Annotated in this window: 49 protein-coding genes (2 of these 49 running past the window's edge); 28 read left to right on the forward strand and 21 right to left on the reverse strand. The window is 63.3% G+C overall.

Annotation, left to right across the window (positions count from 1 at the left end; genetic code table 11):
• The 10 genes from NCT05_RS26620 to NCT05_RS26665 all read left to right on the forward strand — a co-directional run.
• Nucleotides 1–709: the 3' end of a non-ribosomal peptide synthetase gene (locus NCT05_RS26620; protein ID WP_250503569.1), read on the forward strand. 8,834 nt of this gene lie to the left of the window's left edge; 709 of the gene's 9,543 nt are visible here — the last part of the coding sequence; the start codon falls outside the window, past its left edge; the stop codon is at nt 707–709.
• Nucleotides 710–734: 25 nt separating this feature from the next.
• A complete protein-coding gene (locus NCT05_RS26625) occupies nt 735–5,696 on the forward strand; it encodes a non-ribosomal peptide synthetase (protein WP_250503570.1) in 4,962 nt (1,653 codons plus the stop codon).
• Between the two features lie 13 nt (nt 5,697–5,709).
• Nucleotides 5,710–7,056: a lysine N(6)-hydroxylase/L-ornithine N(5)-oxygenase family protein gene (locus NCT05_RS26630; RefSeq protein WP_250503571.1), complete on the forward strand. Its 1,347-nt coding sequence runs from the start codon at nt 5,710–5,712 to the stop codon at nt 7,054–7,056.
• Nucleotides 7,057–7,094: 38 nt separating this feature from the next.
• Entirely contained in the window at nt 7,095–7,955 is an 861-nt protein-coding gene (locus NCT05_RS26635) for a formyl transferase (protein WP_008347648.1), read from the forward strand.
• Between the two features lie 774 nt (nt 7,956–8,729).
• A complete protein-coding gene (locus NCT05_RS26640) occupies nt 8,730–9,677 on the forward strand; it encodes a GNAT family N-acetyltransferase (protein ID WP_250503572.1) in 948 nt (315 codons plus the stop codon).
• A 91-nt stretch (nt 9,678–9,768) separates the two neighbouring features.
• Complete coding sequence (gene gbd / locus NCT05_RS26645; protein WP_250503573.1) at nt 9,769–10,908, forward strand: 4-hydroxybutyrate dehydrogenase; 1,140 nt, start codon at nt 9,769–9,771, stop codon at nt 10,906–10,908.
• A 112-nt stretch (nt 10,909–11,020) separates the two neighbouring features.
• Nucleotides 11,021–11,227 carry a hypothetical protein gene (locus NCT05_RS26650; RefSeq protein WP_008347655.1) on the forward strand — a complete coding sequence of 69 codons (207 nt, stop codon included), beginning with the start codon at nt 11,021–11,023 and terminating at the stop codon, nt 11,225–11,227.
• Between the two features lie 132 nt (nt 11,228–11,359).
• Complete coding sequence (locus tag NCT05_RS26655) at nt 11,360–12,271, forward strand: urea transporter (protein ID WP_250440861.1); 912 nt, start codon at nt 11,360–11,362, stop codon at nt 12,269–12,271.
• On the forward strand, nt 12,249–13,025 hold the full coding sequence (locus NCT05_RS26660) for a class II aldolase/adducin family protein (protein ID WP_250503574.1): 777 nt from the start codon (nt 12,249–12,251) through the stop codon (nt 13,023–13,025). The genes NCT05_RS26655 and NCT05_RS26660 overlap by 23 nt, the downstream gene beginning before the upstream one ends.
• Before the next feature lie 27 nt (nt 13,026–13,052).
• Nucleotides 13,053–13,238: a 4-oxalocrotonate tautomerase gene (locus tag NCT05_RS26665; RefSeq protein WP_008347661.1), complete on the forward strand. Its 186-nt coding sequence runs from the start codon at nt 13,053–13,055 to the stop codon at nt 13,236–13,238.
• Nucleotides 13,239–13,280: 42 nt separating this feature from the next.
• Here the strand turns inward: NCT05_RS26665 and NCT05_RS26670 are convergent, their stop codons facing one another.
• The 5 genes from NCT05_RS26670 to NCT05_RS26690 all read right to left on the reverse strand — a co-directional run bounded on the left by NCT05_RS26670 (nt 13,281) and on the right by NCT05_RS26690 (nt 21,400).
• Nucleotides 13,281–15,458, reverse strand: a complete 2,178-nt coding sequence (locus NCT05_RS26670; protein WP_250503575.1) for a malate synthase G — start codon at nt 15,456–15,458, stop codon at nt 13,281–13,283.
• Nucleotides 15,459–15,707: 249 nt separating this feature from the next.
• Nucleotides 15,708–17,939 (reverse strand): xanthine dehydrogenase family protein molybdopterin-binding subunit, encoded by a 2,232-nt coding sequence (locus NCT05_RS26675; protein WP_250503576.1) that lies wholly within the window; start codon nt 17,937–17,939, stop codon nt 15,708–15,710.
• A 10-nt stretch (nt 17,940–17,949) separates the two neighbouring features.
• The gene (locus tag NCT05_RS26680; protein WP_008347665.1) at nt 17,950–18,957 is read right to left on the reverse strand and encodes an FAD binding domain-containing protein; all 1,008 of its coding nucleotides are present in this window, start codon (nt 18,955–18,957) and stop codon (nt 17,950–17,952) included.
• 10 nt (nt 18,958–18,967) lie between these two features.
• On the reverse strand, nt 18,968–19,426 hold the full coding sequence (locus NCT05_RS26685) for a (2Fe-2S)-binding protein (protein WP_008347667.1): 459 nt from the start codon (nt 19,424–19,426) through the stop codon (nt 18,968–18,970).
• 657 nt (nt 19,427–20,083) lie between these two features.
• Complete coding sequence (locus tag NCT05_RS26690) at nt 20,084–21,400, reverse strand: MFS transporter (RefSeq protein WP_008347670.1); 1,317 nt, start codon at nt 21,398–21,400, stop codon at nt 20,084–20,086.
• Nucleotides 21,401–21,580: 180 nt separating this feature from the next.
• Between NCT05_RS26690 and NCT05_RS26695 the strand changes: the two genes are divergently transcribed.
• From NCT05_RS26695 to NCT05_RS26705, 3 genes are all read left to right on the forward strand, one after another.
• Nucleotides 21,581–22,477: a LysR substrate-binding domain-containing protein gene (locus NCT05_RS26695; protein WP_008347672.1), complete on the forward strand. Its 897-nt coding sequence runs from the start codon at nt 21,581–21,583 to the stop codon at nt 22,475–22,477.
• A 95-nt stretch (nt 22,478–22,572) separates the two neighbouring features.
• Complete coding sequence (locus NCT05_RS26700) at nt 22,573–23,766, forward strand: M20 aminoacylase family protein (protein ID WP_008347674.1); 1,194 nt, start codon at nt 22,573–22,575, stop codon at nt 23,764–23,766.
• A gap of 9 nt (nt 23,767–23,775) precedes the next feature.
• Nucleotides 23,776–24,843, forward strand: coding sequence for a M14 family metallopeptidase (locus NCT05_RS26705; protein WP_250503577.1), 1,068 nt, complete (start codon nt 23,776–23,778; stop codon nt 24,841–24,843).
• On the opposite strand, the gene NCT05_RS26710 is transcribed toward NCT05_RS26705, so the two are convergent.
• The gene (locus NCT05_RS26710; protein WP_250503578.1) at nt 24,840–25,712 is read right to left on the reverse strand and encodes an endonuclease/exonuclease/phosphatase family protein; all 873 of its coding nucleotides are present in this window, start codon (nt 25,710–25,712) and stop codon (nt 24,840–24,842) included. The genes NCT05_RS26705 and NCT05_RS26710 overlap by 4 nt on opposite strands.
• 173 nt (nt 25,713–25,885) lie before the next feature.
• On the opposite strand from NCT05_RS26710, the gene NCT05_RS26715 reads away from it, so the two are divergent.
• The gene (locus NCT05_RS26715; RefSeq protein ID WP_175980585.1) at nt 25,886–26,371 is read left to right on the forward strand and encodes a DUF4019 domain-containing protein; all 486 of its coding nucleotides are present in this window, start codon (nt 25,886–25,888) and stop codon (nt 26,369–26,371) included.
• A gap of 7 nt (nt 26,372–26,378) precedes the next feature.
• On the opposite strand, the gene NCT05_RS26720 is transcribed toward NCT05_RS26715, so the two are convergent.
• The gene (locus NCT05_RS26720; RefSeq protein ID WP_034471001.1) at nt 26,379–26,684 is read right to left on the reverse strand and encodes a high-potential iron-sulfur protein; all 306 of its coding nucleotides are present in this window, start codon (nt 26,682–26,684) and stop codon (nt 26,379–26,381) included.
• 384 nt (nt 26,685–27,068) lie between these two features.
• On the opposite strand from NCT05_RS26720, the gene NCT05_RS26725 reads away from it, so the two are divergent.
• Entirely contained in the window at nt 27,069–27,212 is a 144-nt protein-coding gene (locus NCT05_RS26725) for a type II toxin-antitoxin system ParD family antitoxin (protein WP_250437175.1), read from the forward strand.
• Nucleotides 27,209–27,508 carry a type II toxin-antitoxin system RelE/ParE family toxin gene (locus NCT05_RS26730; RefSeq protein ID WP_250437176.1) on the forward strand — a complete coding sequence of 100 codons (300 nt, stop codon included), beginning with the start codon at nt 27,209–27,211 and terminating at the stop codon, nt 27,506–27,508. The genes NCT05_RS26725 and NCT05_RS26730 overlap by 4 nt, the downstream gene beginning before the upstream one ends.
• An 82-nt stretch (nt 27,509–27,590) precedes the next feature.
• On the opposite strand, the gene NCT05_RS26735 is transcribed toward NCT05_RS26730, so the two are convergent.
• Together NCT05_RS26735 and NCT05_RS26740 are read right to left on the reverse strand one after the other, a co-directional pair.
• Complete coding sequence (locus tag NCT05_RS26735; protein ID WP_250503579.1) at nt 27,591–27,728, reverse strand: MFS transporter small subunit; 138 nt, start codon at nt 27,726–27,728, stop codon at nt 27,591–27,593.
• Between the two features lie 21 nt (nt 27,729–27,749).
• A complete protein-coding gene (locus tag NCT05_RS26740; protein ID WP_008347689.1) occupies nt 27,750–29,147 on the reverse strand; it encodes an L-lactate MFS transporter in 1,398 nt (465 codons plus the stop codon).
• A 552-nt stretch (nt 29,148–29,699) separates the two neighbouring features.
• Between NCT05_RS26740 and adh the strand changes: the two genes are divergently transcribed.
• Together adh and NCT05_RS26750 are read left to right on the forward strand one after the other, a co-directional pair.
• The gene (adh, locus tag NCT05_RS26745; RefSeq protein WP_250457182.1) at nt 29,700–31,220 is read left to right on the forward strand and encodes an aldehyde dehydrogenase; all 1,521 of its coding nucleotides are present in this window, start codon (nt 29,700–29,702) and stop codon (nt 31,218–31,220) included.
• A gap of 56 nt (nt 31,221–31,276) precedes the next feature.
• Nucleotides 31,277–31,666 carry a DUF779 domain-containing protein gene (locus NCT05_RS26750; protein ID WP_033536247.1) on the forward strand — a complete coding sequence of 130 codons (390 nt, stop codon included), beginning with the start codon at nt 31,277–31,279 and terminating at the stop codon, nt 31,664–31,666.
• 3 nt (nt 31,667–31,669) lie between these two features.
• On the opposite strand, the gene NCT05_RS26755 is transcribed toward NCT05_RS26750, so the two are convergent.
• The 5 genes from NCT05_RS26755 to NCT05_RS26775 all read right to left on the reverse strand — a co-directional run bounded on the left by NCT05_RS26755 (nt 31,670) and on the right by NCT05_RS26775 (nt 36,341).
• The gene (locus NCT05_RS26755; protein WP_175980589.1) at nt 31,670–32,449 is read right to left on the reverse strand and encodes an enoyl-CoA hydratase; all 780 of its coding nucleotides are present in this window, start codon (nt 32,447–32,449) and stop codon (nt 31,670–31,672) included.
• Between the two features lie 14 nt (nt 32,450–32,463).
• On the reverse strand, nt 32,464–34,107 hold the full coding sequence (locus NCT05_RS26760; protein ID WP_250503580.1) for an acyl-CoA synthetase: 1,644 nt from the start codon (nt 34,105–34,107) through the stop codon (nt 32,464–32,466).
• Between the two features lie 120 nt (nt 34,108–34,227).
• Nucleotides 34,228–34,863 carry a glutathione S-transferase family protein gene (locus tag NCT05_RS26765; protein WP_175980593.1) on the reverse strand — a complete coding sequence of 212 codons (636 nt, stop codon included), beginning with the start codon at nt 34,861–34,863 and terminating at the stop codon, nt 34,228–34,230.
• A gap of 15 nt (nt 34,864–34,878) precedes the next feature.
• Complete coding sequence (locus NCT05_RS26770) at nt 34,879–35,505, reverse strand: glutathione S-transferase family protein (RefSeq protein WP_008347701.1); 627 nt, start codon at nt 35,503–35,505, stop codon at nt 34,879–34,881.
• A 59-nt stretch (nt 35,506–35,564) separates the two neighbouring features.
• The gene (locus tag NCT05_RS26775) at nt 35,565–36,341 is read right to left on the reverse strand and encodes an NAD(P)H-dependent oxidoreductase (protein WP_250457183.1); all 777 of its coding nucleotides are present in this window, start codon (nt 36,339–36,341) and stop codon (nt 35,565–35,567) included.
• A 92-nt stretch (nt 36,342–36,433) separates the two neighbouring features.
• Between NCT05_RS26775 and NCT05_RS26780 the strand changes: the two genes are divergently transcribed.
• The 6 genes from NCT05_RS26780 to NCT05_RS26805 all read left to right on the forward strand — a co-directional run bounded on the left by NCT05_RS26780 (nt 36,434) and on the right by NCT05_RS26805 (nt 43,538).
• The gene (locus NCT05_RS26780) at nt 36,434–37,330 is read left to right on the forward strand and encodes a LysR family transcriptional regulator (protein ID WP_008347704.1); all 897 of its coding nucleotides are present in this window, start codon (nt 36,434–36,436) and stop codon (nt 37,328–37,330) included.
• A 196-nt stretch (nt 37,331–37,526) separates the two neighbouring features.
• Nucleotides 37,527–38,765, forward strand: coding sequence for an ABC transporter substrate-binding protein (locus NCT05_RS26785; protein WP_372492505.1), 1,239 nt, complete (start codon nt 37,527–37,529; stop codon nt 38,763–38,765).
• 113 nt (nt 38,766–38,878) lie between these two features.
• A complete protein-coding gene (locus NCT05_RS26790; RefSeq protein ID WP_008347709.1) occupies nt 38,879–39,754 on the forward strand; it encodes a branched-chain amino acid ABC transporter permease in 876 nt (291 codons plus the stop codon).
• Nucleotides 39,755–39,756: 2 nt separating this feature from the next.
• On the forward strand, nt 39,757–40,683 hold the full coding sequence (locus NCT05_RS26795) for a branched-chain amino acid ABC transporter permease (RefSeq protein WP_250437188.1): 927 nt from the start codon (nt 39,757–39,759) through the stop codon (nt 40,681–40,683).
• Nucleotides 40,680–42,194 (forward strand): ATP-binding cassette domain-containing protein, encoded by a 1,515-nt coding sequence (locus NCT05_RS26800; protein ID WP_175980604.1) that lies wholly within the window; start codon nt 40,680–40,682, stop codon nt 42,192–42,194. The genes NCT05_RS26795 and NCT05_RS26800 overlap by 4 nt, the downstream gene beginning before the upstream one ends.
• A 207-nt stretch (nt 42,195–42,401) precedes the next feature.
• Nucleotides 42,402–43,538, forward strand: coding sequence for a porin (locus NCT05_RS26805; protein ID WP_008347714.1), 1,137 nt, complete (start codon nt 42,402–42,404; stop codon nt 43,536–43,538).
• Nucleotides 43,539–43,545: 7 nt separating this feature from the next.
• On the opposite strand, the gene NCT05_RS26810 is transcribed toward NCT05_RS26805, so the two are convergent.
• Both NCT05_RS26810 and NCT05_RS26815 read right to left on the reverse strand, forming a co-directional pair.
• Nucleotides 43,546–44,574, reverse strand: a complete 1,029-nt coding sequence (locus tag NCT05_RS26810; protein ID WP_250503581.1) for an aldose epimerase family protein — start codon at nt 44,572–44,574, stop codon at nt 43,546–43,548.
• Nucleotides 44,575–44,587: 13 nt separating this feature from the next.
• Nucleotides 44,588–45,262 carry an HAD family hydrolase gene (locus tag NCT05_RS26815; RefSeq protein ID WP_008347718.1) on the reverse strand — a complete coding sequence of 225 codons (675 nt, stop codon included), beginning with the start codon at nt 45,260–45,262 and terminating at the stop codon, nt 44,588–44,590.
• 176 nt (nt 45,263–45,438) lie between these two features.
• On the opposite strand from NCT05_RS26815, the gene NCT05_RS26820 reads away from it, so the two are divergent.
• On the forward strand, nt 45,439–46,557 hold the full coding sequence (locus tag NCT05_RS26820; protein WP_008347720.1) for a 3-deoxy-7-phosphoheptulonate synthase: 1,119 nt from the start codon (nt 45,439–45,441) through the stop codon (nt 46,555–46,557).
• 105 nt (nt 46,558–46,662) lie between these two features.
• Here the strand turns inward: NCT05_RS26820 and NCT05_RS26825 are convergent, their stop codons facing one another.
• Nucleotides 46,663–50,568, reverse strand: coding sequence for a response regulator (locus NCT05_RS26825; protein WP_502801799.1), 3,906 nt, complete (start codon nt 50,566–50,568; stop codon nt 46,663–46,665).
• Nucleotides 50,569–51,010: 442 nt separating this feature from the next.
• Here NCT05_RS26825 and NCT05_RS37270 point away from each other — a divergent pair, with 442 nt between their 5' ends.
• The 3 genes from NCT05_RS37270 (at nt 51,011) to NCT05_RS26835 (ending at nt 53,781) form a co-directional block, all read left to right on the forward strand.
• On the forward strand, nt 51,011–51,781 hold the full coding sequence (locus tag NCT05_RS37270; RefSeq protein ID WP_502801800.1) for a hypothetical protein: 771 nt from the start codon (nt 51,011–51,013) through the stop codon (nt 51,779–51,781).
• 45 nt (nt 51,782–51,826) lie between these two features.
• A complete protein-coding gene (locus NCT05_RS26830; RefSeq protein ID WP_008347724.1) occupies nt 51,827–52,081 on the forward strand; it encodes a DUF6723 family protein in 255 nt (84 codons plus the stop codon).
• 278 nt (nt 52,082–52,359) lie between these two features.
• The gene (locus tag NCT05_RS26835) at nt 52,360–53,781 is read left to right on the forward strand and encodes an MFS transporter (RefSeq protein WP_250503582.1); all 1,422 of its coding nucleotides are present in this window, start codon (nt 52,360–52,362) and stop codon (nt 53,779–53,781) included.
• A 111-nt stretch (nt 53,782–53,892) separates the two neighbouring features.
• On the opposite strand, the gene NCT05_RS26840 is transcribed toward NCT05_RS26835, so the two are convergent.
• From NCT05_RS26840 to NCT05_RS26855, 4 genes are all read right to left on the reverse strand, one after another.
• Nucleotides 53,893–54,846 carry an ABC transporter permease gene (locus tag NCT05_RS26840; RefSeq protein ID WP_250503583.1) on the reverse strand — a complete coding sequence of 318 codons (954 nt, stop codon included), beginning with the start codon at nt 54,844–54,846 and terminating at the stop codon, nt 53,893–53,895.
• Nucleotides 54,847–54,854: 8 nt separating this feature from the next.
• Entirely contained in the window at nt 54,855–55,835 is a 981-nt protein-coding gene (locus NCT05_RS26845) for an ABC transporter permease (protein ID WP_008347730.1), read from the reverse strand.
• Entirely contained in the window at nt 55,825–57,387 is a 1,563-nt protein-coding gene (locus tag NCT05_RS26850) for a sugar ABC transporter ATP-binding protein (RefSeq protein ID WP_250503584.1), read from the reverse strand. Before NCT05_RS26850 ends, NCT05_RS26845 begins: the two co-directional genes overlap by 11 nt.
• A gap of 71 nt (nt 57,388–57,458) precedes the next feature.
• Nucleotides 57,459–57,671: the final stretch of an ABC transporter substrate-binding protein gene (locus NCT05_RS26855; RefSeq protein ID WP_008347733.1), read on the reverse strand. The gene runs 804 nt beyond the window's last position; only the last 213 of its 1,017 coding nucleotides appear in the window; the start codon falls outside the window, past its right edge; it ends in the stop codon at nt 57,459–57,461.

The raw sequence follows: 57,671 nt of genomic DNA on the forward strand, positions 1-57,671 counted from the left end.
GCCCGACCCGTTCGTCGCGGGCGCGCGACTGTATCGCACGGGCGATCTTGCGCGCCGCCGCGACGATGGCGCGCTCGACTATCTCGGCCGCATCGACACGCAAGTGAAGCTGCGCGGACAACGAATCGAGCCGGGCGAGATCGAAGCGCTGCTGCGCGCCGAGCCGGATGTGCGCGATGCGGTCGTGATCGTGCGCGACGAGCAGTTGATCGGCTACGTCTCATGCGCGGCATCGGAGACCTTCGATGAAAGCGCCGTGCTGAATTCGTTGCGTTCGCAACTACCTGCGTACATGGTGCCCGCGCGTGTGATGGCACTCGACGCGTTGCCGGTCACGCCGAATGGCAAATGCGACCGCAACGCGCTGCCGGCCCCGGCGCGAACGCAACGCATCGTGACGGCGGCGCGAACGCAGACGGAACGCGAACTCGCCGCAATCTGGCAGCGCGTGCTGCGAGTGGAGGCCATCGGCCGCGACGACGATTTCTTCACGCTCGGCGGCCACTCGCTGCTCGCGACGCAAGCGAACGCTCAGGCCAATCTGCACTGGTCGCTCACGTTGCCGCTGCGCACGCTGTTCGATGAACGCACGCTTGCGCGCTGCGCCGCCGCGATCGACGCCGCGCTGGCTTCACGCGATGAAAAGGGCGGCGCGCATGAAGCCGCGAGCGTCATCGATGCCTTGCTCGATGAACTGGAGACGCAATGAAAACCGCAAGTCAAAGAGGACACGCATGACGCAGGCCAAACCCGATCTGCTTTCGCTCGCGACGCGCTTCGCGCAGTTGCCCGATGCGCAGCGCAAGGTGTTCGTCGCGCGACTCGCTGATGCAGGCATCGACTTTCGCACGCTGCCGATTCCGCCGCGCACGCGAGGCGATGCGTGCGAAGCGAGCGTGCCGGCATCGTTCGCGCAGACGCGTCTGTGGCTGCATGCGCGCATGATCGACGAGCCCGCGGCGTATCACATCACCGAGCGCCTTCAGCTCGATGGCGCACTCGATGCGAATGCGCTGCGCCTTTCATGCGATGCGTTGATCGCGCGTCACGAAGCGCTGCGTACTACGTTCAGCGAGGGCGCGGACGGCGTGCTGCAAACCGTGCACGCGCCCATGCGCTGTCCGTGGCATTCGGTGAACCTCGAGCATCTTCCGGTCGCCGAGCGTGAGGCACGCGCCACGGCGCTCGCGCTCACCGATGAATCGCGTCCCTTCGATCTCGCTCACGCCCCGCTCGTGCGCGCGCATCTGATCAGACTCGATGCGAACACGCACTGGCTTTCTCTGACGACGCATCACATCGTGTCGGACGGGTGGTCCGCCGATATCGCGCTTGCCGAGCTTGCTTCGTTCTATCGCGCGTATGCGTGCGGCGAAGCGGTGTCAGTTGCGCCGTTGCCCATTCAATACGCGGATTTCGCGCTTTGGCAGCGTCGCTGGCTCGATGCGGGCGAGCGCGAACGTCAACTGGACTTCTGGCGCGCACGGCTCGATCCATCGCGCGACGTATTGATGCTGCCCGGCGCGGCAGCGCGTCCCGGCGAGCGCAGCGCGCGCGGTGCGCGCCATCTTTTCACGCTCGATGCAGCGCTTGCGGCGCGATTGCGCGTCATCGCAAGCGAATATCGCGCGACGCCTTTCGCCGTTTTGCTCGCCGCGTTGAGCGCGCTCTTCGCGCGCGCATCGGGCGAGGCGCATATACAAATCGGCGTGCCCGCGGCGAACCGCGAGCGTGCTGAAACGGCAGGACTGGTCGGCTTCTTCGTCAACACGCTGACGCTCGCTTCGCGCGTCGATGCAACGCAGTCGTTCTCGATGCTCGTCGATACAACGCAAGCCGCGCTCGTCGATGCGCAGTCGCATCAGGATGTGCCGTTCGAGCAGGTCGTGGAAGCGCTCGGCGTCGTGCGCAGTGCGAGTCATCATCCGTTGTTTCAGGTCATGGCGGCATATGGCGCGCGCCGCATGTTGCCTTCGTTCGCCGATGTGCGCGTGACCGAATTGCCTTCCGGCGCGCCGTTCGCGAAGTTCGATCTGACCGCGAACTTCGAGGAACGCGCGGACGGATCGCTTGCGGCCGCTTTCGTCTATGCGCTCGATCTCTTCGAAGCGGATGCCATTGAACGCCTCGCGCGCCGCTTCGTCGAGTTGTTGAGCAATGCACTCGACGCACCGCCAACGCTCGTCGGCGATCTGCAATGGTTGCCGCAAGACGAACGCATGCAGCTCGACGCATGGAATCGCCATGCGCCTGAACATGCGCCCGAATTCGTCTCGGTGCATGAACGTATCGCACGCCATGCGCGTGCGCGACCGGATGCGCGCGGCGTCGCGGATATGGAGCGCGCCTTCACGCGTAGCGAAGTCGACGCACGCGCGACGCGCATCGCGCAGCGTCTCATCGATGCGGGCGTGCGCGCTGAAATGCGCGTGGGCGTCGCGTTGAGCCGTTCGGTCGATCTGCTCGTCGGCCTGATCGCGGCGCTCAAGTCGGGCGGCGCATTCGTGCCGCTCGATCCGAGTCATCCGCGCGAACGTCTCGCGCAGATTCTCGACGATGCGCGCATCGAGCACATCATCACCGAGCGCGCGAGCATCGATGCGTTGCCCCTTCCAGCGAGCGCACGCGTCCTGCTTCTCGACGATGAAACCCTCTACGCCGACGATGCAACATCGCGCATCGCATTGCCCGATGTCGTCGCGGAGCAAGCGGCGTATGCGATCTACACATCGGGTTCGACGGGCAAGCCCAAGGGCGTGATCGTCGATCACGGATCGTTCGCGCGCCATTGCGTCGCCATCGCGCAACGTTATGGCGCGACCGAGCGCGACACGTTCATGCTGTTCCAGTCGGTTAATTTCGACGGCGCGCACGAAGGCTGGTTCTCGCAGTACATCAGCGGCGCGGGGGTCGCGATCACCACCGATACGCTATGGCCACCCGCGCTGACCTGCAAGCTCATGCGCAGAGAGGGCGTGACGATGACCTACGTGCCGCCCGGTTGCGCGACGCAGCTTGCGGAATGGGCGCTCGTGCACGGCGCGCCGCCGACGTTGAAGTCGATCACGGTGGGCGGCGAAGCGACATCGCGTGAAGCCTTCGCGTTGATGCGCCGCGCGTTTCCTAATGCGCGCATCGTCAACGGATATGGTCCGACGGAGACCGTCATCACGCCGATGCTGTGGATGTTCAATCCCGGCGACGATCCCGCGAAGCTCGCGGATTGCGCCTATCTTCCGATCGGCACGCTTGTCGGCGCGCGCACCGCGCATGTGCTTGATGAGCGCTTGAATCCGCTGCCCGTCGGCGTGATCGGCGAACTGTATCTCGGCGGCGAAGGCGTGGGCGTCGCGCGCGGCTATCTCGATCGTCCTGCATTGACTGCCGAGCGCTTCGTGCCCGATCCGTATGGCGAGCCGGGCGCGCGTCTGTATCGCACCGGCGATCTCGTGCGGCGTCGCGCCGATGGCGTGTTCGATTTCATCGGCCGCGTCGATCATCAGGTGAAGCTGCGCGGCTTGCGTATCGAACTCGGCGAGATCGAAGCGCAACTCGCCGCACACGACGATGTGCGCGAAGCGTGCGCGGTCGTGCGTGGCAAGGGCGCGCACACCGCGCTCGTTGCCTATGTCGAATTGAAAGCCGATGCACGCGAACGCGCCGCGCTGGGCCGCGCCGCCGATGCCGCCGAACTCGATGCGCATCTGCGCCGCACGCTGCCCGATTACATGGTGCCGGCGCATATTGTCGTGCTCGATGCGTTGCCGCGCAACGCAAACAGCAAGGTCGATCGTGCGGTGCTTCCCGAACCGCCGAAGGAGGAGCGCATCCACGAAGCGCCCGCTGCGGGCACGGAAGCCGCGCTCGCGAAGATCTGGCGCGACGTGCTCGATGTCGAACGCGTGGGCCGCGGCGATCACTTCTTCGAACTGGGCGGGCATTCGCTCGCGGCCGTGCGTGTGGTGACGCGCATCGCCGAAATGCTCGGGCGCGATGTGCCCGTGCGCGCATTGTTCGAAACGCCGGTGTTGTCGCAGTACGCAAAACGCGTGTTGCAGGCGGGGCTGTGCGAGGGCGCATCCGATGCAGGCCAGAGCGTATTCGAGGCCGACGAACACGGCGTGTGGCCGCTTTCCGCGGCGCAACTCGGCCTCTGGTTCTTATGGCGCGCGCAGCCGAAAAGCGCCGCATACAACATTCCGGTCGCGTTGCGGCTGCACGGATCGCTCGATTCCGATGCGTTGCGCGAAGCGCTTGCGCAAGCCGCCGCGCGTCATCCGGCGTTGCGCACACGACTGGTCGAACGCGATGGCGCGTTGCCGGGTCAGCGCATCGTGCCGATGTGGCGCTTCGAGTTGCCTGTGATCGATGTTGCCGGCAGCATCGACAAAGCGAAGCGCATCACCGATGAAGACGCGCTCACGCCGTTCGATCTCGCCAGTGCGAAGCAACTCTGGCGCGCGCGTCTCGTGCGTCTCGCCGATGACGATCATGTGCTCTCGCTCGTCGTGCATCACATCGTCTCCGATGGCACTTCGATCGATATCTGGCTCGACGATATCCGCGCAACGTATGTCGCTTTGCGCAAGGGCGCATCGGTTGCAAAGCGCGCATCGAATGCGCTGGTGTTGCCTTCATCGGCGACGGGCGCGCGGCTCGCGTACTGGCGCGATGCGCTGAAGGATCTGACGGCGATTGCATTGCCCGCGCCGTCAGCGGGCCGTATCGAGAATCCGCAATGGCTCGCGAGCCGCATCGGATTCGATCTCGATGATGCGCTCATCGAACGCGCCCGCGCGCTCGCCGTGGAATGCCATGCCACGCTGCCGATGCTGCTGCACGCCGCACTCAACGCGGCGTTGCATCGCGTGACCGGCGTGCGCGATCAGCCGGTCGGCGTGCTCGCATCGACACGCGAATCGACGGGCGACAGCGCGCGCGATGCACTCGGACTCTTCATCAACGCAGTCGTCGTGCGCACCCGCATGACGCATGACGATACGCCCGCGACCTTGCTCGCGACCGTGCGCGATGCGGCGCTCGCCGCCTACGCACACGCCGACGTGCCGTTCGCCGATGTCGTGTCCGCGTTGAACGCGCAGCGTTCCGGCGCGGGCAATCCGCTATTCCAGGTGATGTTCAACTATCTGCGCCCCGCTGCGATGGCGACGCGCGACTGGGCCGGCCTCGCGATCGAAGGTTTCGACGATGTGCGTCATCGCGTCGTGTTCGACCTCGAACTGGACGTGACGGAGTATCCGGATGGCCGCGTGAGTTGCGCGTTCTCTTATGCGAACGAGCGCGTGGATGGGGCGTTCGTCGAAACGCTCGGTACTCGTTTTCTCGCGACTGTAGAGCTGTTTGCGCACGCGCCGCATGATGTATTCGACTCATGCGACGCCGCGTTCGAAAAGGCTGAAGGACTCGCGGCATCGATGGCATCGGATGAAGAGACCGATGAAGCGCGAGCGCTCGCGAGCCTATGGAGCGAACTCTTCGACGGCCAGACGCCCGCGCTGCACGACGATCTCTTCGCGGCGGGCGCGACGTCGTTCGCGGTCGTGCGCTTCGTCGATGCGGCGCGCAAAGCGGGCTTCGACATCGTTATTCATGACGTTTTCGCCACGCCGCATTTCGCAGGCCTCGGCGCGACGCTCGCACGCCGCGTCTCGCTTGCATCGATCAATGACATCTGAGAGACACAGGGAAATGAAAAAAGAAACCGTATTCGATCTGATCGGCGTGGGCTTTGGGCCGTCGAATCTGTCGCTTGCCGTGCGTCTTGCCGAAGAGCGCGGCGCGTCGAACATGACGCATTGCTATATCGAACGGCAAGCGGAATTCGGCTGGCATCGCGACATGCTGCTCGACGATTGCCGTATGCAGATTTCCTTCCTGAAGGATCTCGTCACGCAGCGCGATCCGACGAGCCGCTTCACGTTCATCAACTATTTGTTCGAGCGCGGGCGTCTGAACGAATTCGTGAACCTGAAGAACTTCTATCCGACGCGCGTCGAGTTTCACGACTATCTGAGCTGGGTCGCGCAAGCCTTCGATGATCGCGTGCATTACGGGCAGAGCGTGACGGCGATCGAACCCGTGCTCGAAGCGAATGGCGATGTGAGCGCGCTGCGCGTCGTATCGCAGGAAGCGGATGGGCGCGAGTGGCGTCGCGTGACGAAGGCATTGTCGGTCGGCGTCGGCGGCGCGGCGCGTGTGCCTGAGCCGTTCGCATCGCTCGGGCCGCATAACGTGATTCATTCGTCGGCGTATCTGAGTTCGATCGAGCGCGTCGCGGGCGATGGTCGCAACGGCAAGAAGCGCATCGCGATCATCGGTGCGGGGCAGAGCGCGGCCGAAGTTTTCGCCGATGTCACGCGGCGTTTTCCGCATGTCGATGCGACGCTCGTGATTCGCGCGAGCGCGCTCAAACCGGCCGACGATACGCCCTTCGTCAACGAGATCTTCAGTCCGGAGTTCACCGATATCGTCTTTGCGCAATCGGAAGATGGGCGGCGCTCGCTGATCGAGCGTTTCCGCGATACGAATTACGCGGTCGTCGATCGTCCGTTGATCGAGCAGATCTACGAAATGCTCTATTTGCAGAAGGTTTCCGATGAAGCGCGACATCGTTTGCTGGCGAATACGCTCATCGAAAATGCGGCGCGTCGCGCGAATGGCGAGATCGAGTTGACGATGCGCGACGTGCTGACAGGTCACGCGCGCGCCGAGCGCTTCGATGCGCTCGTGCTCGCGACGGGTTATCGGCGCGACACGCATCTCGCGCTGCTCGACGGCCTTGCGCCGCATCTGGGCGACGCGCTCGCGCAGCGCAATGTGGGCCGCGATTATCGGCTTGTCACGCCTTCGAACTTCAGGCCGCGCATCTATTTGCAAGGCTGCTGCGAAGACAGCCACGGTCTTTCCGATACCTTGCTTTCGGTGTTGGCTGTGCGCTCGGATGAGATCGCGGCATCGCTTGCCGATGCCGGACAGGAACACGCCGTGAAGCAAGCGGCGGAGACGAGCGGCAGCCGCATGGCCGTGGCGCTTTGAAAACTATTACTGGCGATGTTTGAAACGAGCGGCAATCAATGACGAAGCTAAAACTGGTCTACATCATGTCCTTGCGCAACGCGGCGGCGGATCGCGCGGGACAGCATATCGAATACAAGGGCGGCACGCGGTATATGAAGTCGCCGCTGGAGTATCTCGTCGAGCAACTCAATGGATCGCCGTTGGGCGATCTCTATTCGCTCGAAGGCGTGATCTACGACGATGACGAAGGCTCGCCGCGGGATCGCGAAAAACTGGCTGGATATGGTTTTCGTTATGCGCCGGGAGGGCAGTGGATTCATCCGCCGGAGCTCGCGGTGCGGGGCGTGCCGGTGACGAGTCTTCTTCATGCGATTCCTTCTTCTTATCGGCGGTTGGCTTTGGATGCGGTGAGCGAGCGGGCGGCGCAGAAGAGCGCGTTCGAGAAGCGTTTGCTGGAGAAGCTGCGTGCGCTCGATGCGGACTTCGTCGTGCTCGACGGGCTGCTCGTGATTCTCGATGAACTCGTTCGGCCCGGTGCGGAATTTTGCCGGCGTATTGCGAATATTCATCCTGGGATTACGCGGCTTGGTTCGCCGTTTGAACGGCGAGGGGCTTATGCGACGCTCGATGCCTTGCATGGGGCGCGTGGCGAGCGCGTAGTCGATTGGAACGCGATGCGCGTTGAACCGGCGCCGGTGATCGACCGGACAGGCGCTTCGTTTCATTACGTCGATAACGGGATCGATTCTGGTGAAGTCATCTTTGATGTGCTTGGCACTAGCATCGATCCTTTAGATTCCATTCTCGAACTGCGCTGGAATAATTTTCAGCGGAGTCTGTTTCCTGCTTTGGACGGCGGGCTGCTTGCTATGGCCGGGGTGTTGGCGCCGGATCCCGATTACGTGTCGGTTTGTTAGCGTTGCCCCTTTGCGGGGCGGCACCTACTTTCTTTGCTGTAGTCGCCGGATCCCGTATTCGCGTCGGTCTATTAGCGTTGCCCCTGTGCGGGGCGGCACCTACTTTCTTTGCTGCTGCAAAGAAAGTAGGCAAAGAAAGCAGCTTTTCAAGCCCGCGGTCACACGCAATTTGGGTAGTCCTCTCGTCCTAGGCGGCACTCGCCTAAAGAGTGCCCTCAAACACCTAATCGGGCTTGGCTCGCGCACGGTCTGCCGCCCAATAACTTCGAGGGCGCTGGTTCAGCACGAAAGAGCTTCGGCACAGCGCTACGCGCTGCCGCCGGGTATGCAAGGGACAACAAAGGGCGGCGATTGCAGTGAGATTGAGACGTTAGTAGCGAAGCACACGCAGACCCGATTGACCGGTCGGCCGCGAAGCGGGCTGGAGCTATTTGGTGCTGAACCAGTTTGGTGTGTGGTGCGATGAGACGGACCGTGCGCGAGCCAAGCCCGATTAGGGGTTTGAGGGCACTCTTTAGGCAGCCCACGATGGACAAGAGGACTACCCAAATTGCGTGTGACCGCGGGCGTATCAGTAGCTGCTTTCTTTGCTTACTTTCTTTGCAGCAGCAAAGAAAGTGAGTGCCGCCCCGCACAGGGGCAGTGCTAATAGACCGACGCGATTACAGGATTCCACGAAAGCAGAAGCGAAGCCAGAAGCGAAACCAGAAGCGAAGCCAGAAGCGAAACCAGAAGCGAAAGCCGAATACTTGAAGCAAATCCGGAGACTCACCGATGAACATACGTTTCGATCCCGAAGTAGCGGCGACTGTCGAACAATCGCCTGACCGCACGCTGACAGCGTGTCACACCGACGCGTTACTGACGGCCCTATGCGAAATCTACTGCAACGACCCTGAGCGCCGCACGGCAACGATCGCACTTCCACACGTTTCCAACGAAGCCCACCGCACAAGAACCTTCATCGCGCAAGCGCGAAACGAGAACCTGATCGACATCGCACAGCAGCACGAAGATCACCTTCTCCTGACGACATCACGCAAAACGTTCTGGCAAATCGCGCGCCCATGGCTCAAGGCGCCCGCATCGAGCGACACGCTGCTGCGCTATACACAAACCAACGGCGTCTCACATCCGCAAAGACCAACGAACGCCGAAGGCACGATCTACGAACGTCACTTCCCGCAGATCGACATGACCTTCAGCCTGCGCACAGCTGACCCCGACGCCGATTCCGAAGTCTTCAGCGAATGGATGAATCTCGATCGCGTCGCATACTTCTGGGATCAGCGCGGCACGCGCGCCGAACACGCCGCTTATCTCGCGGAACGCCGCGAAGATCCGCACATGCATCCGATGATCGGCTATTTCGACGACAAGCCCTTCGGCTACTTCGAGTTCTATTGGGCGAAAGAAGATCGCCTGGGCCCGTTCTATGATGCAGGCGACTTCGATCGCGGACTGCATCTGCTGATCGGCGATGCGCAGTTCCAGAGCGCAGGCAAGCTCAAGGCATGGTGGAGCGGCGTGCTGCACTACATGTTCATCGACGATCCGCGCACGGAACGCCTCGTTGGTGAACCGCGCGTCGATCATGTGCGACATATCGCTTACATGCATCGCATGGGCTTTTATACGCTGAAGGAATTCGACTTTCCGCACAAGCGCGCCGCGCTCACCGTGATGGAACGCGAAAAGTTCTTCGACGATTTTCGCTTTTGACCGGCGTCGAGGGAAAGTTGTACCGGTAACAGCGCGCTCTTATACTGACGTCACCGCGCTGCCTCCGACCCTAACTTTCCCTCAGACACCCATGCCCCTCATCAACTACATCACGCAGATTCAATTCGATTTCGGCGCGGTGCGCCTGCTTGCGGGCGAGTGCGAACGCATCGGCATTCATCGTCCGCTGATCGTGACCGATGCCGGCATCCGCGCGGCCGGCCTGCTCGACAAGGTGCTCGACGCGCTCGGTTCATCGTCGGCCGTACCCGTGTTCGATTCGACGCCGCCCAATCCGAACGAAGCCGCCGTGCGCGAAGCCGTCGCGATGTACAAGGAGAATCAATGCGACGGCGTGATCGCGGCGGGCGGCGGTTCATCGATCGATCTCGCGAAGGGCGTGGCCGTGTGCGCGACGCACGACGGTCCGCTACAAGGCTTCGCGGTCATCGAAGGCGGCCTCGCGCGCATCACGGCGAAGACAGCGCCCGTCATCGCCATTCCGACGACCGCGGGCACCGGCAGCGAAGTGGGCCGCGGCGCGATCCTGATTCTCGACGATGGCCGCAAGGTCGGCGTGATCTCGCCGCACGTCGTGCCGAAGGTCGCGATCTGCGATCCGGAACTGACGCTCGGCCTGCCGCCGATGCTTACCGCCGCGACCGGCATGGATGCCATCGCGCATTGCCTCGAAACGTTCATGGCGCCCGCGTTCAACGCACCCGCCGATGGCATCGCGCTCGACGGATTGTGGCGCGCGTGGCGGCACATCGAGCGCGCGACGCGGGACGGCTCCGATCGCACCGCGCGCTGGAACATGATGAGCGCATCGATGCAGGGCGCGCTCGCGTTCCAGAAGGGCCTCGGTTGCGTGCATAGCCTGAGCCACTCGCTCGGCGGCATCAATCCGAAACTGCATCACGGCACGCTCAACGCAATCTTTTTGCCGGCGGTGATCGCGTTCAACAGCAGCGCGCCGACGATGCTCGAAGAAGGCAAGCTCGACCGCATCGCGCAGGCAATGGGCCTGAAGTCCGGCGATGAAGTCGGCGGTGCGCTGCGCTCGATGACCGCGACGCTCGGCCTGCCACGTGGCCTCGCTGAACTCGGCGTGACGCGCGAGATGTTTCCGCGCATCATCGCGGGCGCGCTCAAGGATCACAGTCATAAGACGAATCCGCGCGAGGCGTCGAGCGCGGATTACGAGGCGATGCTCGAAACGTCGATGTGAAAAGGGCCGGAGCGCAACGACAGTAACGGCGCGTGATTTGCGGCATTGCAACAGTGAGATAGGGGAAAACCCTTAAGTCTGTTACAATGTCGCAAAGTTTGAGGAACAAATCATGCGCCGCCGCTACGAAGTGCTCGAAAAAATCGCTTTCGCCTTGCTTACACTTTCCGCTGTCATGGACGCCAGCTACATCACCTGGGAAAAACATCCGAATTTCCGCGAAAACGTCACGGAGATCGTGAAGATCAGCGCCGATCTGTCTTTGGCGAACCCGGGTGTAGGCGATTCGACGCCGCTCGTCCCGATGGCGTTCAACTAAGTTTCGGTTTTACCCGGCGCGACACTCGTCGCGCCTTCTGCGTCAAGCCACATACAGGTTATTCGGCCCGCCGCCGCACGGCGCGCGCCGGCTGCTTTATGCTGGCGGCTTTCCATGCCGTCGCCGTCCAGCATGTCCACCGCTCTCCAATCGAACGCCGCCTTCGGCGATCAACTCCGCAGCTTCGCTCGCGCGATGGGACAGATCGTCCTTCAGCGCAACGCCGCGACCGGCGCGCTGCTGTTCCTCGCGGTGCTGAGCGCGAGTCCGCGCCTCGCGTGCGGGCTTCTGATCGGCACGCTGACGGGCAATGTCATCAGCGTGATCGTCGAAAACGACGACGCACCCGCGTTCCGCGACGATCTCTACGGTTTCAACGGCGCGCTTGCGGCGCTCGCCGCATTCACGTTTCTCGACGATGCATCGCGCGCCGCGGCCGTCGCGATCGTCGCGGCGATGTTCGCCACTTTCCTCGCCAACGTGCTTTCGCGCGTGCTCTCGCGCTACCGGTTGCCGATCTTCTCCAGCCCCGCCATCATCGTGACGTGGTGCTGGCTGCCGCTTTTGAGCGAGCGCGGCGACACGGGCGCGATTCCCCAAGTCGCCGCCGGTTTCATTCCAATGCTTCAGGCCGCGTTCGCGGGTCTCGCGCCGATCACCTTCGCGACCGGCGCGCTCGCCGGCGCGCTGATCGCGGCGGGATTGTTCGCGTCGCGGCCCGCGCAGGCGGGCTGGGCGCTCGCGGGCAGTGCGCTCGGCGCCATGTTGCACGCACTCGGCGGTGCAAGTGATGCCGTCGTGCTCTCGGGCGCGTGCGGCTTCAATGCGGCGCTTGCGGCGCTCGCGGCCGCGAAGCTCGGCACGCGTTATGCGCTCGTCGCGATCGTCGCGGCGGTGCTGATCGAGCGCGTGATCGATTGCATCGGCATCGCTGCGTTGACCGCGCCGTTCGTGCTTGCGTCCTGGGCGGTGATTCTGCTCGAGCGGCGTCTGTCCGGATCATCCAAACAAGGAGACTCGCATGTCGTTCACCCACACGCCTGAGCGCAGGATCGCGGAAAGCGGGCCGCGATCGGCAGCCGAACAGGCCACGCGCGTCGATCTCGCGGCAGCGTATCGGCTCGTCGCGCTCAACGGCTGGGACGATGTCGTCTACACGCACATTTCCGCGAGCGTGCCGGGCGAGCCGGGGCGCTTTCTCATCAATCCGTTCGGGCTTTCGTTCGATGAAGTCACGGCGAGCAATCTCGTGAAGATCGATATCGACGGCAACGTAATCGGCGAGAGCGCGCATCCGGTGAACGCGACGGGCTTCGCGCTGCACGGCGCCGTCCATGCCGCGCGGGAGGACGCCGTGTGCGTGATGCATCTTCACGTGCGCGAGGCGATCGCGGTATCGACGCAACCGCACGGCCTGCTGCCCGCATCGCAACACGCGATGCGCTTTCATAGACATCTCGCGTATCACGATTACGAAGGGCTCGCGTTCTCGCCGGCGGAAGGCGAGCGGCTCGTAAAAAGTCTCGGCGCGCATCGTGCGATGTTGCTGCGCAATCATGGACCGCTCACGCTCGGGCGCACGATCGCCGAGGCTTATGTGCTGATGGATATGCTCGTCAAGGCATGCGATATTCAGCTTCGCGCGCTTGCGGGCGTGGGCAAGATGATCGTGCCGACGCCGGAAGTCGTCACGCGCACCGCGGCGCAACTGCATGACGATGACGCCGTCGAAGGCGCGCTCGAATGGCCGGCGCTATTGCGCAAGCTCGATCGCATCGACGCGTCGTATCGCGACTAATACCGCTTTCAAAAGGAGATCAACGCAATGCCGACATTCAACATTCAACTGTTCGAAGGCCGCACGGTGGAAGAGAAGCGCAAGTTCGTCGAAGCGATCACGCGCACGACGTGCGAAACGCTCGGCTGCGAGCCGGGCTCGGTGGACATCATTCTGACGGACGTGAAACGCGAGAACTGGGCGACCGCGGGCAAACTCTGGTCGGAGCAGTGAAAGACAGCGCGCGCACGCCGATTCGTGCGCGCGCTTTGACCGTTACATCGATTCCTTCGCGGCGAGACGGAACTTGTGCAGCAGCGGTTCCGTATAGCCGCTCGGTTGCGTGCGTCCTTCGAAGACGAGCGCGCACGCGGCCTTGAATGCGAACGAACTGTCGAACGCGGGCGACATCGGGCGATAATACGGATCGGCTTCATTCTGCTTGTCGACGACGGCGGCCATGCGTTCGAGCGTCGCGCGAACCTGCTCTTCCGTGACGATGCCGTGACGCAGCCAGTTCGCGATATGCTGGCTCGAAATGCGCAGCGTCGCGCGGTCTTCCATCAGGCCGACATCGTGAATGTCCGGCACCTTCGAGCAACCGACGCCCTGATCGACCCAGCGCACCACATAACCCAGAATGCCCTGCGCGTTGTTTTCGATTTCGTTCCTGATGTCGTCTTCCGACCATGACGGCTTGTCGACGACGGGAATCGTCAGCAAGCCATCGAGCAACTCGTTCTTCTGACTTTCGTAGTCGACGCTTTCGAGTTCCTGCTGAACCTGTTGCACGTCGACCATGTGATAGTGCAGCGCGTGCAGCGTGGCCGCGGTGGGCGAGGGCACCCATGCGGTGTTGGCGCCTGCCTTCGGATGCGCGATCTTCTGTTCGAGCATCGCGTGCATCAGATCGGGCATCGCCCACATGCCCTTGCCGATCTGCGCGCGACCGCGCAAGCCAGTGTTCAGGCCGACGAGCACATTGCTGCGTTCGTACGCGGCAATCCACTTCGACGACTTCATGTCGCCCTTGCGCATCATCGGGCCGGCTTCCATCGACGAATGCATTTCGTCGCCGGTGCGGTCGAGGAAGCCCGTATTGATGAATGCGACGCGCGCGCCCGCCGCCGCGATACACGCCTTGAGGTTCACGCTCGTGCGTCGCTCCTCGTCCATGATGCCCATCTTGATCGTGTGACGCGGCAGGCCGAGCAGGTCTTCGACGCGCGTGAAGAGCTCGTCCGCGAACGCCACTTCGGCGGGGCCGTGCATCTTCGGCTTCACGATATAGATCGACCCCGTGCGCGAGTTCATCTTGTTCTTGAGATCGTGCATCGAGCCGAGCACGGTCATCACCGCATCGAGGATGCCTTCGGGAATCTCGTTGCCATCTCGGTCGAGCACCGCGGGATTCGTCATCAGATGGCCGACGTTGCGCACGAACAGCAGCGAACGTCCGTGCAGCTTGACGGTTCCGCCGTTCGGCGCGGCGTACTCGCGGTCCGGGTTCATCGCGCGCGTGAAGGTCTTGCCGTTCTTCGTGACCTGCTCGGCGAGATTGCCTTGCATCAGGCCGAGCCAGTTGCGATAGAGCTGCGTCTTGTCGGCGGCATCGACGGCCGCGACCGAATCTTCGCAATCGATGATCGTGCTCACGGCCGCTTCCATCAGCACGTCCTTCACGTGCGCCGCATCGGTCTTGCCGATGAAGTTGTCCGCGTCGATCTGAATCTCGAAGTGCAGGTCGTTGTGCTTGAGCAGAATCGCGGACGGGTCTTTCGCGTCGCCCTGAAAGCCCGCGAACTGCTCGGCGTTCGCAAGGCCGGTCTTGCCGCCGTCCTTCAGCGTGACGACGAGCTTGCCTTGCTCGACGCTGTATTTGGTCGCGTCGGCGTGCGAGCCGTGATCGAGCGGGGCGTTGTCGTCGAGGAACGCGCGCGCATAGGCGATCACTTTCGCGCCGCGCTTCGGATTGAACTGCGCCGCGCGCTCGGCGCCGTCGTTTTCGTCGATGGCATCCGTGCCGTAGAGCGCATCGTAGAGGCTGCCCCAACGCGCGTTGGTCGCGTTGAGCGCATAGCGCAGATTCGAGAGCGGCACGACGAGTTGCGGGCCAGCCTGCTCGGCGATTTCGCGATCGACATTGGCGGTGCTGGCCTTCACATGCGCGGGCGCGGGCACGATATAGCCGATCTCTTCGAGAAACTTGCGATAGGCGCGTAGATCGCGCACGGGGCCGGGGTTGCTGCGATGCCAGTTGTCGAGCTCGGTCTGGAGGCGGTCGCGTTCGGCGAGCAGTGCGCGGTTCTTCGGCGCGAGATCGTGAACGATGGCATCGAATCCCTTCCAGAAGGACGCGCTATCGACGCCCGTGCCGGGGATGGCTTCTTCGTCGACGAACTTCGCGAGATTCGCGTCGACCTGCAGGCCGTGTTGTTTGATCATGTCGTTCATGGGCACTCCGGCTGAGATGGCTGCTACACAGGGGTTTGGGGAATGGGCTGGTGCCTATGGTAGCGCGTCTTGGGGGAGGGGCGAAGCGTGGGGGAGGTGCAATGCGCGTGCCTGGACGGGCCGCCCGTTTAGCGTCCCGTGAGGGCGGGGTAGCCGTCGACGGATAGCGTTCTCAGTGCATCGGCCCGGCCTCGCGCAAACAAACCGCGCGAAAAACCGGGCCGCTCGAACAGCGCGACGAGACCGACGCTACGCCTTCAACAAATCCTCGATCATCACCGGCAGCTTTCGCACACGCACGCCCGTCGCGTGATACACGGCACCCGTAATCGCCGCCGCGATGCCCGCCAGCCCGATCTCCGCGATGCCGCGCGCGCCCAGCTCGTTGAAGACCGTATCGGGATAATCGAGAAACGTGACGTCCATCTTCGGCGTATCCGCATTGGTCGCGACGACGTAATCCGCGAGGCTGCTGTTCACCGGCGCGCCGCTTCGCTCGTCGTATACCGTGTGCTCGAAAAGCGCCATGCCGACGCCCATCACGACCGCGCCTTCGATCTGATTACGCCCCGCGCGCGGATTCAGGATCTTGCCCGCATCGATCACGGTCACGACGCGGCTCACGCGCAGACGCGCGGTCGCCGGCTCCCACGTCACCTCGGCGAAATGCGCGCCATACGAATGGATCGACCAGTCCTTCTTGAGCGGATCGTCGAAGCCGCCTTTCGCGCTGCCGCTGCCCGATGCCGCATGCAGTTTCGCCGCGTCGAGAATGCGCGCGAACGGCACCCCGCTTTCCGGCGCTTCGTTCTTGCGATGCACATGTCCGTTGCTCATCGCAAGCTCGTCGGCCTTCGCGCCCGCGAATGGCGATCCCTCGATCTTCGCGGCGCGCGCCAGCAGCGTCTTGATCGCCTCGCGCACCGCATCCGATACCGCCGGAATCACCGATGCCGTCGCCGCCGATCCGCCCGAAACAGGACCGAGCGGCAGCGCCGTATCGCCGAGGCCGACTTCGATCTTGTCGAGCGGGATGCCCGTATGTTCCGCGACGATCTGCGCGAGGATCGTGTACGTGCCCGTGCCGATATCCTGCGTGCCGCACGCGACGCGCGCGGTGCCGTCCGCACGAAGATCGACCGTCGCGTCCGCCGAGAAGCGCAGCCCCGGCCAACTGCACGCGCCCACGCCCCAGCCGAGCGTGAGGCCGTCGCGCTTCATCGAGCCTACGTCCGGCGTGCGCTTCGACCAGCCGAATTTCTCCGCACCGGTCTTCAGGCATTCGACGAAATGCCGCGACGAAAACGGCAAGCCGCTGCTTTCATCCACTTCGGGCTCGTTGCGCAGGCGCAGTTCGACCGGATCCATCTTCAACGCAATGGCCAGCTCGTCCATCGCCGATTCGAGCGCGAAGAGGCCGGGCACCGCGCCGGGTCCGCGCATCGACGTCGGCGAGCCGACATTGCGTTTCACCGTGCCGCCCGTCACGCGCAGATTGGGCGTACTGTACATCGAAGGCGTCGCTTCGCCGCAATCTTCCGTGTAATCGTCGGCGATGGCCGCGTGATTCACGAAGTCATGCCGTAGCGACACGAGCTTGCCGTCCTGCGTCGCCGCGAGCCGCACGCGCTGCTGCGTGGTCGGCCTGTGCCCGACGTTCTGGAACATCATCTTGCGCGAGAGCACGAGCTTGACCGGGCGCTCCAGTTGGCGCGTCGCGGCCGCGGCGAGCAGCGAATGCGGCCACATCCACAGCTTGCCGCCGAAGCCCGAGCCGAGATAGCGCGAAATCACGCGCACTTTCTCTTTCGGCAGGCCCATCATCTGCATCAGCGTGCCCTGATGATTCGCGACCGCCTGGCTCGTTTCGTAGAACGTGTAGCTCTCGCCGTTCCAGTGCGCGATGGTCGCGTGCAGCTCGATCGGATTATGCGTTTCGACGGGCGTCACGTACGTTTCATCGATCTTCACGGGCGCATCGTCGAACGCCTTGTCGGGATCGCCGCGTTCGCTGTGTGTGTCGAGCTTGTCGCCGGCATCGAGCTTTGCGCTCACATCGTGCGGCGTCTTGTCGTAACTGACCTTGACCGCGGCAGCCGCGGCGCTTGCCGCTTCGAACGTCTCCGCAACGACGAGCGCGACATACTGCCCGTAATAGCGAATGATGTCGTCTTCGAAAGGCGGACGGTTTTCATCGACGTAACCGGTATCGATCGAGTTGCCGGCGATGCGATAGAAGCGGCCGATATTGCCGCGATGAAGAATCAGCTTCACGCCGGGCATCGCTTGCGCGGCGGCGAATTCGAGCGACGTGATCCTGCCGCTCGCGATGGTGCTGCCGACCGGCACGGCATGGAGCATGCCGGGCAGATCGACGTCGGTCGTATAGGTCGCGCGGCCGCAAACCTTCTGCGGTCCGTCGATGCGCGACTGAGGCCGTCCGATGAATGCGGACGGTTTGATATCGGGCGCCGTGGACATGTCGCGATCCTCAGGAAGTTTGCGTGGTAACGAGCTTGAGCGTATGAACGATGCAGCGCTTGGACAACTCGACCTTGAAGCCGTTCTCGCTTTGCGGCTTCGCATCGGCGAGCGCAGCATCGGCAGCGCGTTTGAACGTGGCTTCATCGGGCGTCGCGTTCATCAGCTCCTTCTCCGCTTCGCGCGAGCGCCACGGCTTCGTGCCGACGCCGCCGAGCGCGACGCGCGCATGCTCGATGCGCCCGTCCTTCACGCCGATCACGACACCCGCCGACGCCAGCGCGAACTCGTACGATGCGCGATCGCGCAGCTTCAGATAAGCCGAGCGCGCGCCGTCGACCGGCGGCGGCAACGTGACATGCGTGACGAGATCGCCGGCATCGAGCACGTTCTCGCGATCGGGCGTCGTGCCCGGCAACAGGAAGAACTCGTCGATGGGGATCGCGCGCTTGCCGCCCGTGCCTTCGACGTGGATCGTCGCTTCGAGCGCCTGCAACGCGACGCACATGTCCGACGGATTGCTCGCGATGCACGATTCGCTCGTGCCCATGATCGCCATCATGCGATTGAAGCCCTGAATCGCGGAGCAGCCGCTGCCGGGCTCGCGCTTGTTGCACGGCGAGGTCGTATCGCGGAAGTACACGCAACGCGTGCGCTGCAGGATGTTGCCGCCCGTCGTCGCCATGTTGCGCAACTGCACCGACGCGCCCGCGAGCACCGCTTGCGACAGCACCGCATAACGATCGCGGATCAGCGGGTGATGCGCGAGATCGGAGTTGCGCGAAGTCGCGCCGATACGCACGCCGCCGTCCTTCGTTTCCTCGATCTTGTCGAGCGGCAAACGGCTGATATCGACGACGCGCATCGGCCGCTCGACGTTGAGCTTCATGAGATCGAGCAGCGTCGTGCCGCCCGCGAGAAAGCGCACTTCGGCGCCTTGCTGCGCGGTATGCGCGAGCGCGCCCGCATTAATCGCGTCGCGCATGTCGCGCGCGCGAGAGAGCTGGAACATATCCATGTCGCTCTCCTTATTTCGACGACGGCTTGTTCGCGCGCACCGACTGGATCGCGCTGACGATGTTCTGATACGCGCCGCAGCGGCACAGGTTGCCGCTCATCGCTTCGCGCACGTCGTCGTCGCTCGGGCCGATCGGTTCATCGAGCAGCGCGACCGCCGACATCAACTGGCCGGCCGTGCAGTAGCCGCACTGATAGCCGTCGCATTCGACGAACGCGGCCTGCAACGGATGCAGTGCCTCGATTTCGCCGATGCCTTCGATGGTCGTGACGGTGTCGCCCTCGCACGCGGCGGCGAAGCACAGACACGAGTTCACGCGGCGTCCGTTCACATGAACGGTGCATGCGCCGCATTGGCCGTGATCGCAGCCTTTCTTCGTGCCGGTCAAATGAAGATGCTCGCGCAATGCATCTAAAAGCGTGGTGCGGGGGTCGAGGGAAAGCGTTTCGCTGCGGCCGTTGACGGTCATGGTGAAGCTGACGGTCGAGTCGCCTGCGGGTGCGGCTTGAAGCGTCTTGTTCGGTGTATCGGCGTGCGTGGTTTTCGATTGGGGGATGGGACGTTGTGGCATCGGGCAATCTCCTGGAATTGCGCAGCAAGCTGCTGCACGAATGCGGCGATGAAGCGGCGGAACATGAGAGAGGCGAAGATGCGGCGAAGCGTGTCGCGCGCCGGTGGCGCGGAGGAACGGCGGCGAAAAGGGTCTGCGCGGCGGCGCAGGACTTTCGTGCGCCGGCAATGCGGCGAAAGACGACACTCAGCCAGTATAGGCATCCGCCGCGAAACTTTCTCGATCGAAAGCCCGCGCGGGCCGCGAGATTCTGAAGGGGCACGAAGCATGCCCGCAGCCGATGAAAGCCTTCAGTGCGAAATCAGGCCGCGCGCGAAAACGGAAAGGATGGACACGCCGACCGTCGTGAAGAGAACGAGCACGACGAGGATCACGATCATGCGGAGAATCATCTGCATCGCGTCGCTCCAAAAAAAATGGCCGCTTGCGCGGCCGGAAGGAGGGTGGGTCGGTCAGACTTCAGATTAAGCGCGCTTCCTTAAATCAGACTTAAGCGTGCGCGACTTCCATGCGGGCCGTCCATTCTCCTTCCTTTGGGAACGGGATGCAGCGAACTTACCGCAGCGCCTCGCTGTATCGGTCGCGCAGCGGGAAGATCGTCACGAGCGCGACCGCGCTGCCGAAGATCACGTAGTAGCAGATCGACAGCGGATCGCCCGTGGTCATCGTGAGCCATTGCACGATCGCGGGCGCGAAGCCGCCGAAGATCATCACCGCGACGTTGTAGCTCACCGAGATGCCGGTCGAACGCACGCTCGAAGGAAGCAACTCGGAGATGAACGCGGGATAGCAGCCCTGAAAGATGCCGAGATAAGTCATCAAAAGCGCCTGACACACGATCAGCATCGGCAGGCTCGGATGCGCGGTGAGCACGGCGAAGATCGGATATGCGGTGACGAGCGACAGCGTGAGCGCGGTCGCCATCAGCTTCTTGCGGCCGATACGGTCCGAGAGCCGGCCGAATATCGGACAGCAGACGAGATAGACGAGCGCGCCGATCGTCGAGCTGATGAGGCCGTCGGTGAGCGCCATGTGCAGCACGCGCGTAGCGTGCGTCGGCAGATACAGCAGGAAGATGTACGTGCCGATGGTGCCGAACACCGTCAGGCCGAAGCCAGCGAGCACGGACATCCAGTGTTTCGTGGCGGTATCGCGGATCGGGCGTGTGCTCAGTTCGTTCTTTTGCGCCTTCTCGACGAAGACCGGCGATTCATCGAGCTTCGAGCGCAGATACAGGCCGACGGGCACGATCAGAAGACCGATCACGAACGGAATGCGCCAGCCCCAGCTATTCAGATGTTCGGGACTCAGCGTGCGCGTGAGCACGGCGCCGAAAAACGAGCCGGCGAGACTCGCGGCGGCCTGCGCGACCATCTGGAAGCTGCCGAAATAACCGCGCTTGTTGGCGGGCGCGTATTCGACGAGAAACGCCGTCGCGCAGCCGACTTCGCCGCCTGCGGAGAAGCCCTGAATCAGGCGGCCGAGCAGCATCAGCAAGGGCGCGGCGATGCCGATTGCCGCATAAGTCGGCGCGAACGCGATGATCGCGATGCCGACCGCCATCAGCGAAATCGTGAGCGTGAGCGCTGATTTGCGTCCGACGCGATCCGCGACCGCGCCCAAGACGATGCCGCCGAGCGGACGCGTCAGAAAGCCGACGCCGAAAGTCGCCCAAGTCGCGAGTAGCGAAATAGTGGGATTCGTTGCGGGAAAGTACAGCTTGGCGATGATGACGGCGAAGAAGCCGTAAACCATGAAGTCGAACCATTCGAGCGCGTTGCCGATGGTCGATACGACGATCGCTCGTCGGCCGGAAAGATTCGATGCGGCGTTTTGTTCGGCCGCGTGCGCTGCAGGTAGTACGGTGCTCATCGAATGTACTCCATGAGGTTTTCTCGTTGACGACATCCGCTTCTCGGATGACTCGCTTCGAACGGAGCGAGCCGCTGCAACACGCAAACATTACGCCGAGTTGAAATAAGAAAATATAGAATTTCTGAACTGACACACAAGCAAACCTGATCGAACGATCCGGGATAACCCTCACGCACGATGAGCAATATCCGCTTTTTGCGCACGTTTATCGCTGTCGCGCGTTACGGTTCTTTCGCCGCCGCCGCGGAAAAAGTCGCGCTCACGCAGGCCGCCGTCAGCATGCAGATGCAGTCGCTCGAAGACGATCTGAAGCGGCCGCTGTTCGATCGCGTCGGGCGCACGAACCGGCTGACGAGCATCGGCAAGCAGGTGTTGCCGCAAGCGGAGCGCATCGTCGCGCTGTACGACAGCATGCGTCTCACCGGTCTCGATGATGAAATCGCCGGATCGGTTTCCATCGGCGCGGTCGATTCGGCGATGGGCGCGCTCGCATCCGTCGTCACCGAATTGAAAGGTCAGTATCCACGGCTCGATGTGCGGCTCTTCACCGGCAAGGCGCTCGCGCTCGCGCCGCAAGTCGAGGCGGGCGAGATCGATGCGGCGGTGATCGTCGAGATGGCGGGCAAGACGCCGGCGAGCCTCAACTGGACGCCGCTCTATTCGGAACCGCTCGTCGCGATCGGTTCGCCGGGCGCCGTGGCCGCGAATGCCGCCGAGATGCTGGCGAGCCGTCCGTTTCTGCGCTTCGATCGCGCGCAGCGCACCGGCGCGCTGATCGATCGCGCGTTGAAGCACAATCGCCTCGCGGTGAACGAGTTCCTCGAACTCAATTCCCTCGAAGTGATCGTCGAGCTCGTGCGGCAGGATGCGGGCGTCTCGGTCGTGCCGTTGCTCGAATACGGCTCGTGGGCGAGCGATCCCGCATTGCGCGTGATATCGCTTGCGAAGAACACGCCGCGCCGTGTCGTCGGCATGCTGGAGCGCAAGATCCACGATCGTCACGCGGTGATGAGCATCGTGCAGGAACGCATACGGATGCGTTCGCACGGCGCGATCGAGCCGAGTGAAAGCTAAAGCTTTCCTTAAGTCACGGACAAGGAATATCAGCTTTCCCTGTGAATTGCGGCCATCGACAATGCTTCGGTCACTCAACAACGCAAGAGGAAAGCATGTCGATCATTCCCGAGATCGCGCAGTCGCGCGACGAGATTCAGGCCATTCGCCGCGATATCCACGCGCATCCCGAACTCTGCTATGAAGAAGCGCGCACGGCGGAACTCGTCGCTCGGAAGCTCGAAAGCTGGGATATCGAAGTGACGTGCGGACTCGGCAAGACGGGCGTCGTCGGCGTGTTGAGGAAAGGCGCGAGCAAACGTGCGATCGGCCTGCGCGCCGACATGGACGCGTTGCCCATTCCCGAGCTGAACACGTTCGCGCACGCATCGCGCCACGAGAACAAGATGCATGCGTGCGGTCACGACGGACACACCGCGATGCTGCTCGGCGCGGCGCAATATCTCGCGAAGCATCGCGACTTCGACGGCACCGTCGTCTTCATCTTTCAGCCTGCCGAAGAAGGCGGCGGCGGCGCGAAAGCGATGATCGAAGATGGCTTGTTCGAGCGCTTTCCGGTCGATGCCGTGTTCGCGCTGCACAACTGGCCGGGCATGCCGGCGGGCGGATTCGGTGCGCGCGTCGGCGCGACGCAGGCATCGAGCAACGAGTTCGAGATTCGTATCGAAGGCGTGGGCGCGCATGCGGCGATTCCGCACGATGGCGTCGATCCCGTGTTCACCGCGCTGCAGATCGGCACGGGCCTGCAGAGCATCGTGACGCGCAACAAGCGGCCGATCGACGCCGCCGTGCTCTCGATCACGCGCATGCAGGCAGGCCACGCGGTCAACGCGATCCCGACGACCGCGACGCTCGCGGGGACCGTTCGCACGTTTTCCGTCGACGTGCTCGATCTCATCGAGACGCGCATGAAGGAGATCGTCGCGGCGACGGCGGCCGCGTATCGCTGCAAGGCCGAAGTCAGTTTCGTACGCAACTATCCGCCGACGGTGAACACGCAAGCGGAAACGGACTTCGCACTCGGCGTGATGCGCGATGTCGCCGGCGCGGACAAAGTGAACACGAACGTCGATCCGACGATGGGCGCGGAGGACTTCTCGTACATGCTGATGGAGCGTCCCGGTTGCTATGCGTATATCGGCAATGGACTGGGCGCGCATCGCGATCACGGTCACGGAATCGGACCGTGCATGCTGCATAACAGCAGCTACGATTTCAACGACGATGTACTCACGCTAGGCTCGACGTATTGGGTGCGGCTCGTCGAGAAGTTTCTCGCACGCGTCTGAGGAGGCGACATGTTTTCATCGACGTATCGCGAAGCACGCCAGAGATTTCTCGATACCGCCGCCGCGCGAAAACTCGCTGTCGATACGCGCGTGCTCGAAGGCTTCGATGGTCTGGAAGGCGAGACGCTCGCAACCGATGTCGTTCGCATCGGTCCCAAAGATGCAAAGCGCCTGCTCGTGCTCACGTCCGGCACGCACGGCGTCGAAGGCTTTTGCGGCTCGGGCGCGCAGATCGCGTTGATGCGCGATGAAGTATTGCCGGCGTTGATGGACAAGCTCGACGTCGCAATGCTGCTCGTTCATGCGATCAATCCGTATGGCTTTTCCTATCTGAGCCGCACGACGGAGGGCAATGTCGATCTGAATCGCAACAGCGTGAATTTCGATGCGCCGTTGCCGCAGAATCCCGGCTACGCGGAACTGCACGACTTGCTGATTCCCGCGAGGTGGCCGCCCGACGAAGCGAATATCGCGGCGATTCGCGCGTATATCGGCAGGCATGGACAATGGGCTTATCAGCAAGCGGTCACAACCGGTCAGTACACGCATGCGCAAGGCATGTTCTATGGCGGCGCGGAAACGGCGTGGAGCACGCGCACCATGCGCAATCTGCTCGCGGAATACGGCGAGACGTGCACGGCGATCGGCTGGATCGATTTTCATACGGGACTCGGGCCGAGCGGCTTCGGCGCGAAGATATGCGTCGGCGATGTCGCGCGTGCGCGGCGCTGGTGGGGCGCGGACGTGACGAGTCCGTCGGATGGCACGTCGATCGCGGCCGATGTAGCCGGTCCGTTGCTCGATACGTTGCGGCAGACGTGCGCCCATGCGGCGATCGCATCGATCGCGATCGAGTACGGGACGGTGCCGCTCACCGACATGCTCGACATGCTGCGCGCGGACGTCTGGGTGCGTCATCATCCCGATGCGCCCGACGCATTGAAAGCCGGCATTCGCCGCCAGATTCGCGCGGCCTTCTACATCGACGACGATATCTGGCGCGGCATGATCGCGGGTCAGGCGCGCGCTGCCGTGTTGCAGGCGCTATACGGGTTGTCGCGCGAAGAGGGCGCTTAATGCAGTTCGAGCCACATCGGCTGATGATCCGATGAACGGCTCGACTGATCCGCTTCGCATCCGGCGATGCGCGCCTTCAGGTCTTCGCTCACGAAGATGAAGTCGCATGCGAACGGGCCGTCGGGCCACTGGTCGCGATCGTACAGGCCGACGGTGGCCGCGCGCGGCTCGTTCGGATGCGCGCAAGTCCATGCATCGACGAACGCGGGCGCATCGGCAATCGGTTCGAGCATCGCGCGATACGCCGATCCATCGAACGCGCTGTTGAAGTCGCCGCAGACGATGGCGGACACGGGCCGCGCGGTATCGGCGAACGGGCTCGCCTGACTCTCGGCCTTCGCGGGCTGACGCTCGTGCGCGCACGCTTCGGCGTGAAGCTCGCGCAGACGCGCGACTTGCGCGAGACGTTGCTTCTCCGAATAGAACTCGAGATGCGTGCTGACGATGCGCAACGATCCGACGTCGGTCTCGATGACGGCTTCGAGCGCGACGCGAAGCATCGACGGCTTCGCGGGATCGGCAGGCCACGGCAGCGAATGGCGCAACACCTGGCGCACCGGCAGACGGCTCACGATCGCGTTGCCGAACTGACGGCGCGCGATGCCCGCACCGACCGGCGGAAGATCGGAGCCGATTCCGTCGATGACCGTCGCGCCGGGAATCAGCGCTTCGAGCTCGGCGAACTGGTCGGCGCCGGGGCCGCCTTTGAGTCCGCCGGCCTGCTCGCTTTCGTGAAAGCCGCGCGTCACTTCCTGCAGACAGAGGACGTCGAAGTCGTGCAGGGCTTTCGCCTCGGCGACGATGCGCGCGAGATCGACGCGGCCATCCACGCCGCGTCCCCATTGGATGTTCCAGTCGACGAGTCGCATGGTGAACCTCGACGGTAGCGTCGGATGTTGACGTTCGCTATTCCGGCAGCAAGGCGTGTGCTTGCCCGGCAACGGACGCCGGAACTGCCAAATTCTGAAAATAAGTATTTCTTACCGTAGGCAGCGTGGGCGGCGATACAATCGGCGCCAAAGAACCTCACGTCGTCCGAATCATGAAAGCAAGCATCCGTTTTTCGCTGGCTGCGTTCCTGCTGATATCGAGCAGCATTGCGTGCCACGCTCAGGAAACTCAATCTTCGACGACTCGTTCGCTCACGAAGGAGCAGCAGGCCGCGCTCGACAAACAGGATCAGGACATCGCGCAGGTTGCGTCGCAGATCATCGCGTTGATCGATCAAAACCGGGCGGGCGACGTGTGGGACCAAGCCTCGCCCATCGCAAAGCAGATCATTTCCCGCGACGACTTCATGAAGAAGGTCGCGCGCGACCGTTCGCCGCTCGGCGCGCCGGGACTGCGCATGCCGATGGGCGTCAAGCACTACCGTTATGACGGCACGGGCAACATGCCCGCGGGCGCGTACATCAACATTCTCTTCGACACTCAGTTCGGCCAGGCGAGTCAGTCGTCGCGAGAAATGGTGACCTTCATTCTCGACTCGGACAAGGTCTGGCGTTTCGTCGGCTATTCGGTGCGCTGAAGCCGCGTCACATGTTCGTCCACGACGAGCACCATCCTTTTCCGGCTACCAGCTTGTCGCCGAAGAGCGTGCAACCGCCCCAGGCATCGCTCGCTTTGCCCTGATACAGCGAGCAGTTCGCGCAGGTTTGATCGGCGGCGAAGTTCGGGTACTTCGCTTTGTCCACTTTCGCGGCGTTCTCCTTATAGCCGACGGCGACCGCCGCCGGATCGGATTCGCTTAAGTGCGGCGCATCGGCGCGTGCTCGCGAGAGCCATAGCGCCGTGCCCGCGCCGATGCTGACAACCATGAAGTTGCGGCGGGACGTGTTCATTGTCGTGGACCGGTTGTTCGTATGTGGGATGTCGTCGCGCGCTCTCGGGCGCTAGTCGAACGATACGCCCACGTTGGCGAATCGAACGAGCGGTCGGTTTCCTCGGTCATCGCGCCGCCAACGTCGTTCATTGCATCGCGCTAAACCTTTGCGGGCGCGTGCCGTAAATCAGGCCAGAACGTAGTTGCAATCGTGTGGATCACCCCTGCGGCGCCCCGGCCGCGGATCAATTCGAAGGAGAACAACCGTGAGTGAACTCGACTGGATGATGGCCGGCGTTTATATGGCAGCGCTTGTGTGCGGCACGCTTTTCATGAGCGTCCTCGCGCGCCGCAGCTTGAACAAGGTGGAGGATCGCGGGCACTGAGCATCCCGGAAGCATCGGTGCACGACGTCCCCGTCGCTGGCGAACAGGAAGCGAAGCTCGATGCGTTGCGCTCGGCGCTCGAAGCCGGCGAGCGCTCCGGCCCCGCCAAGCCGCTGGATTTCGATGCCTTCATCGCTCGCAAGCGCAAGTCCGCTCGGTGAGGCAGTGCGTATTCACGCCTGCCGCCGTCCAGGATCTGGACGGCATCTGGGACTACACGTTCGAGAAGTGGGGGCCGGCTCAGGCGGAGCGCTATCTGCGCATGATTCAGGACACAGGCACGGGACTCGGTAAGGGCAGACAACGCAGCCTGTCCGAAGAACACGTTCGGCCCGGTTATCGCAAGGCGCTCGTCGGAATGCACGTGCTTTTCTTCAAGGAGGCCGCGGACACGATCCAGATCCTGCGCGTTCTCCATCAGATGGATTTGCCCGCTCATCTCGGCGAAGCCGAATAGCATTGACGTCAAGAAACAAAACGCGCGCCGTGAGCCGATTCAAACATCGGCCATCCGGCGCGCGTGGACTTCACCTACAGAATTACTGGAACAGCTTGACGGCCTGCGAGAGCGTATTGGTCACGCCCCATGCGAGCGGAATCAGCACGTAGGCCCAGAACACCAGGAGCAACCCCGTGTTCGACGGATGCACTTGCTGAGTTTCGATGCGGTCGTTCATCGCGGATCTCCTCGTTGATTCCTAGATTGCGGTCTGCGCCGACGTGTTCATGTGATGCTTCTCATGCACGCGCGAGACGAGCAGATTGCAGACGAAGCCGATCACCAGCAGCGCCGCCATGATATGCAGCGTCATCGTGTACGCCTCTGCGCCCACGACGCCGTGCGAAACCTGGAACGCGCGCACGTAGTTGACGAGCACCGGACCCGCGACGCCCGCCGCCGCCCACGCGGTGAGAAGCCGGCCGTGAATGCCGCCGACGAAAGCCGTGCCGAACATGTCGGCGAGATACGCGGGAATCGTCGCGAAGCCGCCGCCGTACATCGAAAGGATGATGCCGTACGCCAACACGAAAAGCGCGATATTGCCGGAGCCCGCGAATTGCGGCACAAGGAAATACAGCACCGCGCCGAGCGTGAAGAACACGAAGTACGTATTCTTGCGGCCGATCCAGTCCGACGCCGACGCCCACGCGAATCGCCCGCCCATGTTGAAGAGCGACAGCAGCCCGACGAAGCCCGCCGCCGCGCCCGCCGTGATCGACGCCTTGAAGCTTTCCTGAATCATCACCGACGCCTGGCCGAGCACGCCGATGCCGGCCGTCACGTTCAGGAACAGCACGAGCCACAACAGATAGAACTGCGGCGTCTTCAGCGCCTGATCGATATGCACATGGTTCTTCGTGATCATCTTGTTGGACGTCGCGGGCGGCGTCCAGCCAGCCGGCTTCCAGTCCGCCGGCGGGATGCGGATCGCGAGCGCGCCGATCGTCATCGAGATGAAATAGAGCACGCCGAGCACGAGGAACGTCTCGGCAACGCCCGAGCTCGTCGCGCTCTTGAAGTGGTTCATCAGCGCGACGGAGCCGGGCGCCGCGATCATCGCGCCGCCGCCGAAGCCCATGATCGCCATGCCGGTCGCCATGCCGCGACGGTCCGGAAACCAGCGTATCAGCGTCGAAACCGGCGACACATAGCCGAGCCCGAGCCCGATGCCGCCGATCACGCCATAGCCGAGATACAGCAGCCAGATCTGATGCAGATAGACGCCGAGCGCCGAGACGAGAAAGCCGCCGCCGAAGCAGCAGGCCGCGGTGAACATCGTGCGGCGCGGGCCGACTTTTTCCAGCCACTTGCCCGCGAATGCCGCCGACAAGCCCAGAAACACGATCGCGAGCGAGAAAATCCAGCCGAGCGTGGTCAGCGACCAGTCATCCGGCGCGGACTTCGTGATACCGATAACCTTCGTGAGCGGCGCATTGAACACCGAGAACGCATATGCCTGCCCGATGCACAGATGAACAGCCAGCGCGGCGGGCGGCACCATCCAGCGCGAAAATCCGGGCCGGGCGATAGTCGCCTCCTTGGAAAAGAAATTTGTCGGGCCGTGGGCGGCCCCTTGATTGATTGTGCTGTTCATTGTGGTCTCCGTGGCGCGTCATGCATGCACGTGCGCGCACATCGTTTACTTTGACGTGCCGTCCGGGGTCGCCGGACAGCAGCCCGCCGTGGTCATGCGCTCGGCGATACGGTCCGCATCGCGCGCTCGCAAGGCCATTTCGCGCCGCTCACATGCGATGGAACCACATATAGATGCGACGCTTTGCCACGGTTGGGCATGACCATAGACAACTGCGATGCCCTTTGCAATATGAACACTCGTGCCATAAGCGTTTGCCCGCAGCGTGTCTGTGGTTTGCGCCACGCTCCGCGCGCATTGCGGAGGCGATGACGTCCGCCGATGCCGCTGTACCGCATCGCTACAGAGCGGGGCAGGTGTTCTGAATGTGAACAGGTCCCATCGCCCTCGTACAAACCCTGACGATGTGCCGCGAAACCGCATGACGATGCGGCTCGCGCGGGCGTCGCATCGTGCCGCGCGCGATGGCATGGAACTCGCAAACAGAAGCGACCGGCGCCGGACATCGGCAGTGCCGGCCCGTTCACGTCGACATGCGAGGAGCACATAGAAATGAATCACGCGGAGATGCAGTTCCTGAGCACCGAATATCCGTACAAGAAGCAGTACGGCAACTTCATCGGTGGCAAGTGGGTGCCGCCGACGGGCGGTGAGTATTTCGACAATATTTCGCCGATCACCGGCGAGCCGTTCACGTCGATTCCGCGTTCGCGCGAAGCCGACATCGAAGCCGCGCTCGACGCCGCGCACGCAGCGAAGACGTCGTGGGGCAGAACCTCCGTCACCGATCGCGCGAATCTGCTGCTGAAGCTCGCCGATCGCATGGAGCAGAACCTGTCGCGTCTCGCGCTGGCCGAATCGATCGATAACGGCAAGCCGCTGCGCGAGACGATGGCCGCGGACATTCCGCTCGCGATCGATCACTTCCGCTATTTCGCGAGCGCCGCGCGTTCGCAGGAAGGCGGCATTTCGGAGATCGATCACGATACGGTCGCGTATCACTTCCACGAGCCGCTTGGCGTCGTCGGGCAAATCATTCCGTGGAATTTCCCGATCCTGATGGCCGTGTGGAAGCTCGCGCCCGCGCTCGCGGCCGGCAACTGCGTCGTGCTGAAGCCGGCCGAGCAGACGCCCGCGTCGATTCTCGTGCTGCTCGAAATCATCGAAGACCTCTTGCCGCCGGGCGTGCTCAATGTCGTCAACGGCTTCGGTCTGGAAGCGGGCAAGCCGCTCGCATCGAACAAGCGCATCGCGAAGATCGCTTTCACCGGCGAGACCACGACGGGCCGACTCATCATGCAGTACGCGAGCCAGAACCTCATTCCGGTGACGCTGGAACTGGGCGGCAAGAGCCCGAACATCTTCTTCGAAGACGTGCTCAACGCCGACGACAGCTTCTTCGACAAGGCGCTCGAAGGCTTCACGATGTTCGCGCTGAATCAGGGCGAAGTGTGTACGTGCCCGTCGCGCGCGCTCGTGCAGGAATCGATTTACGAGCGCTTCATGGAACGTGCGCTCAAGCGCGTCGCGGCGATCGCGCAGGGCCATCCGCTCGATACGAAGACGATGATCGGCGCGCAGGCTTCGCAGGAGCAACTGGAGAAGATCCTGTCGTACATCGATCTCGGCAAGCAGGAAGGCGCGCAGTGCCTCTCCGGCGGCGAGCGCAACACCTTCGACGGCGAACTGAAGAACGGCTATTACGTCAAGCCGACGGTCTTCAAAGGCCACAACAAGATGCGTATCTTCCAGGAGGAAATCTTCGGGCCGGTGCTTTCGGTGACGACGTTCAAGACCGAGGAAGAAGCGCTCGAGATCGCGAACGACACGCTGTACGGTCTCGGCGCGGGCGTGTGGACGCGCGACGGCACGCGGGCGTATCGCTTCGGCCGCGCGATTCAGGCGGGACGCGTGTGGACCAACTGTTATCACGCGTATCCGGCGCACGCGGCGTTCGGCGGTTACAAGCAATCGGGCATCGGCCGTGAGAATCACAAGATGATGCTCGACCACTATCAGCAGACGAAGAACATGCTCGTCAGCTATAGCGACAAGCCGCTCGGCTTCTTCTAAAGCGTGTGAGGCCGCCGCTGCTTCCCGCGGCGGCCGATCAAACCGACGGTGACATCATGAGCGAACAGGAAGTGCAGCGCGTGACCGCGACGCCCGCCGCCATCGACTTGATCGAAAGGCTCAAGGCCGAGCATGGCGAGGTGCTGTTTCATCAATCCGGCGGATGCTGCGACGGCAGCGCGCCGATGTGCTTTCCAGTCAGCGAATTCATGGTCGGCGGCTCGGACGTGAAGCTCGGCGCGATCGGCGGCGTGCCGTTCTACATGACCGAATCGCAGTACGAGTACTGGCAGCATACGCAGCTCATCATCGATGCCGTGCCGGGCAATGGCGGCATGTTTTCGCTGGAACGCCCGAGCGGTTTGCGCTTTCTTACGCGCTCGCGTCTGTATAGCGACGAAGAGAACGCGTGGCTCGACAGGCATCCGGTCGAGCACGTGAGCTGAGCGTCATTTCCAGCGCGGCGCGCGCTTTTCGATGAAGGCTTGCGTGCCTTCGAGCGTGGCGTCGTCCATCATGTTGCAGGCCATCGTTTCCGATGCGAGCGCGTATGCCGCTTCGATGCCGGTTTCGAGTTGCCGATAGAACAAGCCCTTGCCCGCCGCGACCGCTTCGCGCGGCTTGGCGGCGATGGTCGCGGCGAGCGTGCGCACGGTATCGTCGAGTTCGCCAGGCGATGCGACGCGATTCACGAGGCCGCGTTCGCGCGCGGTGGCCGCATCGATGAACTCGCCGGTGACGAGCATTTCGAACGCGGCCTTGCGCGATACGTTGCGAGACAGCGCCACGCTCGGCGTCGCGCAAAAGAGCCCGAGATTCACGCCCGATACCGCGAAACGCGCTTCGCTCGATGCGACCGCGAGATCGCACATCGCGACGAGCTGACAACCCGCCGCCGTCGCGATGCCTTGCACGCGCGCGATAACGGGCTGCGGCATGCGCTGGATCGTCAGCATGATGCGCGAGCAGTGCGCGAAAAGCTCGCGATAATAATCGAGCGCGGGCTCCGCACGCATCTCTTTGAGATCGTGCCCGGCGCAAAACGCGCGGCCTTCTCCTGCGAGCACGACCACGCGCGCATCTGATTCGGCGATGTCCTTCAATGCGCGTTCGAGCGCTTCGAGCATCGATTCAGATAAGGCATTGAACGCATCGGGCCGATTCAGCGTGAGCCTGACGGCACCCTTGATGTCATACGCATCGCGTTCGATCAGAACGAGTTCGCTCATTGTCGTGGTCTCCATCAGACGTCGATCGCGGTGACGGACCCCGCGCGCTTGCGCAACTCGAACTTCTGGATCTTTCCCGTCGATGTCTTCGGCAGTTCGCAGAACTCGATCGCGCGCGGCACCTTGAAGCCGGCGAGATGCTTCTTGCAATGCGCGATCAACTCTTCCGCGCTCGCGTGCGCGCCGCTTTTCAATTCGACGAAAGCGCAGGGCGTCTCGCCCCAGCGCGTATCGGGCTTCGCGACGACCGCGACGGCAAGCACCGCCGGATGCCGGTACAGCACGTCCTCCACTTCGATGCTCGATATGTTCTCGCCGCCCGAGATGATGATGTCCTTGCTGCGATCCTTGATGCGTACATAGCCGTCCGGATACGCGACGGCGAGATCGCCGGTATGGAACCAGCCGCCGCGAAACGCTTCTTCGGTCGCGGCCGCGTTCTTCAGATAACCCTTCATCGCGATGTTGCCGCGGAACATGATCTCGCCGATGGTCTCGCCATCGGAAGGCACGAGTTCCATCGATATCGGATCGCGCACCGTGACCGCATCCTGCAAGTGATAGCGCACGCCTTGCCGCGCATTCATTCGCGCGCGCTCGCCGATATCGAGCGCGCTCCATGCGGCCTGCTGCGGGCAGACCGTGGCCGGGCCATAAACTTCCGTGAGCCCGTACACATGCGTCAGTTCGAAGCCCATGCGCTCCATGCCTTCGATCATCGCGGCGGGCGGCGCGGCGCCCGCGACCATCGCATGGACTTTCTGATCGAAGCCGGTCTTCATGTCGTCGGGCGCGTTGACGAGCAGGTTCTGCACGATCGGCGCGCCGCAATAATGCGTGACGCGCTCGCTGCGAATCAGATCGAAGATGGTCTTCGCATCGACGCGGCGCAGGCACACGTTCACGCCCGCGCGCGCGGCGACGGTCCACGGAAAGCACCAGCCGTTGCAATGGAACATGGGCAGCGTCCACAAGTACACGGCATGCTTCGGCATGTCCCATTCGAGGATATTGCTCACCGCATTCGTATACGCGCCGCGATGGTGATACACGACGCCCTTCGGATTGCCTGTCGTGCCCGACGTGTAATTCAGACAGATTGCGTTCCACTCGTCGGATGGCGGCGACCATTCGTATGCGGGATCGCCGCTCGCGAGCAGCGCTTCGTATTCGATTTCGCCGATGCGCTCGCCCGCGCCCGCGTATTGCGGATCGTCGACATCGATGACCAGCACGTCCTGCGGCACGTCTTTCAGCGCGCGGCGCATCACGTCCGAGAACTCGCGATCGACGAGCACCGCCTTCGCTTCGCCGTGCGTGAGCATGAACGCGAGCGTGGCGGCGTCGAGCCGCGTGTTGAGCGTGTTGAGCACGGCGCCCGTCATCGGCACGCCGAAGTGCGCTTCGACCATTTCGGGCGTGTTCGGCAGCATCGCGGCGACGGTATCGCCGAGGCCGATGCCGCGTGCCGCCAGCGCCGATGCGAGCCGCCGCGTGCGCGCGTAGGTGTCGGCCCAGTTGCGCCGGACATCGCCGTGCACGATAGCGGGAAGCGTCGGATATACGGACGCCGCGCGCTCGATGAACATGAGTGGCGTCAGCGCCGCGTAGTTGGCGGCAGTTTTGGGAAGGCCATCGTCGTACATGCTGGCGGTCATGATTGTCTCCTCGGGCGCGAATCTATCGGATGGCGTCAGTGTCGCTCACGTTTCTTAGAAGATCGTTATCACGCGCGCAACTTACGTTAGCCTGACGCTCCGACTCATGGTTTGCCCTGATCAGCCGAGATCGTCGAGCTTGACTTCGAAGCCCCGCTTCACGCCCGGGCGCGCGAAAAGCGCCTCATACCAGCGCTTGACGTTAGGGTAATCATCGAGCGAAACCTGATGACGTTCATGCCGCCACGCCCAGCCGAGAATCGCGAAATCCGCGACGGACATATCGCCCGCGACGCATTCCACTTGCGCGAGGCGCTTGTCGAGCACGCCGTACAGGCGGCGCGTTTCGTCGGAATAGCGCTTTAAACCATAACGCCGGTCGCTTTCCGCTTCGACCATGCGGAAGTGATGCACCTGTCCCGGCATCGGGCCGAAGCCGCCCATCTGCCACATCAGCCATTCGAGCACGGGCACGCGATCGCGCAAACTCGCGGGCAGAAACTTGCCCGTCTTCTCGCCGAGATAGAGCAGGATCGCGCCGGACTCGAACACGCTGATCGGCTGGCCGTCGGGTCCGTCCGGATCGACGATCGCCGGAATGCGATTGTTCGGGCTGATGCGCAGAAACTCAGGCGTATGCTGCTCGCCCTTCGTGATGTTCACCGTTTTCACGGTGTACGGCAGTTGCATTTCCTCCAGCGCGACGCTGATCTTGCGTCCGTTGGGCGTGTTCCAGGTATGCAGTTCGATGGTCATGGCAATCCGTCCCGTTCAGGTCAATGCAGGCGAGACGTGACGCGCGAAGCCCGGACGCTGCGTGATGCCCACATACCAGCGTTCGAGTTCGGGAAGCGCGGGGCGAACCAGCTCCGCGATGCCGAACCAGCGGCGCGCATACGCGGCGACGACGAGATCGGCGAGCGTGAACGTGTTGCCTTCGAGATAGTCGCGGCCCTTCAGATGCGCATCGATAACGCGCCAGAGCTTTTCCACCTCGCTCGCGGCGGCAGCGAGTTGCTGCGCATCGCGATCCGCGGCGCTCGTGCGGATATAGCCCCAGAAAACCGGACGTTCGGCGGGCTGCAGGGTCGAAAGCGTCCAGTCGAGCCAGCGGTCCGCGCTCGCGCGCACTTTCGGCTCGGCGGGATAGAGCGTGCTGGCACCGCCGTATTGCATCGCGAGATAGCGAATGACCGAGTTCGACTCCCACAGCACGAAGTCGCCGTCGACGAGCGTGGGCACGCGGCCCATCGGGTTCATCGCGAGATAGTCGGGCTCGTTGTTGCGCCCGAATTGCAGGCCCGCGTCGATGCGCTCGTACGCGAGCCCCAGTTCATCGCAGCACCACAGCACTTTCTGCACATTGACCGAGTTGGCCCGGCCCCAGATCGTCAGCATTCGATGTCTTCCTCCGTACTTGTCGAAGGATCCATCTTAGCTGTGTTTCGCGTTTTGCCTCAGTCGATGTGCGCCGCGAAACCGGTCTTTCCGGCTGCGAGTTCGTCGCGCAGCGTGAGCTGAGGAATCGCGTAGTCGCCGTGATTCTGCTTGCGGAATGCAATGGGCGCATCGTCCCAGAGACCGTCGAGACGCCGGCCGAGCGCATCGTATGTGGCTTGCAGGCGCGCTTCATCCATGCGATGCGTTTCATAGAGAACGAACGGCGGCAGCACATCGAAGCCTGGATAAAAAAGCATGCCGTGCTGGATGTGAAAGAGAATATCGTCGATGGGTCCGTTGATGCCGCGCGGACTGTAATGCGATTCCCAACCGCCCGTCGTGACGACGATCATCGCGCGCTTGCCCGCCATCAGACCTTCGCCGTAGCGGTCGCCCCAGTGCGTGTCCGAATGCTCGCCGACGCCGTAGCCGAAGCCGTACGCATAGACGCGCTCGACCCAGCCCTTCATGATCGCGGGCATCGAGAACCACCACATCGGAAATTGCAGGATCAGCGCGTCGGCCCAGCGCAGCTTGTCCTGCTCCAGCTCGATGTCGCGGCTTTGCAGGCCGTTTTCGAACGCGTGCTTCGAATCGAGGCTCGCGTGAAACGGCGTATCGGCCTTGCGGTCGCGCACGTCGTTCGCATCGAGCGGCGCCTTCCAGTTCATTGCATACAGGTCGGAGACTTGCACGCTATGGCCGTTCGCGCGCAAACGCTCTACGGTGAAATCATTGATGGCGCCGTTCAGCGAGCGGCGTTCCGGATGGGCATACACGATCAGCACATTCATGAGGCTTTCTCCACTTCGTTTCTGGAATGGAGACCAGCTTAAGAGCCTCTCGGGTATATTGGAAATGAATATCTGAAATTGCAGGAATTTCCATGACTAATACCTTGAGAAGGCTCGATCTGAACTTGCTTCTCACGCTCGACGTTTTGCTTGCCGAACAGAACGTCACGCGTGCAGCCGAGCGCCTTCATTTTTCGCAACCTTCCGTGAGCGTGCATCTGTCGAAGCTGCGCGACATCTTCGGCGATCCTCTGCTGTTGCCCGGCCCGCGTGGCATGCGCCCGACAGCGCGAGCGGAAAGTCTGCGGGAGCCGTTGCGCGAAGCGCTGGCATCGCTCGAACGCGCGGTGTCGCCGGAAGCCGCGTTCGATCCCGCCATCGCCGACAACACATGGCGCATCGCCGCCACTGACTACAGCGAATCGACCGTGCTGCTGCCTGCGTTGAGCGGCTTGCGCGCCGCCGCGCCGCACACGCGGATCGCCGTGCTGGAGATGTTGCCGCCGCGTCTTGCGAAGCAGGCGGAGAACGGCGAGATCGATCTCGCGTTTCACATCACATCGCCCGAGATGGCCAATTTTCATCAGCAAGCGCTCTTCACGGAAAGCTATGTGCTCGTGGGACGCAAGGATCATCCGCGATTGAAGCGGCGTCCGACGCTCGCGCAGTTCTGCGCACTGGAGCATGTGATCGTGTCGCCCGATGGCGGCGGATTCTTCGGCCCGACGGATGACACGCTCGCAACGTTCGGCATGAAGCGGCACGTCGCGCTGTCGGTGCCGCACTTCCTCTTCGTGCGCTCCGTGCTCGCGACGACCGATCTGGTTTCGATGCAACCGGCGAGGCTCGCGAAGCGCTGGCCGGAGTTGCGCATCGTCGCGCCGCCCGTCGACGTGCCCGGCTACGAGATGTCGATGTACTGGCATGAACGCGTGCATCGCGATCCTGCGCATCGATGGCTGCGTGAGTTCATCGCGCAAGCTGTTTGAAAGAATGACGCTGCATTGATGATCTTTTCGCATGATCGTCTTTATCGTTATTACTGATTCAGTGCTCGAAAGGCGAGTGCTACTGTTTGTCGGCAAATCCTTAATTGCTGCATGTGTCATGTGTCTGGCTGGCGTCGCTCCACGATCGAATACACAGAGGAGACTGATGATGTCAAAGCGCAAGACGTGGCGGGGAATGAGTACCGTCATTGCAACGGGTACGGCGATGGCGGCCTTGAGTCTCACGGTCACGGCGCACGCGGCAGGGGAGCCGATCAAGATCGGCGTCATCAGCGAAGAGTCCGCGGTGGCGGGCGCTTCGATCAGCAAGGCCGCGCAACTCGCAGCGGAGGAGATCAACGCGAAGGGCGGTGTCGATGGCCGGCAAATCCAGATCATCGCGTATGACGATCACTCGTCGGCATCGGACGGCGTGCGTGCCTTTCAGCGCGCCGCGAGTCAGGACAAGGTAGTCGCGATCATCGGCAGCTACATCAGCGAAGTCGCGCTCGCGATGGAGCCATGGTCCGCGCGCCTGAAGATGCCTTTCATCACGCCGGGCGCGGCGAGCAACGAAATCTCGAAGCGCGTGCATGACGACTACGATCACTACAAGTACACCTTCCACGGCTGGATGACGTCTGCGTTCATCGCGCAATCGATCTGCGATTTCTCGCATGACGTGCTTGTCGGCGAGTTCAAGATGAAGACGACCGTCGTGATGAGCGAGGACGCCGCGTGGACCAAGCCGCTCGACGAGCGCTACCTCGAGTGCCTGCCGAAAGCGGGCCTCAAGGTGCTGGATCACATCCGCTTCAATCCGGACACGTCGGACTTCACGCCGATCTTCAATCAGATCGAAGCGAAGCATCCGGACACGATCACGACGGGCATCAGCCATGTCGGCGTGCAGCCGACCGTCCAGTGGCACGATCAGCAAGTGCCGATTCCGATGTCGGGGCAAAGCTCGCAAGCGACGACCACGAGCTTCTGGAAGGACACCAACGGCGCGACCGAAGGTGTGATCACCGCATCGGCGGCGGCGCCGGGCGTCGCGTTGACGCCGAAGACCGTGCCCTTCGTCGAGTCGTATCAGAAGCACTTTGCCGGCGTATCGCCCGCGTATGACGGCTTCACGAGCTATGACCTCGTGTACATCATCGCGGATGCGATTCATCGCAATCAAGGCTCGACCGATCCCGACAAGATGGTCGATGCGCTCGAAAAGACCGACTATGTCGGCACCATCGGACGCTGGCAGTTCTACGGCAAGAACGATCAGTTCACGCACGCGTTGAAGTACGGCGAAGGCTATATCACCGGCATCAACCTGCAATGGCAGAACGGCAAGCAAGTGGCGATATGGCCGAAGTCGGTGGCGAACGCAAAGGTCAAGTTTCCGGCCTTCGTGAAGGTGCAGGCAGCCGCGAACTAAGCGCGTTTGCGTCGTCGCGACGCGCGTGCGCTGCCGATAGCGCGCGCCTTGCGGCGCATGTTGCGGGGACCGGTTCCACGTTGGCATCGACATGGAAGACATAAAGGGCCGCTATGTTGCCACTGCAAATACTCATCGATGGCTTCGCGATCAGCTCGCTCTACGCGCTCGGCGCGATCGGCTTCACGCTGATATTCGGCGTATCCGGCGTGCTCAATCTCGCGCATGGCGGCGTGATGCTGGTATCCGCGCTGCTCGGCTGGGCGCTCGCGGGCGAAGCCGGATTGGGCACCTATCTCGGCACGCCGCTCGGCGTGGTCTGCGGGATGATTGCCGCATACGTCACCTATTTCATGGTGGTGCGGCCCATTCAACGCTCGACTGCGATTCCGCGTGAAGAGAAAGAGATCTTCGTGCTCACGGGCACGCTGCTCTGGGGCATCATGATCCAGCAGGGCATGGCGTATCTCTTCTCCGATAACCCCATCACGATGCGTCCGCTGATTCCCGGCGTCGCGAGCGTCGCGGGCGTGCGCGTGCCCTATAACGAGATCATGATCGCGGTCGTGTGCTGGGTCGTGATCGGATTGCTGTGGCTCTTCGTGAATCGCACGAAGGCGGGCAAGGCGCTGCTCGCGGCGTCGATGAATCCGCGCGGTCTCACGCTGCTCGGCTTCGAGCTGTCGAATATCTATCTGCTTGCGTGGACCATCTACGGTGTGCTCGCGGGCATCGCGGGCGTGCTGCTCGCATCGTTCCTTGGCGTGAGCACGAACAACACCGGACAGCTCACGGCGAGCGCGTTTTCCATCGTCGTGCTCGGCGGCCTGGGCAGCGTGTCGGGCTCGTTGATGGCCGCGTATGTCGTGGGTTATCTGGAGACCGTCACGGCGTACCTCATCTCGCCGACGCTGCGGCCATTGCCCGCGCTGCTGCTGCTCGTGCTCGTCGTATATGTGCGGCCGCAAGGCTTTCTCGGACGGCGCTAATCATGAAAGACATCGTTCGTTCGCGCTTGATCTGGTCCGCGGTCCTGCTCGCGATCGTCGCCGCGACGCTGCCGTGGTGGCTCACCGGGTATATCCTCGGCGTGCTGACGGTCGCGTATTACTTCGGCGTCTTCGCGATGTCGTGGGACTTGCTCTTCGGCTTCGCGGGCGAAGTCAATTTCGGACCGACGTTCCTGATCGGGCTCGGAGCGTATTCCGCCGCGATACTGAACGCGCACGCCGCCGCGCCGATACCGGTATGCGTGATGGCCGGCGGCCTCGTCGCTCTCGTCGGCGGCCTGCTGCTCGCCGTGCCCGCATTGCGATTGCGCGGACCGTACTTCGGTCTCGTCACGCTCGTCGCGGTGTTGCTGCTGCAGAACGCGATCGTGATCTTCGCGGGCGTCACCGGCGGCGAGATCGGCATGATGGTGCCCGACGTGATGTCCGTCGATGCGAGCCACAACTACTGGATCGCGCTCGCGTTCCTCATCGTCTGCGCGATCATTCTGTTCGGCTTGTCGCGCTCGGCCATCGGTCTCATTCTGCAGGCGAGCGGGCAGGATACCGTCGGCGCGCAGGCGCTCGGCTTCAACGTCGTGAAGCACAAGCTCGCGGCGTTCTGCATCAGCGCGGTGTTCTCAGGCGTCGCGGGCGCGATGCTCGTGTTCTATCAGGGCACGGCGTCGGTGAGCACGGTGGTCGATATCGGCATCGGCGTGCAGATCATCATCGCGGCTGTGCTCGGCGGCCGGCGCACGATACTCGGCGCGGTGCTCGGCTCGATCTTTCTCATCGTCGCGGGCGAATTCCTGCGTCCGCTCGGGCAGATCAATACGTTCGTGGTCGCGGCTGTCGCGCTCGCGGTCATCCTGTTCTTTCCCGATGGATTGCTCGGCAACATCCTGCGTGTGAGGGAGCGCGAATGAGCGATACACCTTTGCTTTCGGTGCGCGGCCTCACGAAGCGCTTCGGCGGTCTCGTCGCGGTGAAGGACATCGGCTTCGATATCGAGCCCGGCGAGATACTCGGCCTCATCGGTCCGAACGGTTCCGGCAAGTCGACGGTGATGAAGCTCATCATGGGCATCGAGCGGCCCAACGCGGGATCGATCAAGGTCGATGGCGTCGAGATGGCCGGATGGCTGCCGCATCGAATCGCGCGCGCGGGCGTGGGCATCGTGTTCCAGCATTCGCGGCCGCTGCATCGGCAGACAGTGCTCGAACACATCAAGCTCGCGCTACTGCCCGATTCGCTCGTGAAGCTCGCCGCCGATCCGCATGTGAATCGCCGCGCACGCGAGATCGCGGAGCGCGTCGGACTCGGCAAGGTGATGCATCGTCATCCGGCGACGCTGCCCTTCGCCGATCTGCGTCGCATGGAGATGGCGAAGGCGATCGCACGCGATCCGCGTGTCGTGCTCGTCGACGAGCCTTTCGCGGGTCTCACCGCCGCCGAATCGGAAGCGTTCTCCGAACTGATTCGCGGCTTTCGCGCGGAAGGGCGCGCGGTGCTGCTCGTCGATCACAACGTGAAGAGTCTCGCGGCGCTCGCGGATCGCGTGCTTGCGATGTATCTCGGCGAGTACGTCGCGGAAGGCACCGCCGAAGAAGTGATGCAGAACGAGACCGTGCGGCGCGTCTATCTCGGCGGCAAGATCGAGGCACGCGAGCGTGGCGCGGAAGTCGTGAGCAACAAGCCGTCGATTCTTCAGGTCGAGAGTGTCGGCGTGTTGTACGGCAAGGCGCGCGCGCTCGATAGCGTGGACATGCATGTGCGCGAAGGCGAATTCGTGTCGGTCGTCGGATTGAACGGCGCGGGCAAGACGACGCTCTTCAATGCGATTTCCGGACTCGTGGCGTATCACGGAACCATTCGCTACGGCTCGCGCGATTTGAAAGGCATGAGCGGCGCGGCGATCGCGCGTGGCGGCATCGTGCAGTGCCCGGAGACGCGCGAGCTGTTCGGCGACATGACCGTGCGCGAGAATCTCGATCTCGGCGGCTATCATCTTTCCGACAAGATGCGCGCCGATCAGCTCAAGTGGCTCTTCGAACTCTTTCCGATACTCGAATCGCGTCAGGCGCAGACCGCGCGCACGTTATCGGGCGGCGAGCAGCAGATGCTCGCGATCGCACGCGCGCTGATGATGCAGCCGAAGCTCCTCATCCTCGATGAGCCGACGCTCGGCCTCGCGCCGGTGATTCTCGAGCAACTGTCGAAGGCGATGGAACGGCTGCAGAAGACCACGCCGATCACCGTGCTGCTGGGCGAGCAGAACGTGACGTTCGCGTTGCCCCATGCGGACCGCGTGTATGTGCTCGAACATGCGCGCATCGTGTGGGAGGGCAGTCCGTCGCGCTTCGAGAAGGAGATGGGACGAGGCTTTCTCGAAGCGGTGCGGTCGGAGGCAGCGCAAATTGCGCAGGCGAAAGTTTGAAGCGTAGCGCGCGCAACTAAACACGCGCGCCTTGTTGCCTAAAACGCCACACGTATTGCACCGAATGGGCATCGCGTCATTTGATGTGTTAAAAAACCGCGAGCTTTCGATGCGTCGCGCCAAGCTGCTTTAGCCAAGACAGTTATCTGAAAGGCGACGCGTCGAAGCCATGAAAAACGGCTAACGAATACGCGCTCCCAATACATCATGAAGACATTCACATCGCGTGCCATCGCGGGCATCGGCGCGTCGGTCGTCGCGCTCGCGTGTCAATCCGCATTCGCGCAAAGCTCGGTCACGCTGTACGGCGTCGCCGATGTCAGCGTGCGTTACCTCACGAACGCCAACGCCAACAACGACGGCAAGCTGTTCATGACGAACGGCGCCATTACCAATAGCCGCATCGGCTTCAAAGGCGTCGAAGATCTCGGTGGCGGCCTGAAAGCGATCTTCCAGCTGGAAAGCGGCGTGGAACTGGAAAACGGCCAATACTCCGACAGCGCTCGCGCATTCAATCGCGCGGCTTTCGTCGGCCTGTCGAATCCATATGGCACGCTGACGCTCGGCCGTCAGAAGACGCCGCTCTTCGACATGCTCGGTGACGTCTACGATCCGCTCACGGTCGGCAATTACTTCGAGAACGCATGGTTGCCGGTTGCGTTGGGCGCGGGTCTCTATGCGGATAACGCCGTCAAGTACAACGGCACGTTCGCGGGCCTCACGATCGGCGCGATGTACTCGTTCGGCACGAACTATACGTCGACGGGCGCGGGCGGCTTCTCGGGCCAGGTTCCGGGTCATATGGGCGCGGGCAACATGTACGGCTTCACGGCGTCGTATGCGATGGGCCCGCTGTCCATCGGCGGCGGCTATCAGCAGAACAGCGACAACGCCGCGAACAAGCAGAAGATCTGGAACGCGAACGCGGTCTATGCGATCGGCGCGGCGAAGCTCTATGTCGGCTATCTGCATTCGACCGATGACACCGGCTTCGTCGACAGCATCCTGCAACAGCGTGGCCTCGTATCGGGCACGGATATTTTGAAAGGCTCGGGCCGTCGCGACGATGGCCCGTTCGCGGGCGTCACCTATCAGGTCACGCCGGCGCTGTTGCTCACGGGCGCGTTCTACTACGACCACATGAAGAACGCGGCCATCGGCGGCGGCGCGACGGGCAGCGGCAATCGCTATACGGGCGTCGCGCTGGCGGAGTACGCGCTGTCGAAGCGCACGGAAGTCTACGGCACCGTGGACTTCAACAAGGTGACGGGCGCGGCGGATGTCGAACTGCCGGGCCGCTCGAATCAGACCGGCGTGTCGATCGGCTTGCGCAACATCTTCTGATGACGCTTCAGCGCACGCGCAATGTATAGCGCGTGCGCTGACGATACACGTCGCCGGGCCGCAAGACAGCGCGCTCGCTGTCTTGCATGTTGATCTCGTTGGGAAAGCCGCCCGCTTCCAGGCACAGTCCCGCCTGCTTGCGATAACGCGAACCGCCGCGCGCGGGCACATCTTCCAGATAATTCCCCGAGTAGAACTGCAAGCCGCGCGCATCGGTCGACACGCTCAGTTCGCGTCCGCTCGATGGATCGAACAGCACAGCGACCGTGCGCGGTTCGTTCGCTTGGTCGCTCAACACGTAGCAATGATCGAAGCCGCCCGCGATCGCGAGTTGCGGATGAACCGCATCGAGACGCGTACCGATCGATGCAGGCGCGCGCAAATCGAACGCGCTGTCCCCGACGCTTTCGCGCGCGATTGGAATCGAGGTCGCATCGATTGCGAAGTACGTATCCGATGCAATCGATATCTCATGGTCGCGAATGCTCGCGCCGTCGTTCAAATTGAAGTACGCGTGATTGGTCAGGTTGATGGGCGTCGGCGCATCGGTGCGAGCTTCGTAATCGATCGATAACGTGCCGTCGTCATCGAGCGCATAGCGCACGGTCACATCCACATTGCCGGGAAAGCCAGAAGCGCCCGCAGGCGATTGCAGCGTCATGACGAGCGCGCCGTTCGCCGCCTGCACACGCCACATCTGCCGATGAAAACCCGCCGAGCCGCCATGCAGAAGATTCGCGCCTTCGTTGCGCTCCGCCTGATGCGCGATGCCATCGAGCACGAAGCGCGCATCGCGGATGCGATTCGCCCAGCGCCCGATGATCGCGCCCATGAACGCGCTGCCGTTGCGGTAATCGTCGGGCATGTCGTGACCGAGCAGGACATTGGCGAGATGTCCATCGCGATCGGGCGCGAGCCATGAAACGAGCGTCGCGCCGAGGTCGCTGATATCGACAGACATGCCCGATGCATTGCGCAACGTGTAGAGATTCGCGTCGCCCCAGGGGCGAACGTCGATGGAAGAAGAGGTCGTCATGCGCGAGATCATCTCATGGCCGCGCCGCGACTTCATCGAGATGCAACAGTAAGTCCGCTGGATCTTCATACACGCGCAACGCGCCGGAGCGCTCGAGTTCATCGCTGCCATAACCGCCCGACAGCAAGCCGACGCCGAGCGAGCGGCAACGGCGCGCGGCCAGCATGTCCCAGATGCTGTCGCCGACGACGACCGTATGCTCGATCGGCACGTTCAGACGCTCGGCGGCGGCGAGGAACAGATCCGGATCGGGCTTTGCGTACTTCACCATGTCGCGCGTAACGACCACTTGCTTCGACGGATCGACGCCCAATGCTTCGAGATTGACCTGCGCGGTTTCCATGCGCCCGCTCGTCGCGATGGCCCAGCGCGTGCCGGCGTTCGTCAACGCCTGCAGCAATTCGCGCGCGCCGGGCAGCGGACACACCTGCGCGCGCAGCCGCTTGTACGCCTCCGCATGCAACTGACGCAGCCGCTCGACGCGATCCGCGCTGATCTCGCCGTGCGTCTCGCGCAGTAACTGATTGGTGAAGAGTCCGCCGCTCATGCCGATCTTGCGGTGAATGCGCCACACCGACAACTCGATGCCCTCGGCGTCGAGCGCTTCTTTCCACGCGAGCACATGTTGATAGACGCTGTCGACGAGCGTGCCGTCGAGGTCGAATAGAAATGATGTTTCGATGCGCATGGTCTGCTCCCTTTGATCGAGTTCGGGCGTGTCGTATCGCTTCATCATACGCACGATCGGGCGAACAGGCTGTTCCAGGTGCGATAATGGATGTTTGCGCCGCGAGCCGGTTATACCGCGGAATCGCCGCATGAAGTCCCTGAATTTTGCATCAATTACGCATCACGGAGCCTATCTTGACCCGCATCGACAATCCCTCCCGCGATCAGGAGGCAGGCGTGGCCGACTCCACGCAAGACACGACCCGCATCGACGATACGCGCATCGGCGCGGTGCGTCCGCTGATCTCGCCCGCGTTGCTGCTCGATGAACTGCCGGTCACGCCCGGCGTGCAGACCCTCGTCGAGGAAAGCCGCGCGGCCATTGCGAATATTCTGCATGGCCGCGATGACAGGCTCGTCGTCGTCATCGGTCCGTGTTCCATCCACGATCACGATCAGGCGATGGAATACGCAGAGCGTCTGAAGAAAGTGGCGTACGAACTGCGTAACGATCTCTTCATCGTGATGCGCGTGTACTTCGAAAAGCCGCGCACGACGGTAGGCTGGAAGGGCTATATCAACGATCCGCGTCTCGATGGCAGCTTCCGCATCAACGAAGGACTGCGCCGCGCGCGCGAACTGCTTCTCGACATCAGCGGCCTCGGTCTGCCCACCGCGACCGAGTTCCTCGATCTGCTCAGCCCGCAATACATCGCCGATCTCATCGCGTGGGGCGCGATCGGCGCGCGCACGACGGAGAGCCAGAGTCATCGTCAGCTTGCGTCGGGGCTTTCTTGTCCAATCGGCTTCAAGAACGGCACCGATGGCGGCGTGCAGGTTGCCGCCGACGCAATCGTCGCGGCGCGCGCGAGCCACGCGTTCATGGGCATGACAAAGATGGGCATGGCGGCGATCTTCGAGACGCGCGGAAACGACGACTGCCACGTCATTCTGCGCGGCGGCAAGAAGGGGCCGAACTACGACGCCGAAAGCGTCGCGGCGGCGTGCGGCGCGCTCTCCAAGCTCGGCCAGCGCGAACAGGTGATGATCGATTGCTCGCACGCCAACTCGAACAAGTCGCATCTGCGTCAGGTCGATGTCGCGCAGGACATCGCGCGGCAACTGGAGGCGGGCGAACGGCGCATTACCGGCGTGATGATCGAGAGTCATCTGGAAGAGGGCCGTCAGGATCAGAAGCCGGGCGTGCCGCTCAAGCACGGCGTATCGATCACCGATGCATGCCTTGGCTGGACGCAAAGCGAACCTGTGCTCGAACTGCTCGCTCAAGCAGTGAGAAAACGCCGCGCGGGCTGATGACAAGAAGCGTGGGCGCGGCAAGGGAAGCGTTTCCGTTCGCCGCATTCACGGCGACGACGGGCGATGCATCGGAGTTCGATGATCGCGTGATGTGACAAGCCCCTACCGCGCCACCGCCGCATTCAGCGCATTGAGCAACGCCAGCGGATCGAATGGCTTCTTCAACTGAATCGACTTCGGCAATGCGCGACGCTCGTCCTCGCTGAGCGCGAGGTCGTAGCCCGTCACGAACACGACGCCCAGTCCCGGCGTTTTGCGGCACGCCGCGATAGCCAGTTCCACGCCGGACTGCCCGGCAAGATCCACATCCGTCAGCAGCAATTCGAAGCGATGCTCGCGCATGAGCGCCAGCGCTTCATCGACGCTGCCCGCTTCCGTCAGATCCAGCCCGAAGGTGCGCAGCAATTCGGCGGTGCTATCGCGCACGAGTTCGTTGTCTTCGACGAACAGCACGCGCATTCGCGAGAGCGCATCGTTTTGCGCGACGCTCGGCACGCTGACATCGGCGCTGGCAGGCGCGCCCGCCGATGCCCTCATGCGTTGTCCCAGAACCTGCCGCACCTTGCGCGCCAAAGCCTCATGCGTATAAGGCTTGCTCAGCAGATCGATGCCTTCGTCGAGCCGCCCCGCATGCACGATCGCGTTGTCCGTATAGCCCGACGTGAACAGCACCGCGATACCCGGCACGCGTTCACGCGCCTTGCGCGCCATTTCGTTGCTGCGCAGCGGGCCGGGCATCACGACATCGGTGAAGAGCAGATCGACGGGCACGCCGCTTTCGACGATCGCCAGCGCGCTCTGCGCGTCCTTTGCCCGCAGTACGCGATAGCCCAGATCCGCGAGCATCTCGACGACGGTCGCGCGCACTTCCTCATCGTCCTCGACGACGAGAATGGTCTCGCTGCCGCCCTTGGCCGGACCGGCATCGATGGTCGTTTCGATATCCTCTTCCTCGCGCGCGCGCGGCAGATAGATACGCACCGTCGTACCGTGCCCTTGCTCGCTGTACACCTTCACGTGGCCGCCGGACTGCTTGACGAAGCCGTACACCATCGAAAGGCCGAGGCCCGTGCCTTGTCCTTCGCGCTTGGTCGTGAAGAACGGTTCGAACGCGCGTTCCTGCACTTCGGGCGACATGCCCGAACCGGTGTCGGTCACGGCGACCATCACGTACTGGCCGGGCGCGACGTCGGCGTTGCGCATCGCGTAGGTTTCGTCGAGCGATGCATTGCCGGCTTCGATCGTGAGCTTGCCGTGACCGTTCATCGCGTCGCGTGCGTTGATCGCGAGATTGAGCAGCGCGTTCTCGACCTGGAATGGATCGACGAGCGTATTCCACAATCCGCCCGACACGATGGTTTCGATCTCGATGCCATCGCCGAGCGCACGGCGGAACATGTCGTCGAGGCCGCGCACGAAGCGGCCCAGATTCACGACCTTCGGCGCGAGCGGCTGGCGTCGGCCGAACGCGAGCAATTGCGACGCGAGATTCGCGCCGCGCGCGACGCCCGCGAGCGCGCTTCGCACGCGCTGCTCGGGCTTGTCCTGTCCGGCGACGTCTTTCGCGAGCAATTGCAGATTGCCGCCGATCACCTGCAGCAGATTGTTGAAGTCGTGCGCGACGCCGCCCGTCAGCTTGCCGATGGCTTCCATCTTTTGCGCCATGCGCAGCGCTTCTTCGGCGTGGCGCAGCGCGTCGGCGGTTTCGCGGTCGGATGTGACGTCGCGGCCCACGCCATGAATGCGCCGCGTGGCCGGATCGAGCGATACGGTCCACGCGATCCAGCGCCAGCCGCCGTCCGAACGGTTCATCCGGCATTCGTAGCGCACCGGCAAGCCGTTCGCGCGCAGCTTGCCGAGTTCCTCGGCGGCGGCGGACGCGTCGTCGGGATGAAGGAGGTCCATCACCGTGTGCGAATGCAGGCGCTGCGAGTCGAAGCCGAGCACCGTCGTCCATGAAGGACTCACGCGCAGCAGCGCGCCCTCGAAGCTCGCGACGAAGAACAGATCTTCGCTCAACTCCCACAAACGATCGCGATCCGCGACGGCATCCGCGACGCGGCGTTCCAGCGTTTCGTTCAGATCGCGCAGCGCGTCCTGCGCCTTCGTGCGCTGGGCGATCTCGTCCTGCGCGGCCTGAAAGAGCCGTGCATTGTCGATGGCGATCGCCGCTTGCGACGCGATGCCCGTCAGAATGCGCTCCGAGCGCTCCGTGAAGACGCCCGGCTCGGGATGCCCGAAGAACAGCCCGCCGAGCACTTCGCCCGTGCGCGAGAGGACCGGCGCGGCGAGATAGCTGCACACCGCGAGATGGCCCTTCGGCATGCCGTGATGCGGCGCGTTGTGTCCATAGCGCGGATCTTTCGTGATGTCGTCCGAGCGCACGATGCCTTCGCCCGCGAACGTCGGACCGAATACGGCCGTGTTGCGCGGCATCGGAAATTTGGCGAACGTATCCTTCGGCACGCCCGACAGGGTGTAGAGCGTGTAGCTGCCGCCCTTGTCGTCGAGCACGTTGTAGAAGAACGAGCCGAAGGCGGCGCCGGTCAGCTCCGTCGCGGCATCGACGACGACCTGCACCGCGCGGCTCAGATCGAGTTCGCCCGCGACCGCCGTGCCGACGCGATTGAGAATCTCCAGCGTGCGCGATTCGTCGCGCAGCTTCTGTTCGGTCGCGCGACGCAGCCGCGCGAGCCGCAGATTGCTCGCCACGCGCGCGAGCAGTTCGCGTGCGGAAAAGGGCTTGGTCAGATAGTCGTCCGCGCCCGCTTCGAGGCCGTCGACGCGCGCTTCCTCGCCCGCGCGCGCCGAGAGCAGCACGACAGGCGTTTCGCGCAGCGCTTCGTCTTCGCGCAGCGCGCGCACGAGCGCGAAGCCGTCGAGGCGCGGCATCATCACGTCGGAGACGATGACTTCCGGTCGCACGTCGCGCGCGATCGCGAGCGCGGCTTCGCCGTCGGCGGCGACGTTCACGTCGTGGCCCGCCGCGATCAGCATGCGGCGCATGTAGTCGCGCAGATCGGCGTTGTCGTCGACGATCAGCACGCGGCCCGGCAACGCATTGGCGAGCGCCGGGTCGTCGGCCGCGTCCGCGCCGAGCGGCGCGTCTTCCTCGCTTTCGACGACCGGCGGCTCTCCGTCCGGCATCCAGCGCATGGCGGCATCGACATACGAGCGCGCGCGGATGCTCGCTTCGGCATGGGGCGCGGCTTGCGCATCGAACGCCGATTCGCGCGACGAGGGCAGCGTGACGGTGAAGCACGCGCCTTCGCCGAGCGTGCTTTGCACGCGGATCATGCCGCCGTGCAGCTTGACGAGCTCGTGCACCATCGCAAGGCCGATGCCGCTGCCTTCCACCGAACGGCCCGCCGCGCCCGTCACGCGATGGAAGCGCTCGAACACGCGCGTGAGCTCGTCTTCGGGAATGCCGATGCCGGTATCGCGCACGCTCATTTCGATGCTGCGATCGGCGTTCGCGTGCAGCGAGATGCGGATGGCGCCATCGAACGTGAACTTGAACGCGTTCGACAGCAGGTTCATCACGATCTTTTCCCACATGTCGCGGTCGATGTCCGCGATCACCGGCGCCTGCGCGATATCGATCTCGAGGCGCAGGCCGGCCGTTTCGATCGCCGAGCGAAACAGCGACGCGAGCTCGGCGGTGAATACGGCGATATCGGTCGGCTGACGATGCATCTCGATGCGCCCGGCCTCGATGCGCGAGAAATCCAGCAGCGCGTTGACGAGCTTCAGGAGCCGCAGGCCATTGCGATGCATGATCTCGACGAGCCGCAAATCCTCGCGGCCTACGCGTCCGGGACTGGCCAGCAGTTCTTCGAGCGGGCCGAGCATCAGCGTGAGCGGTGTCCTGAACTCGTGGCTGATGTTGGAGAAGAACGTGGTTTTCGCGCGGTCGATTTCGGCGAGCGCTTCGGCGCGGCGGCGCTCTTCCTCGTACGCGTGCGCATAGCCGATCGCCGCGCCGATCTGGCCCGCGACCAGATTCATGAACGCGCGATAGGCGTCGTCGAAAAGCCGGTAGGTTCAACGCCGCGATCAGCACGCCCGCGCGGCCCGTCTCGCCCGAAGGCGCGATGGGCGCGAGCACCGCGCTCGAAGGCGCGACGTTCCACGCGCCGGTCGGCAACGGCGCATCGACGAGGCGTTCGAGGTTCGTCACCACGCGCGGCTGGCCGTCGCGCAGCACGCTTTGAAACGGCCACAGCTCCGCGTGCGACGCATGCAGCGTTGCGGGCGCGGCCGCATGGCCCGGCGCGATGCCGCACGCGCCGGCGAGCGTCGCCATGTCGCCGCCCGGCTCGGCGATGTAGAGCAGCGCGAAGGGCATGTCGCGCGATGCGCCTGAGAGCGCGTTCATCGACAGTTCGCATGCCTCGCGCCACGAGCGCGCATCCGCCGCCGATGCGGCCAGCTCGCGCAGCACGTTAAGTTGACGTTCGCCGAGGACGCGCTGCGTGTCGTCGCTGTTCGCGCAGATGATGCCGCCCGCGCCGCCGCGGTCATCGGGAATCGGGCTATAGGAGAACGTGTAATACGTTTCCTCGGGAAAGCCGTTGCGCTCCATGATGAGGAGCTTCTGTTCGACGAATGTCCCTTCGATGCCCGCGAGCGCCGTGTCGAGCAGCGGGCCGATATCGTTCCAGATTTCGCGCCACACGACCGAGGTCGGCTGGCCGAGCGCATGCGGATGCTTGCCGCCGATGATCGACTTGTACGCGTCGTTGTAGAAGAAAAGCAGGTCCGACCCCCAGCCGACCCAGATCGGCTGGCGCGACGTCAGCATGATGCGGATGGCCGTCTTGAGACTTTGCGGCCAGTTTTCGGGCGAGCCGAGCGCGGTCTGCGTCCAGTCGAAACCGCGGATGAGCGCGCCCATTTCGCCGCCGCCCAGGAGGAAGCTCGGGTCGAGCCCGTTCATCCTCGTATCCGCGATCAGGTTTTCGGCTTTCATCGACGCTTGATCTCCTCGCCCGGCCTCTCGATGGGGCGATGCAGGTTTGTCAGGGACGCTGCCCGTCGTAGGGTTCGAATCGTTCATGTGCGCTTCCGGACGCGGGTGCGAACGATACCGGATTCTCGCACGGAAAACCCATTTTCTTGCAATGGCCGCACGCGCGTCAGCCCCGTCCTGCAAGGCGTTCGGGACAGTGCGGCACGGGATTTGCTGGACGTGTCGCTCAAATCGATAACGTGCGCGTGACCGTCAGGCGCCAGCATCACATCAAGCGAAACCATGTCCAGACCGATGCCTAAAGCCCCCTCGACATCAGGCGCAGGCGCGCACGAAGACTTCGATATCTACGCGTCGTATGTGGTGAATGCGACGGGCCTGCACATCGGCACGCTGAAGGTCGTGAGAAAGCGCGACAAGCGCGTGCTCTATCCGTTCGATGGCTGCGAGACCATCGGCCCGTTCGAATCGAGCGAGGACGCGCGGCGGGCAGCCGAAGCGCTCGGCCACCGCATCGTCGCCGCGGATCTCGCCAATCCCGAGCCATGATCCGCGCTCGCGCATTGTCCTATGACATGCGCTTTCGACGCAGGCGGAACGTCTCATCCCCGTGAGCGCGTCGAGGCTGCGAGCCGCGCGGTAAGAAGCCCCGGCGATTCCATAGATGATCGGCAAGAATGGCCCGCGCGCTCGGGAAAACCCCAGCGCCGTCATCGTCCTAGGACATGCCAGGCAAGCGGCATGCGTCTGTATCTTGATCTCAAGGCGGTGCATGGCGCGCGAACTCGAGCGCAGCACCGGGTCCATGACGCATCCGGAAGACGACTATGAGTGACGTGCAACCATCCACGAGGCAGGGTCAACACGCGGCGCCCGATGAGACGCCCTCGCGCGCGCCGATTCGACGCGCCATGGCCGCCTCGGCAATAGGCAATGCGACCGAGTGGTTCGACTACGGCATCTACAGCTACGGCCTGACCTACATTTCGGCCGCGCTCTTTCCCGGCAGTACCGCGCAAGCCACGCTCTTCGCCCTCGCCACGTTCGCGATTTCGTTTCTCGTGCGTCCGCTCGGCGGCGTCTTCTGGGGACCGCTCGGCGATCGTCTCGGCCGCAAGCATGTGCTCGCGCTGACCATCATCATCATGTCGATGGCGACGCTGCTCGTCGGCTTGCTGCCTTCATATGGAAGCATCGGCATATGGGCGCCCGTGGCGCTCGTCGCGTTGCGCATGATCCAGGGCTTCTCGACGGGCGGCGAGTATGGCGGCGCGGCCACGTTCATGGCCGAATACGCGCCCGATCACAAGCGCGGCTTTTGCGGCAGCTTTCTCGAATTCGGCACGCTCGCGGGCTTTTCGCTCGGCGCGTTCCTGATGCTCGGCTGCTCGGTGCTGCTCGGCAACGACGCGATGCACGCGTGGGGATGGCGCCTGCCGTTTCTCGTCGCGGCGCCGCTCGGTCTCATCGGACTGTATCTGCGCTCGAAGATGGAGGACACGCCGGTGTTTCGCGAATGCGCCGAAGCGGCGGAGCGAGAGCATCAGACGGGTGTGTCGTTGGGCGAACTGTTCGCGAGCTACTGGAAGCCGCTCTTGCAGCTCGGCGGGCTCGTCGTGGCGCTCAACGTCGTGAACTACGTGCTGCTCGCCTATATGCCGACGTTCATGAAGAAAGAGCTCGGCATGAGCGACAACCTCTCGCTGCTGCTGCCGCTCATCGGCATGCTGTCGATGATGGTGCTGCTGCCGTTCGCGGGCGCGCTGTCGGATCGTATCGGACGCAAGAAGGTGTGGTGGCTTTCGCTCGTCGGCATCTTCGTCGCGGCCGTGCCGATGTTCTCGCTGATGACCCATGGCATTGCCGGCGCGCTGATCGGGCTTGCGGTGCTGGGGCTGCTGTATGTGCCGCAACTCGCGAGCATCTCCGCGATGTTTCCGGCGATGTTCCCGACGCAGGCGCGGTATGCGGGGATGGCGATCGCCTATAACGTGTCGACGTCGATCTTCGGCGGCACCGCGCCGATGGTCACCGATTGGCTGATCGGACGCACCGGCAGCACGCTGGTGCCGGCGTATTACATGATGGGGGCTTGTGCGGTTGGCGCGGTTGCGTTGGTGTTCGTTACCGAGACGGTCGGGTGTTCGCTGCGCGGGCGGGGGATTCCTGGGGCCGGGACTGGTGCTGGTGCCGGGACGCAGCGGGACGATATGGCGCATGACGTGTTGCCCGAGCATCGGCATGCTTGATGTTTTTTTCGCCGGATCCCGTTTTCGCGTTGGACCATTAGCGCAGGGGCAACGCTAATAAACCGAAAGCAAAACGGGATCCGGCGAAATCCACCGTAGAGAAAGCAAACCTCAGTGCGCCACTTTCACCTTATCGTTCCCACTCAAAACCCGCGCCTGCAGCAAGATCACGAGCAGTAGAAACGCACCGCGAATCACCGACTGCCAGTAGGCGGAAAGCGAAATGAACCCGAGCCCGTTCTCGAAGTTGAGCAGATTGAACACGAGCCCGAGCAACGCGACGCCCGCGACGGTCATCGCGATGGACCCATCGCCGCCGGTCAGCCGCGTGCCACCGAGCACGACCGCGGAAATCGCGAACAGCTCCCATCCGACGCCTTCATTCGGCTGTCCGGCGCCGAACTGCGCGGCCAGAATCGCACCGGCGATGCCCGCAAGCAAGCCGCTCAGCGCATACACCATGACGAGCGTGCGGTCCACGTTCAAGCCCATCAGCCGCGACGCTTCCTCACTTCCGCCGATGGCGAGCGCATGCCGCCCGAAGCGCGAACTGCGCAGCGCGATCCATCCGGCAAACGCGGTCAGCGCCGACACGATGCCCGGTATCGGCAAGCCGAACAGATCGCCCTGACCGAATGCGGCGAAGTTCGAATCCGATGAAATGCCGACCGCGTCGTTATGCCCGAGCAGCAACGCAAGCCCATGCGCGCCGAGACTCGTCGCGAGCGTGACGATGAACGGCAGGATCCGCATATGCGTGATGACGAGCCCGTTGAGCACGCCCACCGCGAGGCCTGCGAGCGAGCCGGCAAGCACCGCGGCCAGCCCGCCATGCGGGCTCGCCAGCGCCGACACCACGCTCGCGAGCGCGGCCACCGCGCCGACGGACAGATCGATGCCGCCCGTGATGATGACGAACGCCATGCCGATCGAGATCAGCAGGAACATCGAGTTGTATCGCCAGAACGACGTGATGTTGTACGCGTCCGCGAAATGTTCGTAACGCATGACGCCGAGCACGAGCAGCGCCGCGAGCGCGATGAGAATCGGCAAGTTCTTTTTCATGTCGACGTTCAACCTCGCTTGCGTTGCACGTACACCGCGACGATGATGATCGCGGCCTTCAGCACCAGCGCGGCGGCATCCGGAATGCCGTGCGCGAGCAGCGTATAACGCAGCAACTGGATGATGAGCGCGCCGATCAGCGTGCCCGTGATATACGCCTTGCCGCCCGTCAACGCGGTGCCGCCGACCGCGACCGCCGCGATCGCATCGAGCTCCACGCCGAGACCGACGACATTCGCATCCGACGACGAATTCACCGAGATCGAAATCAGCCCGGCTAGCCCGGCGAGCGCCGCGCATACGGTGTACGCGATCATCTTCACGCGCGCGGTCGGAATGCCCGAGAGATACGCGGCGTCCTCATTGCCGCCCGTCACGAGCAGGAACTTGCCGAACAGCGTCTTGCGCACGATCCACGTAAAGAGTGCGACGAGCACGAGCATCAGGAGAATCTGGAACGGCACGCCCGCGATCTTGCCGAGCGCGATCCATTGAAACGCGGGATTCGTGAACGCCTGAAGGCTCCCATCGGTGACGACTTGCGCGATGCCGCGGCCCGCGATGAAGAGCACGAGCGTCGCGACGATCGGCTGCACGTTCAGTCGCGTCACGAGAAAGCCGTTGAAGACGCCGCATAACGCGGCGGCGACGATCGGCAGCGTGAACGCAAGCACGATGCCGAGCGGCCCGTCGATGTTCATGAAGAGCATCGGCGCGAGCGCACCGGCTATCGCCATCGACGCGCCCACGGACAGGTCGATGCCGCCCGTCGCGACGACGAGCGTCATGCCGATGCCGACGATCACGATCGTCACCACTTGCGTGAGATTCACGTTGAACGTCTGCAGCGAAACGAAGTGCTGCGTGAAGATCAGATTGAAGACGATCATCGCGAGCAGCACGGCGACTTCGCGCTGAATCGCCACGCCACGCTTCTTCTTTGCCGATGCCTGCACGATCGGCGCGGCCCGTTGCGTATCATCGATCATGTTTCGCTTCCTCTACCGCCTCGGCGAGCGTCGACTCCGCGCCCGCGCCATACGCGATCGCATCCATGATCGACGCCTCGTTCATCTGCGCGCCGTCTAGTTGCGCGACCGTTTCGCCGTCGCGGATCACGACTGCGCGATCCGCCACTGCCGTGAGTTCTTCCAGTTCCGATGCGGACAGCAGCACCGCCATGCCGGCATCGCGCAATTCGCGCACGATCTTCGCGACGTCGGCTTTCGCGCCCACGTCGATGCCGCGCGTGGGCTCGTCGAGCAGCAAGAGGCGAGGGTGCGTCGCGAGCCAGCGCGCGAGCAGCACCTTCTGCTGATTGCCGCCGGAAAGTTCGCGTATCGGCTGATCGGGCGAGCGTAGCTTGATGCCGAGCGATTCGATGAAGCCATCGACGATCTCGCGCTGCTTCGCGACATCGACGACGCCGCGTTTCGTCAGCGCAGGCAGGCAGACGAGCGTGAGGTTGTCGCGCACGGAAAGCTCCGGCACGATGCCTTCGGCCTTGCGATCTTCCGTCAGATACGCGACGCCGCGCGCGATCGCATCTTTCGGCGATTTGAACGATGCTGGCTCGCCGTTTATATCGAGCGTTCCTTTCGCCGGGCGATCCGCGCCGAAGAGCAGGCGCATCGTTTCCGTGCGGCCCGAGCCGAGCAGGCCCGCGAGGCCGACCGCTTCGCCCGCGTGAACATCGAGCGATACGTCCGTGACCTTCGCGCCCGCCGCGAGCCCTTGCGCCGCGAGCGCGACCGGACCGCGCTTCGCGAGATTCGCTTCCTTCACCGCGCTGTCTTCATGCACGACGGCGGCGAGCGTGCGGCCGAGCATCGTCGTGACGAGCTTCAGCTTGTCCATCTGCTGCATCGTGTTTTCGGCGACGGTCTGGCCGTCGCGCATCACCGTGACGCGATCGCACAGCGCATAGAGTTCATCGAGCCGATGCGAGACGAAGATGACCGCGCGCCCGTCGTCGCGCAAGCGGCGCACGACGGTGAAGAGCAGCTCGACTTCGCGCTCGTCGAGCGAGGACGTCGATTCATCCATGATGACCATCTTCGCATCCGACGACACCGCGCGCGCGAGCGCGACCATCTGCTGAATCGCGGTGGAATAGTCGCGCACGGGCTTTCTCACATCGATACGCAATCCGAACGATTCGAGCAATTCGCTCGCACGCCGTTGCACTATCTTCCAGTCGATGAGACCGAAACGGCGCGGCTCGCGCCCGAGAAAGATGTTTTCCGCGACGGAGCGGAAAGGCACGAGATTGATCTCCTGATAGATCGTGCTGATGCTCGCTTCGCGCGCTTCCTTCGGCGTGCGGAAATCGACTTCGCGGCCATCGAAGCGAATCGTGCCCGCGCTCTTGCGATACGCGCCCGTGAGAATCTTGATGAGCGTGGACTTGCCCGCGCCGTTCTGGCCGATGAGCGCGTGCACTTCGCCCGCTGCGACGGTCAGGCGCGCGCGCTTCAACGCAGCGACGCCGCCGAACGCGATATCGATGTCCTGCATGTCGAGAAGGGGAGTCTGAGCCATGCGTGATATCCGTCGAAATGAAAAAGCGAGCGCCTCCGATCAGACGCCCGCAAGTCACACACACACTTCGCTCAGTACCCGTACTGCATGCTTGCGTCGACGTTGCTCTTGTCGTAGAAGCGATCCGAGACCTTCACCCACGGCGGCACCGTTTCGCCCTTCGCGTACTTCTGCGCGACGTCGCATGCGAGCGGTCCGAAGAACGGGCTGGATTGCACGCTCGCGCCGAGCTCGCCCGCCTTGATCGCTTCGAGGCCGCCCTTGGTGCCGTCGATCGTCACGAG

Source organism: Caballeronia sp. AZ7_KS35, assembly GCF_023631045.1.
GTDB classification, from domain to species: domain Bacteria; phylum Pseudomonadota; class Gammaproteobacteria; order Burkholderiales; family Burkholderiaceae; genus Caballeronia; species Caballeronia zhejiangensis.

Coding starts and splice junctions, on each gene's coding strand:
- NCT05_RS26800 (WP_175980604.1), top strand. CDS start 40,680: ATGAGCGATACACCTTTGCTTTCGGTGCGCGGCCTCACGAAGCGCTTC.
- NCT05_RS26660 (WP_250503574.1), top strand. CDS start 12,249: ATGTCGTTCACCCACACGCCTGAGCGCAGGATCGCGGAAAGCGGGCCG.
- NCT05_RS26705 (WP_250503577.1), top strand. CDS start 23,776: ATGTTTTCATCGACGTATCGCGAAGCACGCCAGAGATTTCTCGATACC.
- NCT05_RS26785 (WP_372492505.1), top strand. CDS start 37,527: ATGAGTACCGTCATTGCAACGGGTACGGCGATGGCGGCCTTGAGTCTC.
- NCT05_RS26805 (WP_008347714.1), top strand. CDS start 42,402: ATGAAGACATTCACATCGCGTGCCATCGCGGGCATCGGCGCGTCGGTC.
- NCT05_RS26625 (WP_250503570.1), top strand. CDS start 735: ATGACGCAGGCCAAACCCGATCTGCTTTCGCTCGCGACGCGCTTCGCG.
- NCT05_RS26775 (WP_250457183.1), bottom strand. CDS start 36,341: ATGAATGTGCTGATCGTGTATGCCCATCCGGAACGCCGCTCGCTGAAC.
- NCT05_RS26630 (WP_250503571.1), top strand. CDS start 5,710: ATGAAAAAAGAAACCGTATTCGATCTGATCGGCGTGGGCTTTGGGCCG.
- NCT05_RS26735 (WP_250503579.1), bottom strand. CDS start 27,728: ATGAACGACCGCATCGAAACTCAGCAAGTGCATCCGTCGAACACGGGG.
- NCT05_RS26690 (WP_008347670.1), bottom strand. CDS start 21,400: ATGAGCACCGTACTACCTGCAGCGCACGCGGCCGAACAAAACGCCGCA.
- NCT05_RS26795 (WP_250437188.1), top strand. CDS start 39,757: ATGAAAGACATCGTTCGTTCGCGCTTGATCTGGTCCGCGGTCCTGCTC.
- NCT05_RS26670 (WP_250503575.1), bottom strand. CDS start 15,458: ATGAACGACATGATCAAACAACACGGCCTGCAGGTCGACGCGAATCTC.
- NCT05_RS26655 (WP_250440861.1), top strand. CDS start 11,360: ATGTCCACCGCTCTCCAATCGAACGCCGCCTTCGGCGATCAACTCCGC.
- NCT05_RS26760 (WP_250503580.1), bottom strand. CDS start 34,107: ATGACCGCCAGCATGTACGACGATGGCCTTCCCAAAACTGCCGCCAAC.
- NCT05_RS26685 (WP_008347667.1), bottom strand. CDS start 19,426: ATGACCGTCAACGGCCGCAGCGAAACGCTTTCCCTCGACCCCCGCACC.
- NCT05_RS26835 (WP_250503582.1), top strand. CDS start 52,360: ATGAGTGACGTGCAACCATCCACGAGGCAGGGTCAACACGCGGCGCCC.
- adh (WP_250457182.1), top strand. CDS start 29,700: ATGAATCACGCGGAGATGCAGTTCCTGAGCACCGAATATCCGTACAAG.
- NCT05_RS26680 (WP_008347665.1), bottom strand. CDS start 18,957: ATGGATATGTTCCAGCTCTCTCGCGCGCGCGACATGCGCGACGCGATT.
- NCT05_RS26720 (WP_034471001.1), bottom strand. CDS start 26,684: ATGAACACGTCCCGCCGCAACTTCATGGTTGTCAGCATCGGCGCGGGC.
- NCT05_RS26780 (WP_008347704.1), top strand. CDS start 36,434: ATGACTAATACCTTGAGAAGGCTCGATCTGAACTTGCTTCTCACGCTC.
- gbd (WP_250503573.1), top strand. CDS start 9,769: ATGCCCCTCATCAACTACATCACGCAGATTCAATTCGATTTCGGCGCG.
- NCT05_RS26770 (WP_008347701.1), bottom strand. CDS start 35,505: ATGCTGACGATCTGGGGCCGGGCCAACTCGGTCAATGTGCAGAAAGTG.
- NCT05_RS26810 (WP_250503581.1), bottom strand. CDS start 44,574: ATGACGACCTCTTCTTCCATCGACGTTCGCCCCTGGGGCGACGCGAAT.
- NCT05_RS26715 (WP_175980585.1), top strand. CDS start 25,886: ATGAAAGCAAGCATCCGTTTTTCGCTGGCTGCGTTCCTGCTGATATCG.
- NCT05_RS26830 (WP_008347724.1), top strand. CDS start 51,827: ATGCCTAAAGCCCCCTCGACATCAGGCGCAGGCGCGCACGAAGACTTC.
- NCT05_RS26710 (WP_250503578.1), bottom strand. CDS start 25,712: ATGCGACTCGTCGACTGGAACATCCAATGGGGACGCGGCGTGGATGGC.
- NCT05_RS26695 (WP_008347672.1), top strand. CDS start 21,581: ATGAGCAATATCCGCTTTTTGCGCACGTTTATCGCTGTCGCGCGTTAC.
- NCT05_RS26700 (WP_008347674.1), top strand. CDS start 22,573: ATGTCGATCATTCCCGAGATCGCGCAGTCGCGCGACGAGATTCAGGCC.
- NCT05_RS26825 (WP_502801799.1), bottom strand. CDS start 50,568: ATGAATCTGGTCGCGGGCCAGATCGGCGCGGCGATCGGCTATGCGCAC.
- NCT05_RS26850 (WP_250503584.1), bottom strand. CDS start 57,387: ATGGCTCAGACTCCCCTTCTCGACATGCAGGACATCGATATCGCGTTC.
- NCT05_RS26740 (WP_008347689.1), bottom strand. CDS start 29,147: ATGAACAGCACAATCAATCAAGGGGCCGCCCACGGCCCGACAAATTTC.
- NCT05_RS26790 (WP_008347709.1), top strand. CDS start 38,879: ATGTTGCCACTGCAAATACTCATCGATGGCTTCGCGATCAGCTCGCTC.
- NCT05_RS26815 (WP_008347718.1), bottom strand. CDS start 45,262: ATGCGCATCGAAACATCATTTCTATTCGACCTCGACGGCACGCTCGTC.
- NCT05_RS26675 (WP_250503576.1), bottom strand. CDS start 17,939: ATGTCCACGGCGCCCGATATCAAACCGTCCGCATTCATCGGACGGCCT.
- NCT05_RS26840 (WP_250503583.1), bottom strand. CDS start 54,846: ATGAAAAAGAACTTGCCGATTCTCATCGCGCTCGCGGCGCTGCTCGTG.
- NCT05_RS26650 (WP_008347655.1), top strand. CDS start 11,021: ATGCGCCGCCGCTACGAAGTGCTCGAAAAAATCGCTTTCGCCTTGCTT.
- NCT05_RS26845 (WP_008347730.1), bottom strand. CDS start 55,835: ATGATCGATGATACGCAACGGGCCGCGCCGATCGTGCAGGCATCGGCA.
- NCT05_RS26635 (WP_008347648.1), top strand. CDS start 7,095: ATGACGAAGCTAAAACTGGTCTACATCATGTCCTTGCGCAACGCGGCG.
- NCT05_RS26755 (WP_175980589.1), bottom strand. CDS start 32,449: ATGAGCGAACTCGTTCTGATCGAACGCGATGCGTATGACATCAAGGGT.
- NCT05_RS26665 (WP_008347661.1), top strand. CDS start 13,053: ATGCCGACATTCAACATTCAACTGTTCGAAGGCCGCACGGTGGAAGAG.
- NCT05_RS26640 (WP_250503572.1), top strand. CDS start 8,730: ATGAACATACGTTTCGATCCCGAAGTAGCGGCGACTGTCGAACAATCG.
- NCT05_RS26750 (WP_033536247.1), top strand. CDS start 31,277: ATGAGCGAACAGGAAGTGCAGCGCGTGACCGCGACGCCCGCCGCCATC.
- NCT05_RS26765 (WP_175980593.1), bottom strand. CDS start 34,863: ATGACCATCGAACTGCATACCTGGAACACGCCCAACGGACGCAAGATC.